Origin of the sequence: Mycolicibacterium palauense, from assembly GCF_002592005.1 — a bacterium.
Classification (GTDB): domain Bacteria; phylum Actinomycetota; class Actinomycetes; order Mycobacteriales; family Mycobacteriaceae; genus Mycobacterium; species Mycobacterium palauense.
The window spans coordinates 56,828-101,952 of sequence record NZ_NVQF01000010.1; the positions used below are offsets into that span (position 1 = coordinate 56,828).

Here is a 45,125-nt window from a genome sequence, read left to right on the forward strand (position 1 = left end):
GTCGTCAGTTGACCGAGCTCGTCGATTCCCCCCTGCAGCGCGCCGGCAAGTCGTTCGCGGTTGCGGACGTCGGCCTTGGCCGCGTAGCAGCTGCGGCCCTCCTTCTCGACCAGCTTCTTGGTCTCCATCAGGTCGTCCCAACTCGCCATGGGGTACGGGTTGGAATCGATGTCCTCGCAGATGTCGATGGCGATGATGTCCGCGCCTTCTCGTGCCTGCAGAACGGCGTGGGCGCGTCCCTGGCCGCGGCCCGCGCCGGTGATGAACGAAACCTTGCCCGTCATGCGTCCGGTCATGACTCCTCCTCGAGTGATGAGTGTTGACTTCCGTGCGAGCGTTCCCCTCAAAGGGTGCGGAACAGGCCGCCGTCGGCGAGTACCTGAGCGCCGTTGATGTAGCCGGCCGCGTCGCTGGCGAGGAAGACGCACAGTCCGACCATGTCCTGTGGCACGCCGATGCGCTTCATCGGGTTCATCGAGGCCGCCATGGCCTGCGCCTCTGGGCCCCAGGTCTTCGAGATGTCGGTGTCGTAGGCACCCGGCAGCACGAGGTTGGCCCGCACCTTGGGCGCCCACGCCCCGGCCAGGGCGAGCGTCAGGGCGTTGAGACCGGCCTTCGCCATGGCGTAGGGCAGATCGGCGGTGTCGGGTCGCAGGGTGCCTGCGGTGGTCACGTTGATGATCGAGCCGCCGTCGCCGCTTGCCATCCGCGTCCCGAACAGGGCACTGAGGCGGAACGGCCCGCGGGCGTTGACGGCGTGAACCTTGTCGTAGAGCTCCTGGGTGACCGAGGTGAGGTCCTCGTACACCGGTGACATCCCGGCGTTGTTGACCAGGATGTCGCAGCGGCCGAACTCGCCGTAGACGGTTTCGAGGAGGCCCTCGGCGTCCGCCCACTTACCCACATGGCAGCCGACCGGCACGGCCCGGCGCCCCGAGGCGGCCTCGATCTCTTTGGCCGCGGTCTCACAGTTGTCGAGCTTGCGGCTGGCGATGACGACGTCGGCGCCGGCCATCGCGAACCCCTCGGCCACGGCGCGACCGATGCCCCGGCTGCCACCGGTGACCACGGCGACCTTCCCCGTCAGGTCGAACAATTCGGCGGGTGTCTTCATCGCTGGTAGTCGCTTTCTTCGGCGAGTTCGGCGGCGCCGCGCATGAGGTCGAGGATGACCGGTCCGAAGGCCTCGAGCTTGGGGTCGCCGTTGGCCCGCTGGTAGCCCTGTTCGAGGATCACGGCGAGTTTCCACTGGGCCAGCACGCAGTAGTAGTCGATATCGTCGACCTGACGTCCCGAGACATCGGCGTAGTGCTTGAGTACCTCGGAGCGGGAGGGCATGCCGGTCATGTCGACATAGTCCCCGACGCTGCCCGCACCGCTGTTGGTGTCTTCCGGCCAGGACTGCATCACCCAACCCAGATCCAGCTTGGGATCGCCGACGGTGCCCATCTCCCAGTCGACGATGGCGGCCAGCCGGGCCGGCGCCCCGTGACGGAACATGACGTTGGCGAACTGGTAGTCCCCGTGCATGATGCCGGGGATGTAGTCGATGGGCCTGTGCGTCCGCAGCCACGCCGCGGCCTCGTCGAAGCCTGGAAGTTCCCGACCCTTGATGCGCTCGAGGAACCCGGTCCAGCGGTCCACCTGACGTTCGTGAAATCCGTCCGGCCGGCCCAGGTCCTGCAGTCCCTTGGCCCGCCAATCGACCTTCGAGAGCAGAGCCGCGCCCTCGACCAGCTGGTAGGCCAGTCCCCGGCGCTCCCGGACGTCGGTGTCGAACGGTGGCGGCCACTTGCCCAAAGTGTCCATCGGTGACCACCCGTCGACGAACCCCATCAGATAGAACGTCCGGCCCAGGACCGAGGGGTCGGTGCACACGGCGATCGCCTCGGTGTGCGGCACGTCGGTGCCGTCGAGCGCCTCGATGATGCGCCATTCGCGCACGATGCCGTTGTCACGGTCGGCCGGGGCCGTCATCGGTGGGATACGCATGGCGCAGTGCAGATCACCACGGCGCAGCTCGTAGATCTCATTCTGGCTGCCGCCGGAGATGTAGCGGGACTCCAGAGGCGCACCGGTTCCGAGTTCCTGGGTGTCCAGCCAGGCAGCGAGTTTGTCGACACTGGCGATCGTCGGCGCCATCTGTTCGGCCGGGTTCACGGGCTCTCCATTTCGGATGCGGGCAATTCGGTGGGCTGAGGCACGGTTTGGCCTGCCCATCGTGGCCGTCGCGGTGCTCGATCGCGTGGAGGAGCAGGCCTCTGAAATACCTAACCTTAGATATGCGACCTAGTCAACTGTTTTATATCGGAGCCTATCCACCGCGGTGTCTGCTGCGCCGGTGCCGCTACCCGGGGGCCGGTATCACCCTGTCCGCAGGCCCGCGGCGCGGTCAACGCGCCCCATCACCCACCGGTTCCGCCGGCACAGCCGCCGCCATCATGCTCACCGGATTCAGATACTCCTTGTAGAGAGTGATCTTGTCGCCATCGAACCCGAAGATGGTGATGTAGCGGTTGCGGTAGGTGCCGTCGTGCCCCTTCGTCGGGCATTCACTGTGGTACTCGGCGATCAGAGTCTCCGCTCCGCGGACGTCGTACCACCGGTCGTAGGTGAAGTTCATCCGCTCGAACATCTGCGGAATCGTGGTGGCCAGTTGGCCGACGATCGCAGACCTTCCCTCAAGGGCGGGTAATCCGTCGACGAAAGGAAGGTCCATGATCGCGTTTTCGGCCAGGTGCCGTCCGGCGCCGTCGAAATCGAGATTCCCGATGGCGTCCAGGAACTCGGTGACGATCCGTACCCGTTCGGGAAACGCAGCTACCATGGTCAATCCAGTCTCCGTCCGATCACAGGTTGCCCACTTCGAGATCCACGTACTGGGCCAGCTTGGCGCGTGCCGCCTCGCGCTTGCGCGGCAGCCACTGCGTGGGCCACATGTCGTCGGCCGGCTCGTAGTCGCGAAGCACCTGCTTGGCCACGGTGGTCTTGTGCACCTCGGTGGGCCCGTCGACCAAGCCCATCGCCGCGGCACCGTGGATCATCTTGAATATCGGCATCTCGTTGCTGACACCGAGTGCTCCGTGCACCTGCATGGCACGCCAGGCGATGTCGTGCAATACGGTGGGCATCGTCGCCTTGACCGCGGCGATGTTCTTGCGGACCGTCTTGTAGTCGTTGAACTTGTCGATCTCCCAGGCGGTGTAGAGGACGAACAGCCGGAACTGCTGCAGTTGTGCGTAGGAGTCGGCGATGAACCCCTGGACGAACTGTTTGTCAGCCAAGCGGGTGCCTGCGGTTTCGCGGCTCAGTGCGCGTTCGCACATCATGTCCAGGGCCTGGCGGGCGAATCCGATGGTGCGCATCGCGTGATGGATACGCCCACCGCCGAGGCGGGTCTGGGAGATGACGAACGCCTGGCCCTCCCCACCCAGGAGTGCCTCGCCGGAAACTCGGGCGTTGTCGTAGTGGACCAGCGCGTGCATGCCCTCGTTGTCTTGCTCACCGTAGAGCCCGACATTGCGGACGATCTCGACGCCCGGTGTGTCGGTGGGCACCAGGAACATCGACATGCCCTTATAGTGGCCGGCGTCCGGGTTGGTCACCGCCATCACGATCAGGAAAGACGACGTCTTGGCGTTGGAGGAGAAAAACTTCCAGCCATTAACAATCCAGCCGTCGCCGTCGCGTTCCGCCCGGGTGGTGAACCGGGTGGGGTCCGCGCCGGCCTGCGGCTCCGTCATCGAGTAGCTGGAGAACAGTTCACCCTTCAGCAGGGGCTGCAGGTAGCGCTGCTTCTGCTCCGGCGTGCCGTAGTGGGCGATGATCTCGGCGTTGCCGGTGTCGGGAGCCTGGCAGCCGAACACGATGGGTGCCCATTGGGAACGGCCGAGGATCTCATTGAGCAGCGCGAGCTTGAGTTGGCCGTGGCCCTGCCCCCCGAGCTCCGGGCCCAGATGAGTGGCCCAGAGGCCCCTGCGGCGAACCTCCTCCTTGAGCGGGTCTATCGCCTTTCGGCGAGCTTCGCTGAGCGGGACGAACTCCTGGTTGGGCCACACCAGGTCCAGCGGCTCGACTTCTTCGCGAACGAACTCATCGGCCCAGTCCAGTAGCGCCTGGTATTCGGGGTCTGTCTCGAAATCCCATGCCATTGTTTCGGTTCCTTCGTCTCAGCGGCCGTCGTCCGGCAGAACCTTGGGGCCCCGGGCGCTCCAGAACGACATTCTCGAGGCCTGCAGGTCCAGGCTGTCGCTCATCACGATGTTCCCGCTGGCGACGCCCTCGACGATCTTGGCCATGATGGTGTTGACGTCGCCCTCCATCTCGTAGATGGTCAGGTAGCGGTGCTCCGGTGCGAGCCCGCCCTCCATGCGGTAGGTATCGGAATCGTGCAGGTCATAGCGTGTCGCGGACACCATGCCCGGGATCGCGAGGAGTTCGGGGATGTGGACGTTGTCGTACCACTCGTTGAATTCGTCTTCCCTGCCTTCGACGGGGTTGGAGAAGGTGACCTGGATGAAACGTTCAGTCATATCGCTGTCCTGACCTGGGTGTGATGGGAGTACTGCCGATTACGTGTTGTCGACTACCTATCGAGGAGGCTCATGTCGGTGATCCATTGCTCGTAGTCCCGGGATTTGGCGGTCAGGATGTCGCTGCCGATGGTCGAGTCGAGTATCAGGAAGCGTTCGGTGTCGACGGCGCGCACGAGGCGGTCGGCGACCTCATGAGGCTGTGCGGCATTCGCCAGCATCGGGTGGTCGGCGGGTATGCCGTCGGACAGCAGCATCGGCGTCAGCATCGGTCCGGGACAGAAGCACGAGACCTTGATTCCTCTGGGGCGGTACGTCGACGCCAGCCATTCCGACAGGCTGAGGGCGGCGTGTTTGGTCACCGAGTACACGGGCTTGTCCGGATGGATGGCAAGTGCGACGACCGACGCGGTCTGCAGCAGATAGCCCTCTCCGCGCTCCAGCATGGACGGCAATACCGCACGTGCGGCGTACACATGCGACATGACGTGCAACCGCCAGCTGAGGTCCCAGAGGTGGTCGTCGGAGATGTCGCCGCCCTGGGGCGGTCCGGAGTAGCCGGCGTTGCTGAACCACAGGTCGATGTCACCGTAGGTGTCGCGGGCGAGGTCGGCCACCGCCCGCACACCGTCCTCGACGGTGATGTCGACCGCGAGACCGACCGTGCCGATCTCGGTCGACACGCGTTCTACGCCCTCGTCATTGATGTCGGTGACAACGACTTTCGCGCCCTCGTGTGCGAAGCGCCGCGCGCATGCCTCCCCGATGCCACTGCCGCTGCCGGTGATCACGACGACCTTGTCGCGCAGCTTCATCTAGAACGCGCTTCCGGAAGCGGCGGTCTCCGGGCGCAGATGCTTGACCGACCTCACGCTGATGTCCCAGCCACGGGCCTGCTCACGCAGCGCCGACACCGTCGCCATGTCCCTGGGGATGTGCGCGAAGGGGTCGTAGGAGAAGTGCCGCATCGCGTTGAGATGGGTGATCTTGTCGATCTCGTCGTCGCTCACTCCGGTCAACGACCGCATCAACACCTCAGGCGCGTTCGGCCAGGTGCTGTCGGAGTGCGGGTAGTCGCATTCCCAGGTGATGTTGTCGATGTTGAGGTGGTCACGATTCTCGATGCCCACCAGGTCATCGATGAAGCACAGGATGACGTTCTCGGAGAACACCTCCGACGGCAGCCGTCCACCGAGATCGGTTCCGCTCCAGTGCTTGGTGTGTGAGTAGATGTAGTCCACCCGTTCCTGGAAGTACGGCAGCCAGCCGATGCCTCCCTCGGAGAGCGCCACCCGCAGGGTGGGGAACTTCAGGAAGATCTTGCTCCACAGCAGGTCTGCGGCGGCGGAGAACAACCCCACCGGAGAGAGGGTGTAGACCAGCTCGATGGGGGCATCGGGCGAGGTCATGGCCGGCCTGGAGTTCGACCCGAGGTGCATGCAGACAACGGTTCCCTCGTCGGCGCATGCCTGCCAGAACGGATCCCAGTGGTCCGAATACAGGCTCGGCAGACCGAGGTCGTACGGACTCGAGGAGAACGACACGGCGTGGCAGCCCCTGGCTGCCACGCGGCGGACCTCGGTGGCGGTGACCTCCGGATCCCAGAGCATCGGTAGCGCGAGCGGGATGATCCGGCCCGGATGCGTTCCGGCCCACTCCTCGAGGTGCCAGTCGTTGTAGGCGCGCACGATCGCCGCGGCCTGCTCCTTGTCCTGGGTCTCCATGAACAGCTGGCCGCAGAATCGCGGGAAGGACGGAAAGTTCAACGATCCCAGCACACCGTTGGCGTTCATGTCCTTGACCCGATCGCCGATGTCGTAACAGCCGGTCCGGATCTCCTCGATGCAGGTGGGTTCGGCGCCGAACTCCTCCGGCGGCCGTCCGGCCACGGCGTTGAGCGCGGTATTGAGGATCTCCTGGCCCTCGTAGCGCCAGGCCATCGTCCCGTCGTCCCGCCGGACGAAGCGGGGTACGGCGTCCTCGTACTTCGTGGGCACGCGGCCCTCGAACATGTGGGCCGGCTCGATGACATGGTCGTCGACACTGACCAGGATCAGGTCTTCGATGTTCATGGGTCCTCCTTGATTTTTCGTCGTGGCGCGAACGGGTGAGCGTCCAGGTCAACCCATCAGGTCCAGCACCAGTCGCTCGCCGATCCCCGAGTTTTCGAACCACGATGCATTCACCTTCAGGTTCTCCGCCCAGGCCGCGGACGCACCGGCGGAATCCTTGGCTGCCGCGGCCGAGACCCACCGGGCGAAGAGACGCTGAGCGTTGCGGTTGGTCTTGCTCACCCAGGGCAGCCCGGTGGCATCCGCGGTGACGGCCGGTTCCACCCCGATACGGACCCAGTGCATGATTTCGGCGATGACGGTCAGCGCCGGGTTCCCGACCGCGGAGAACGCGGTCATCTCGCCTTCCCGCCAGGTCGTGATGAACCGCGCGGTGTCCTCGGTCGCGGCGGTCAGTTCGGATTCCACCCGACGAAGGATTCCGAGTTGGCACCGGGTGATCCGCGAGGCGACCAGACCCATGATCGGCGGCACGAACAGCTGCGTGGCACGCGAGAAGTCCCCGAAGGTCACCCCGCGTGCTTCCAGGACGATGCCGGCGAGCTGGGCGGCGACACGCGTCGAGGGAGTGCGGATGACGGCGCCCCCCCGGTCTCCGGTACGCAACTCGAGCAGAGATTCGGTCTCCAGGATCCGGAGTGCCTCTCGCAGCGTCGGCCTGGAGATGCCGAACTCCTCGGATACGTCGGCCAGCGGGGGAAGTCGGTCACCGTCGCCGAGCCGGCCCTCGGCGATCCGAGCCCGCATTTCGGTGGCCACGGTCAGTGCCAGGCGCGGCGTCGTCGCCGAGCCGGCCTGTCCGGCCTGCGCCCGCCACATCGGGGTGATGTCGATTGGTTGGCGGCTGAGGTTGCGGCTGACCAGTATTCGGTTGGTGGCGACAAGGTAGTCGATCCAGGTCTGGCGGGCCAGCGACGCGTCGTGGCTGCGGGTTGCGGCGAGAAATGCACTGTGACTGCCGATGACTTGCTTCGCGATGCGTTCGGCCGCAGCCCCGTCGTCGCTTCCGATCGACGAATACACCTGGCCCGCGTGGATATCGCGGAACACCCCGGCGATGACGGCAACGGTGCGGTTACCCGAGAGCTCGGTAACCGCCTGGTCGAACGCCGTCATGGCTGCGACGAAGCCGAGCGGGCCGTCGGCTGCGCGCTCGGCTTCGTGGAGCGCGACCAGCGCGTCGAGGTCGTCGGCCTCCGCCAGGACGGCGGCCTGCTGCGCGGCCGGCGGTTCGATGACCGATCTGGCCTCCTCGAGATCCGCAAGGGTCGTGCGGCGCAGCTGCAACAGCAGTGCTACGTACCGGCTCACCGCCTCCAGTCCGGGAGTGCGTACCACCGCGCCGCCGGCCCGGCCGCGCCTGATCTCGATGAGTTGCTGCGACTCGAGGATCCGCAGTGCTTCACGCAGGGTCTCGCGAGAGACCTGCCACCGTGTGGTCAGATCCGCTTCGGGGGGTAGCTGCTGATCGGGCGCCAGCTGTCCGCTCAGGATCTGGCGCCGAAGGTCCTCGGCGAGAAGATGGGAGACCTTTCGAGTGCTGCGTCGCTGCAGGGCTCCCCACGATGCACCATCACCAGGCGCGATTCTCCCACTGGCGGCGCCGAACTCGGTCGTGACGGATGACTCGGTCATGCGGCGGTCAACACCATTGCTCCGCACTGCGGGTACACGCCACTGGCGACGACAGCTACCCGCGCATTTGGCACCTGACGCTCGACGCACTGACCACGCAGCTGCAGCACCGCCTCGTTCAGAAAGCCGATTCCGTGCAGGCGCCCCTCCGCGAGCTGCCCGCCGGCGGTGTTCAGCGGGAAGTCCCCGCCGGGACCGAGCCGGCCACCGTCGCCCACCCACTGGCCGAACTCGCCGCGCCCGCACGCCCCCAACGCCTCGATCCAGGAGACCGTGACCGGGGTGAAGCCGTCGTAGACCTGAGCCACGTCCACATCGGCCAAGGTCACCGACGACCGCTGCCACAGCCGATTCGCACAGTCGAAGGTCCCCCCGTAGAGGAAGTCCACGTCGAACACCCAGTCCGCACCCCGACCGGTGGCGTAGGTCATCGCATCGACGAGCACCGCGGGCTGGGGTAGATCGGCAGCACGCTCGGCGGTGGTGATCACGGTGGCCACCGCGCCGTTGACCGGATAGTCACAATCGAGCACCCGGAGGGGATCGACCACCATCCGCGAGGACAGGTAGTCGTCCATGGTCAGTTCGTCGCGCAGCACCGCACGCTGGTTCAGCGCGGACCACCGGCGGGCGTTGACCGCGATACGACCGAAATCCTCCTCGGGACGGTCATATTCGGCCATCCACCGCTGCTTCTTGAGGGCGAGGTTGACCAGGATGCCGCCGAGGTAGCCGTACGGCGTCAGGAACTGATCCCGTCCGCTGACGGTTTCGGGACCGCTGGCCACACCCCCCTGGTGGCCAGCGGCATGTGTCAGGCATCGGAATACCAGCACCGTTTCGCAGGCGCCGGACGCCACGGCCATCACCCCGGCAAGGGCGCCGGCCAGCCCCGACGGGTTGCTGGCCATGATGTCGGCAAAGGCCGCGAGGTCGGGTATTCCCAGCAGTCGCGCCATGTCCTGGGCGCCGGGAGATTCCGGGCCGAACTTGTACTCGAAGATCCCGTCGACGTCGGCGGCGCGCAGCCCGGCATCCGACAGTGCCGCCCGGGTGGCGGTGATCGCCAGCGAGTTCGGGTTCGGATCACCCTTGCGGGTCAGTTCCGAATAACCCACGCCCGCGATGGCAACCGGACGAGCCAGCGAGCTCATGCGGGGTCTCCGGAGAGTCGGAATTGCGGCAGTGTCACGGCGCCGCGGTCCTCGAAGACCACCTCGACCGGCATGCCACAGGACAGCTCGGTGCCCGCCGGCACGTCGACGAGATTGGCGACGATGCGCAATCCGGGTTGATCGTCCAGTTCGACGAAGACCACGGTATAGGGAAGCGCGTCGACGAAGCCCGCATGCAGCGGCCGCTCGACCGTCGCGTAGGAGTAGATGAAGCCCCGCCCGCTCACTTCGCTGAGCTCGAACTCGTCGGCCTGGCAATGCACGCAGCACACCTCGGGCGGATATTGCAGCTTCGCGCAGGACCGGCAACGTTGCAGCAGCAGCCTGTGCTGGCCCGCGGCCTCCCAGTAGAACCGACTGACGTCGTCGGGCTCGGGTACCGGACGGCGGTCTATCGGGGGTCTAACCTGCGGCGGCGTCACAGTGTTCCTTCACACCCGAAATTCCTTCATGTCCAAGATTCCTTCATGTCCGAGCTCAGTCGACCCGTGCCGCGCTCTTGAGCTCGGTGATGGGCCGTGCGAGTTCCTGCTCGTCGCAGATCTTCTGCAGTCTTCGCAGCGTCTCGTCCAAGCCCGGGCCGAGCCGTTTTCCGGGGGTGAAGGAGGCCGGGAGATGGCGCATTCCCTGAATCACACCGATCGTCTCGTAATGCACGGTGCTTTCGGGGTCGCACTCGTAGTCGGGCATGCGATCCAGGGTGGCGGTGAGCATCGCCTTGAACACCGAACGCCCGAGGTTCGACCCGATACAGCGGTGAATACCGAGGCCGAAACCATAGTGTCGATTGCCCTTACGGTCGAGGATGATCTTGTTGGGCTCGGTGAACACCGACGGGTCCCGGTTGGCCATGGCCCAGGAGATATACAGCCGCTCACCCTCCTTGAAGTGAATTCCCTCGATCTCGGTGTCCTCGGAGAACGTGCGCCCGTCTCCGGGTGCGGGGGCGTAGAACCGCAGAAACTCCTCGGTGGCGGCGTCCAGCAGGGCGCCGCGCTCGCGATTCAGCCGTTCGCGTTGGTCGGGGTGCTGTCCAAGCCACTCCAGTGAGTGGGCGGTCAGGGCCGTCGTGGTGTCGAACCCGCCGCCGATGAGCAGGATCAGCATCCCGAGGATCTCCATCTCGGGTGCCGGCTCGCCGTCGATGCGCAAGTTGACCAGGGCGTTGATGATCCCGGGGCGGGGGTTTTCCCGGATATCGGCGATGTGGCCGAGCAGGTCCAGCGCGATCTGCTGGTTCTGCTCGATCACCTCGGCCATCTCCGGGGAGTCTTCGGGGGTGTACAGCAGGGCATGCGTTGGCTCGCTGTAGAAATGCCATTTCTCCAGCGGGATACCTAACATCGCCAGCGTGATCACCGCCGGTGCGACGTTCGCGAGGTCGTCGACGAAGTCGATGCGCCCATCCTCGATCTTCTCGTCGATACTGGCCCGCACGACCTCGGCGACGAACGGATCCCAACGCTTCACCGCGGCCGGGGACAGGAACGGATTGAGTACGTTTCGGTAGGTGCGGTGCTCGGGAGGATCCATCTCCAACATGCCACCCCGGATCGGGATCGGCTTGGCGGGAATGGTGATGCCCTGGTAGCCGCGGCGCTCGCCGTTGACGTCGTGGTCATTGGAGATGTGGGGACAACGAGCCAGCTCGAACACGGCCTGGCTGCTGCTGGCGACCCAGTGCCCGCCATAGGTGTCCGACCAGGCTATCGGGCACTTCTCCTGCAGCTCGGCGGCTATCGATTCGAACTGGAAACGGTAGTCCGGGCTGTGGCGGTCGAAGTGGTAGTGATTCTTCGCGTGGTCGTCGTTGGTGATGTCGGCGTCGGCGGCGCTGTCGTCGGTCACGACGTCATCTCCCTCGTCTGTCGGTTGCCGGACGGCACGGGCGACCCGTTGCGGTCGTCCTCGATCGTGATGGCCTGTTCCGGGCAGGACTGGGCAGCCTCGCGCGCCTGCTCCTCCCGCTCCGGTGGGACTTCTTCCGTGCTCGCCTCGGCGCTGCCGTCGAGCTCGCTGAGCTGGAATATGTCGGGGGCGATCATGGCGCACAGGGTGTGTCCCTGGCACCGCTCGGGGTCGACTCGAACCTTCACGGTCCTCCTCTCGCGTTTGCGTACGGATTCGTCTGCGTTGGGTCTGTTGCCACAAGTGCAGTGCGGCGCCGATGATTTGGTGGGTGAGTATCCGAGCGAGGCGCTAATCCCGTCGGTGTCGCATGGACCCCTCCGGGCCCGCGGCCCTGTGCGTCTGAGCTAACCGCAGACAGGCGACCGAGTCAACTATTTTCTGTGCTATGTTCGTGCTCGCCAGGTGGGCGGGTGAATTGCACCGCTCACAACGAGCAGACCCCGGAGGCGTGATGTCCGCAGACGACACGACAGCGACCATGGCAGCCGACGCACCCGGAGACGGCGCTGGCGGACCGAGCCTCGTCCACGCGCCGATGTTGATCGACGGCCGGCTGCTCGGCGCGCAGAGCGGTGCGACTTTCCCGTCGGTCAATCCCGCGACCGGCCAGGTGGTCGGCTTCGCGCCGAACGCCACCGTCGCCGACGCCGAGCAGGCGGTCGCGGCAGCCCGGCGCGCCTTCGACACCACCGACTGGCCGACCAACGTCGAATTGCGGGTCCACTGCCTCGATCAGCTGCACAAGGCCCTGGTCGAACACAGCGAGGAGTTGCGCGCGCTCACGATCGCCGAGGTCGGAGCCACCCGCACGTCGACCGAGGGCGCCCAGCTCGACGACCCGATCGCCATCGTGCGCTACTACGCCGATCTGTTGAAGACCTATCCGATGTCGGAGGACCTCGACGAGATCGAGTACATGGGGATGCGGAACAAGCGCTGGGTGGACAAGGAGGCCTACGGGGTGGTGGCGGCGATCATCGCCTACAACTACCCGAACCAACTCGCTTTAGCGAAGGTGGCCCCGGCCCTGGCCGCCGGCTGCACTGTCGTCCTCAAGGCCGCGCCCGATACCTCGTTGATCACCCTGGCGCTCGGTGAGCTGATCGCCAACCACACCGACATCCCCGCCGGTGTCGTCAACGTGATCAGTTCGACCGACCCGGACGTTGGGGCCGCGCTGACCACCAGCCCGGACGTCGACCTGGTCACCTTCACCGGATCGACGGCCACCGGACGCAAGATCATGGCCGCGGCCAGCGAGACGATCAAGAAGGTCTTCCTGGAGTTGGGTGGCAAGTCGGCCATGATCGTGCTCGACGACGCCGAGTTCCCGACCGCGGCGATGATGGCGGCGTTCATGGTCACCTCGCACGCCGGGCAGGGATGCGCGATCACGTCACGGATGTTGGTGCCGCGTAGTCGACACGACGAGATCGTCGAGTTGCTCAAGCAGAATCTCGCCATGGTCACCTACGGCGATCCGGCCGATGCGGCCAACTACATGGGACCGCTGATCAGCGAGAAACAGCGCGACAAGGTTGACGCCATGGTCACGAGGGCCGTCGATGCCGGCGCGACGCTGGTCGCCGGCGGCAACAGGGTGGATCCCGGCTTCTTCTACGAGCCGACACTGCTCATCGATGTGGATCCGGACAGCGAGATCGCCCAGGAGGAGGTGTTCGGTCCGGTGCTGGTCGTGATCGCCTACGACGATGAGGACGACGCGGTGCGCATTGCCAACAACTCGATCTTCGGCCTGTCCGGCGCGGTGGTGGGCAGCCATGATCGCGCCGTCGCCGTGGCGCGCCGGGTCCGCACCGGCACGTTCAGCATCAACGGCGGTTACTACGCGAAGCCCGACAGCCCGTTCGGCGGGTACAAACAATCCGGTCTCGGCCGCGAGATGGGTGTCGCGGGCCTGGAGGAATTCCTCGAGCGCAAGACCTTCGCCGCGGTGATCGGATGAGCCCGCTCGCGGGGGTTCGCGTCCTCGAGGTCGCGATGTACGGCTTCGTGCCCTCCTGCGGGGCCGTGCTGGGCGAATGGGGTGCCGAGGTCGTCAAGGTGGAACACGCCATCACCGGTGATCCGCAGCGCGGGCTCCGGCAGACGGGCACCCTCGTGGTCCACGGCGATCCGAACCCGAACTTCGAGAACGCCAACCGGGGCAAGCGCAGCATCGGCCTGGACATGTCGGTGCCCGAGGGGCGGGAGGTCCTCTACGAGCTGGTCCGGCGCTCGGATGTCTTTCTGACCAGCTTCCTGCCGGCGGCCCGGGAGAAGTTCGGCATCGACGTCGACGACATCCGCGCCGTGAACCCGAACATCATCTACGCACGCGGCAGTGCGTTGGGCCCCCGCGGCGGGGAGAGCGGCAGGGGCGGCTACGACATGACCGCCTTCTGGTGCCGGGCCGGTGCCGCCGCCACCATCACCCCGCCCGGGGTCCCGGGGACGATTCCGCTGCCGGGCCCGGCCTACGGCGACACCATCTCGGGCACGAACCTCGCCGGCGGTATCGCCGCCGCGCTGTACAAGCGCGAACGCACCGGCGAGGCGTCGGTGGTCGATGTGTCGCTGTTGGCCAGCGGTGCATGGGCGATGGGACACACCATCGCGTTGACCAAACACCTCGGTGAATTGCTGGTGCTGCCGCCTCCCGGCACGCATGCCTCGCCCAACAATCCGCTGGTGGGCATGTATGCCACGGCCGACGGCCGGTACATCTCATTGGTGATGATGCAGCCCGGCAAGTTCTGGGCGGACGTGTGTCGCCACATGGACCTCGACGAACTGGCCACCGACGCGCGTTTCGCCACCGCCGAGGCGATCGCGGCCAACACCGCCGAGGCGGTCGAGATCCTCACCGAAGCGATGGCCAAGCGTCCGCTGGCGGAGTGGGCCGAGCGGTTCGCGACGCTGGCCGGACCGTGGGCACCGGTCCAGGACACCCTGCAGGTCACCGAGGACGCCCAGATGCGGGCCAACGACTACGTGGTGCATGCCGGTGATCTCGAAGTCGTCGCGAACCCGGTGCAGTTCGACGTCACCGCCACGCACAGCGGGCCGGCGCCCGGCTTCGCGGAGCAGACCGACGAGATCCTCGAGGAGCTCGGCCTGGACTGGGACCGGATCATCGAGCTGAAGGCTGCCGGAGCGGTCACCTAGGGTGTCCGGCGACGCGAAACCGCAGTCCGGGACCCCGCGGCGGGCGAGCGTCGAGGCGCGGATGGCGCCCAGCTGGCATGCCGTCCACACACCCGACGTGCCCGCGATCGTCATGGCCCGCTCCGGTGAGGTGGTGACCTACCGGCAGCTCGATGAGCGGTCGGCCAGGTTCGCCCGCGCCCTGCGGTCTCGCGGGCTGGCGGGCGGGGATCATCTCGCCATCCTGATGGGCAACGAACGCGCGTTTCTCGAGGTGGCCTGGGCGGCGCAGCGGGCGGGCCTGTACTACACCGCCATCAACAGTCATCTGCGGTCCGCGGAGGTCGGGTACGTCCTCGGTGACTGTGGCGCCAAGGCCTTGGTTTCCAGCGCGGAGCTGGCCCATGTCGTCGCGGGCCTGGACACCGCCGCGGTACCGGTGCGGGTGTCGGTCACCGGAGATCTCGCCGGATTCGAGCGCTACGACGATGTCCTCGCCGCGGCGAGTTCGGCCCCCCTCGACGACGAGTGTGAGGGTCGAGAGATGCTGTACTCGTCGGGGACCACCGGTTGGCCAAAAGGTATTCGTAAGGCCCTGCCTGGCACCGTTTTCGGCGACCCATCCTCGGTACCCGCGCAGATAGCGCTGGGGATGACCGGCAGCGAGGGGGGAGCCGATTCGGTGTACCTGTGTCCGGCGCCGTTGTACCACTCCGCGCCGTTGGTCGGATCGATGTCGTGGCAACGGGTCGGTGCCACCGTCATCGTGATGGAGAAGTTCGACCCGCGCGAATGTCTCGAACTGATCGAGCGCCACCGGGTCACCGACGCGCAGTTCGTGCCGACGATGTTCGTCCGGATGCTTCGGATGAGCCGGCCGGAACGCCAACGCTACGACCTGTCGAGCCTGCGCCGGGTGCTGCACACGGCGGCACCGTGTGCGGTTGCGGTCAAACGTCAGATGCTGCAGTGGTGGGGGCCGATCATCGACGAGTACTATTCGGGGACCGAGGATCTCGGAGCCACCTTCATCTCGGCCCAGGAGTGGTTGGCCCACCCGGGTTCGGTGGGCCGACCGATGCAGGACTGTCACATCGTAGGGTCGGACGGCGAGGAACTGCCGGCCGGCGAGGTGGGCGTGGTGTATTTCGCCGGAGGTCGCCGATTCCAGTACCACAACGACCCCGGCAAGACCGCGTCGGTGGTCAACGACCGGGGCTGGCGCACGCTGGGAGACATGGGGTTTCTGGACCCGGACGGCTATCTGTACCTGACCGATCGTCAGTCGCACATGATCATCTCCGGCGGTGTGAACATCTATCCCCAGGAGGTGGAGAATCTCCTCACCGCCCATCCTGCCGTGGCCGACGTCGCGGTCATCGGCGTGCCCGACGAGGAGATGGGTGAGGCGGTGAAGGCGGTCGTACAGCCCGCCGCGCCCGCCGCCGCGAACGCGGATCTGGGAATCGAGTTGCTGGCCTACTGCCGGGCCGCGCTGGCGGCGTACAAGTGCCCGCGCACTCTGGATTTCGTCGACGAGTTGCCCCGTGACCCGAACGGCAAACTGTACAAGCGGCTACTTCGCGACCGCTACTGGACGGGCCACGAGTCGCACATCGTCTGAGGCCGGTCGGCAGGCCGGTGCCGAGACGCGTCGCGGTCAGGCCATCAGGTCCAGCACCAGCCGCTCACCGAGCTGGGACTCCTCGATCCACGGCGCGTTGACCTTCAAGCAGTGCGCCCACACCTCGGCGGCCCGCGGCGCGTCGTGTTCGCCCGCGGCGGAGAGGAACTTGACAAAGAGACGCTGGCTGTTGCGGTTCGACGAGGCCACCCACGGCAGATTCTCCGCGTCGGCGGTCACCGCCGGCTCCACGCCGACGCGGACCCAATGCAGGATTTCGGCGATGATGGTCAGGGCCGGGTTCTTGACCGTTGAGAATGCTGCCATCTCGGCTTCCCGCCAGGTTGTGACGAACCGGGCGGTGTCGTCGACGGTGGCGGCGAGCTGGTCGACCACTGCGGTCAGTGCCCGTAGCGCTCTGGCGGTGATTCGGGACGCGACCAGTCCCATGGTCGCGGGCTCGATCGATCTCAGCGCACGGTAGAAGTCGGCGAGAGTGGTCTGTCGAGACTCCAGGACGATGCCTGACAGCTGGGCGGCCACGCGTGTGGAAGGAGCGACGATACTGGCGCCACCACGATCCCCGGTCCGCAGATCCAGCAGGAACTCCATCTCCAGGATGCGCAGCGCTTCGCGCAGTGTCGGGCGGGAGATGCCGAACTCGGCGGCCAGCTCCGGCTGCGGTGGGAGACGATCCCCCTCCCGGAGTTCACCGTTGGCGATACGGGCCCGAATCTCGGTGGCCACGGTCGAGGCCCGGCGAGGGGCGACCTCGGCGGCAGACTCCCGGGCCTGGGCCCGCCACAGCGGAGTGACATCGATGGGTTCGCGACTGGTGTTGCGGCTGACCAGCATGCGACTCGTCGTGTAGAGGTAGTCGCTCCAGGCCTTGCCCGCCAGCGCCGGCTCCCGTCGCCGCGCGGCGTCGAGAAAGGCGCTGTGGCTCACCACAACGCGGCGTGCGATGCGCTCGGCGGACGCAGCATCGCTGCTGCCGATCGCCGAGTAGACCTGCCCGGCGTAGATGTCGCGAAAGACCCCCGCGACGACCGCGAGTGTCCGGTTGCCCGACAGCTCCGTGACGGCCTGATCGAAGCGGGACATCGCCGAGACGAAGGCGAGGGGATCACGCTCTCCGCTCCGCTCGGCGTCGTGCAACGTGATGAGGCGGTCCAGGTCGTCGTAGCCGGCGCGGACGGCCACCAGTTCGGCGGCGGGGGGCTCGATCACCGATCGGGCCTCCTCGAGATTGCCCAGCGTCGCGCCGCGTAGCTGTAGCAGCATCGCGACGTAGCGGCCCACCGCCTCGAGTCCGGGCCTGCGAACCACCGCGCCGCCACCGCGACCGCGTCTTATCTCGATGAGCTGCTGGGACTCCAAGATTCTCAGCGCTTCCCGCAGCGTCTCACGCGAGATTCGGAAGTGACTGATCAGATCGGCTTCCGAGGGCAGCCGCTGGTCGGCTTCCAAGTGCCCGTTGAGGATCTCGCGCCGCAGGTCAGCCGCGAGCAGATGTGAGGCCTTACCGGGGTTCCTGCGGGAGATGCTCTGTAAAGCGGATTCAGTCCAGCTCGCCTGGGTGTTCGGCGAGGCGTCCCGTGCATGATTCGGCACGGCCTGCGCTACCGGCCCACGCCGGGCCGCGCCGTGCCGCCATCGCGCCACGCCAGCCGCACTCTAATTGCCCGTCCCTGTTCCTGGTGGTCAGTGTGATTACAGGAGACATCGTAGAGGACATCGGCTAGCGGCCCGCCGATGACGTACGCGACGTCGCCGGACTTGCCGGCGGGACGAAATAGTCGACTAGGACTGTTGTACCCGGTAGCTGCCGGGCAGGGTAGGCGCGAGGGTCTCGATCTTCTCGCCTTCCAGAGTTGGATTCCGCAGAGGTCTGTACATGGCAGTGCCGGACGGTGTGAGCCGGTTTTCGCACGGCTTGTTCACTACACTTCGTCACTGAGATGAGACGAAAGCCCAACCCGGAGCAGCGTCGCCGCGAACTGTGCGACACGGCTGTTCGCCTGCTTGCCGAGGACGGCCTCAAGGGGGTCAGCCACCTCAAAGTGGACCGTAAGGCCGGCTTCCCGGACGGTACGACGTCCTTCTACTTCCGTACCAGGTCTGCCCTGGTGCATGCGGTTGCTGCACGGATAGCCGAGTTGGATCGCAAGGACTTGACGGCTGCGACCCGGAGTCGTGCCGACAACGGCGACGCGGAGTGCCGGTCTCCGTCGGGTCTGGCGCAGCTGGTGGTGCGCTCGGCCACGGGTGCGCGGTTGACCAGGACGAAAGCCCGCGCCGAGCTTGCTCTGCAGGCTGCGCGAGATGCTGAACTCGACGAGGCACTCAGAGGTTATACGGAGGGATTTCTGGTCCTCATCCGGGAAGCGATCGAGGCGGATCAGGCCCACGATCACAATCTCGATCCTGCGCTTGTCGACGAGCAGGCCTATGTCGTGATGATGTTCATCAGCGGCCTCATGCTGTCGTCTGCCGGCGGTGTGCGCAAGGCCTACACGGCCGAGGAGGTGGATCGGATTATTTCAGGCATCATCGGGGGAGTCGGGGCGGTGTTCGGCGACGGCGACGTGCGTGAAGTCGGTTCAGTGTCCGAATCCCGACGGCGTGGCGGCGGTGAACCGTCGTCGTCGCTCGCAGCGCGCCGTCGTGCCCGGTCAGGCGGTCGGGCCTGATCCGTGCGGGCTCTGCGGCGGCCGAGATCTACCCGGTCCCGAAGATCTCGGTCAGGTTGGCTGCGACGTAGCCCGGTGCGCCGCAGTCGGTTACGGTGTCACCTGCACCGGCACGTGTGAGTACCCGGCAACGCTGGTCATTCGCACCCGGCGCAGAGCATGTTCGTCCACGTCGAACTCGGGCATGAGGTCCAGCAGGCGGTCCAGCGCAATCGAACTCTCCAGACGCGCCAGCGCGGCGCCGAGGCAGGAATGGACCCCGTAGCCGAAGCCCAGGTTCTGGGCGACGGTGCGGTCACGGTCGATATCGAAGCGGTCGGCGTCGGGAAATGCCTCCTCGTCGCGGTTGGCCGACCCGATGAGCAACAACACCGCCTTGCCCGCGGGGATCGTGGTGTCACCCACCGTGACGTCGCGGCGCGTGCAGCGCACGTCGTACTGCACCGGCGGGTCGTAACGCAGGACCTCCTCGATGGCGGCGGGGATCTTGCTTCGGTCGGACCTCAGCGCCCGCCATTGCCCGGGGTGACGGGAGAAGTGCACCACGGCGTTTCCGACCAGCTTGGTGACGGTCTCGGCGCCCGCGCCACCCAGCAGCGTGCAGAAACCCGCGATCTCGATGTCGTCGAGCCGGGTGATGCCGTCGTCACGCTCGATATCGGCGGCGATCAGCCCGCTGATCATGTCGTCTCCGGGCTCGGCGCGGCGCTCCTGGATCAGGTTGAAGTACAGCATCGCGGTCTTGAGTGCGGCATCCATACCGGCTTCGCTCATCGCCATCTGGCCGGGCTGGCGCTCGAGCAGGGTGTCGAGCCACAGGCGGATCTGCTGGCGGTTCTCGGTGGGCACTCCGAGCATCGTCGTGATGATCTCGACCGGAAACAGTGCCGAGAACTCGGCGACGACATCGAACTTCCGAGGGTCGACCGCCGCGAGGTATCGATCGACGGTGTTGCGAACCAGAGTCTCCTGAGCCCGAATGGCCCGCGGTGTGAAGACCTTGTTGACCAGGCCCCGCATGCGGCGGTGATCCGGTGGATCCATGGAAATGATGGACTGCTGAGCCTTCTCGCCCGACAACACCTCCTCGAGCATGGTGCCACTGGCGGACGAGAATGCCTCGTGGTCCTTGAATGCCGCGGCAACATCCCGGTGGCGGGTGAGCGCGTAGAAGTCGTACTTCTCGCTGTAGTAGACCGCCGCCTCGGCACGCATGTGCCGGTAGGTGTCGTACGGGTTGTCGAAGTATTCCACCGAGAACGGGTCGAAGCCTGCCTGTATCGATGCCATCGCTGGTCTCCTGCCCTCATGCTCGACGGCGCCAACGGCCGTGCCGGTGTTCCGTGCTCGTGGACATCCCGGGGCCGCGTTCCGGAAAATCACTCTACGTTAGTAGAGTGTGGCTGGGTGCCGAAATCGGTAATTTTCTGTGGGAACCAGAGTTTGGCGGTACGGCGGGTGCCAGTGTGGTCAATCCGGCGGAGCCGGATTGTGGGGGCGGCGGTGGTTGGTCAGCGGGCGCCGATAGGACGGATCGCTGCGATCGCGAGCCGGCGTGCCGTTGAGCGAGATGTCGGCAACTTCGGAGAATGGGAGAGGCATGCTGGGCACCATTCCCGACCATTCGATCAGGTTGGTGCGCAGCGCGATCAGCCAGCGGCCGGTTCGGCGTTCGAGTCGGTCGAGATAGCGGCCACCGGCGATCCAGTTCGTCTCGTCACGGTTTCGGGCGGTGAACAGGTAGTAGGTTTCGCAGTGGGCGGTGTCGCCGTCGATGTCGCAGGTGTGATTGAGCAGGTTGTGCTGTGTGGCGACCTGGCCCTCTTCGTGCATCCGCCGTGCCCACGCGTACAGGTCGGCGGGGCCGCCGACGAAGTCGCCGGCGGCGATGACGGCGTCGGGGTGGAAGGCGGACAGGAACAGGTCGCGATCGAATCGATCCATACCGCGACTGAACCGGGTCAGGCAGTCGCTGATGTCCTGGCGGTCCAGCAGGTAGCCGATCCGCGACATCCGGTCGGTGTCCAAGGCAACCTCCTGATTGAGCCGGTGCTGTCAGTGCGTGTCGTCGGTGGTTCCGGGTGCGCCGCCGCCGCCGAGGAACTGCTCGCTCGGGTCCGCGGTGGCGCTGCCGGCGTACCCGCGGGTGTCGAACGGCATGCCCATCAGGCCGGTCGACCAGTCCACGGAATCCCCGAGCTCCTGAAACCAGTCGTAGACCATTACGCGGTGGGTGATGCGCCACTGGCCGGCGCGTTTCGTCATCCGGTCCAGGTAGCGGCCGCCGATCATGCTGTCGCGGTGACCCGCCGGGGTGGCGACCCGGTGGTAGGCGAGCACATGGGTTTCGACGCGGGCGACACCGGCGGACGGCTCGATGAGGCTCTGGCCCAGAACGTGCTGGGTGTTGGGGATATCCGGGGATCCGGGAACGACCCAGGCAAGATAGTCATCGAAGGATCCGGTGAAGATCCCATGGTCGACGGTGGCGTCCGGCCAATACGCGCCCGCAATCAGTGCGGCGTCGCGACGGTCTTCCCCGCGGGCCAGCCGAGCCAGGCAGTCCCGGATCCGCTCGCGGTCAAGCAGTTCGGACAGACCCGGATCGCTCGGTGCGCTGTGCGCGGTCATATCGGATGTCCCGCGGCATGCGGCATTGCAGTCTCCAACGTTGCGGTGGGAACCGGGATGAGCGGCCGGAACCGCCCGACCTGCCCATCAACTTGCTGATCGTAAAGTAAACCACCCGGAGTCCGGAGATACGACCGATTCGATGTCGCATCGGCTATTTTTTGTACGATCGACAAATAATTCAGGCTGCCGTTGCGGTGCTGGATACGGGCAAGCGTTCGACGGGAGGGGACATGACCGCAGAAGCTGCCGGTACGACCGGGTGGCCGGCATCCACCCGGCGGCGGCTGCTGAATGCCGCGATGGTGCTCTTCGGCCAGTACAGCTTCGCCGGCACCTCACTGCAGATGATCGCCGACGAGCTCGGCCTCACCAAGGCGGCGATCTACTATCACTTCCGCACCCGGGAGCAGTTGCTGCTCGCACTGATGGATCCAATCCTCGAAGAGATCGGTGCGGCGGTGGAGGCCGCGGGCGAGAGGAACGGTCCCGCCGCCCGTGCCGAGGCGATGCTTGCCGGATACGCCGCGGTCGTCGCCAAGAACCGTGCCGTTGCCGCCATCACGATCTTCGATCCGGGTGTCCGCGCGGTCTTACGCAATCACCCCGAATGGTCGGCCGCGATCGACCGGCAACTGGCGCTGTTGGCGGGGACCCAGACCTCGGTCGCCGGTTCCATCAACGCCATGGTCACACTGACCGGGCTTGCCGGTGCCGCCGCGAGCGCACCGCACGGCCTCGATGACGAGACCCTGTGCGCACACCTCTTCGACGTCGGTCGGCGGACGCTGGGGTTGTGATCCTCACCGCGGGGCCGGCGCGTGGGCTGTCCGGCGACCTCCGGCCACGGGTGTCGGGGCGCGCCCCTGGCAAACATGAATCGTGAATTCTCCCAAACTGGTGGCGCACTTCGGCCATTGATTTTCTTGGGACTTGGGCTGCAGGGAAAGGGGCTTTATGCCCGCCCGTATGGCTTCACAAAGGGCCTTACGATCGACCGGAGATTATCGGCTGAGGTAAAGGATCGCTGCGATGATTGTCGACAACCCCGAGGTCACACTGGACGAAGACGGCCACGGCATTCCCGCCGAGGCCGGCAGAACCGCATTCCTGGACTGGTTGGTGACATTCGTCGCCGACGGCGACGACGGGCGCCGTTACTGGTTCGGTTGTTCACCGCTCTCGCTTGCTCTCGAGGACACCGACATGTGGCATGTCGAGGTCGGGTCCGACACCGGACAGGTCGTCCAGATCCCAGGCTCGATCTATCGGCTGGCCGACTTCCCCCAGACGGCACGTACCGGCGGGCAGCGTTGCCCGCGTGGGGCGCTGAAGGTGCAGCGGTTTGCCGACCGTGTGTCGGTCGATCTCGGTGATTTCCATCTCGTGTGCAGATCCGACCACTCCTGGCACTATTCGTTGGAGGACGAGAAATCCGGCATCAAGGCCGAATTCGTGCACCAGGGGCGGGGCTACCCAACCTGGTACGGGAAGGACACGCCGTCGGTGCTCACCCAGCACAGCATCGCCTACGGCTACAACTGGTCGGGGAGAGTCGAAGGCACAATCACGATCGACGGCCGCACGGTCCGCGTCGCCGGCAAGGGAATCCGGGAGCGCTACTACTCGGTGGACCAATCCGCCGCGGAGATCGGGGGCTGGGAAGACTGGGCCTGGTTCCACTTCGATGAGGTGTTCGGCAGCATGTACGAGATGCGACTGGGCAGTAAGGACATGTCGCTGAACATGGTTGACGAAGGCCAGTATTTCCCGGCCGGAGACTTCACCATCGAGCACCATGACTGGGCCTATCTGCGTCCACTGGGTGCATTTATTCCGACTCGTTACGTCGTCACGATGGAAACCGGAGCCGGGGTGCTCGAGTTCACCGCACGGGCCGTAGGCGCTACGACCTGGGGTGTGGGCGACAAGGTGCCCGATACTCCGGTCGTCACGTTGAATTGGGACGCTCTGGAGGGCGTCTTCACCTACGCCGATGGCCGAACAAGGCCGCTCACCAACGGTAGGGGCGGCACCTCGATCCGGCTGTGGAAGCCCTACCCGAGCATCTTCGCGCCGGAACTCGGCGGGCCCGCGGGGTCGGAAGGTCCGCGACTGTCGACACTTTGACCCGGGAGGGGCCACCTCTGACCCCACAGTGTGGGCACTGTGGAGTGATCGTTGCCAGCCGGGGTCCGCCTTGGTCGATCGCCTAGGAACGGTGGGGTAACGCTTGCCCGAATAGCCGCTTACTCGCTAAGGTTCGGTTAGTCGTATGACTAACATGCGACTAGCCAGTGGCTCGCACTCCGAGCCGAGGCCGAGGATGCAGTGCTGACCTTGACACCCGAGGGAGATCGACCGTGGCGGTGATGAGTCCGAGCGAGCTGTACTACGACCCGTTCGACCGGGGTATCGACGCAGATCCCTATCCGGTGTATCGGCGGCTCCGCGAGGAGGCGCCGCTCTATTACAACGAGAAACACGACTTCTACGCGGTGAGTAGGGTCGGCGATGTCGAACGGGTGCTCTCCGATGACGAGACCTTCATCTCGGGCCGCGGCGCGATTCTCGAGTTCATTCGCGCCGACATCCCGATGCCCCCGGGGATGTTCATCTTCGAGGACCCGCCCATTCACACGCGGCACCGCAGGTTGCTCGCCCGTGTGTTCACCCCGCGACGGGTCGCCGAACTGGAACCCAAGATACGTGCGTTTTGTGCGAGGAGCCTGGATGCCGTTGTCGGGTCGGGTCGGCTTGACTTCATGGCCGATCTGGGCGCGCAGGTGCCGATGCGGACGATCGGGATGTTGCTCGGAATACCCGAGGCGGACCAGGACGGACACCGGCAGGACACGGACAAGAGCTTGCGCACGGAGTCGGGCGAGCCGATGGACCCTCAGGACGGGTTCGGCAGTGGCGAGTCGTTCGCCGAGTACATCGACTGGCGTGCCGAGCACCCCTCCGACGATCTCATGACCGACCTGTTGAACGCCGAGTTCGAGGACGAGGACGGCACGGTTCGCTGTCTGACGCGTGCCGAAGCCCTGACCTACACCTCGCTGCTCGCCAGCGCCGGCAGTGAGACGACGGGACACCTGATCAGCTGGAGCGCCAAGACGCTGGCCGATCATCCGGACCAACGACGCGAGCTCGCCCGGGACCCGTCACTGATCCCGGCGGCCGTCGAAGAGGTGCTGCGCTTCGAGCCGCCCGGGCATCAGTTCGCGCGTTACGTCAACAGGGATGCCCGGTTGCACGGGCAGACGGTGCCGGAAGGCAGCGTCATGCTCTTCCTGATCGGCTCGGCCAACCGCGACGAAAGTCGCTTCCAGGACGGTGAACGTTTCGACATCCACCGGAAGTACGTCAAGAGTCTCGCCTTCGGAGTGGGCGCCCACTACTGCCTGGGAGCGGCGCTGGCGCGGTTGGAGGGCCGGATCGCTCTGGAAGAGATCCTGAAACGCTTTCCCGAGTGGCAGATCGACACCGAGAACGCCCGGATGGCCTCCGCGTCCATCCTGCGGGGATGGGATTCGTTGCCCGCCTTCATTCCCTGAGGGCGTGGGTACGGCCGGGAACCAGATTAGGTAGCACGAAAGTGCGGGATGACATCCCGGGCGAACAACTCCATCCCGGCGCGGATCCGGTCGGAGGGCATGCCGGGGAGCGCCGTAGCGGCGACCAGATGGGTCAGGCGTGACTGCGAGCGGTACGTCTCGATCTGGTCGATGACGTCCTGCGCGCTGCCGACCAGCATGTCCTCGCCGAAGAAGTCCATCGACTGCCTGCTGATGATCTCGTCGACCGTGGGGAGTGCCGACAGGCCGGCCGTCTCGCCCCTGGCTTCGCAGGTCCACTGCAGGTAGCCCGCGGCCATGTATCGCAACGGGCGGGCCGCGATCTCCCATGCCTGGGCGCGGGTGGGCGCCACGTAGGTGGGAATCGTGGCGGCGACGTGGAAGTCGCGCGGGTCATGCCCGTTGGCGCGGAGAGCGTCGTCGTAGAGCTTCGCCGATCCCGGGCCGCCGCTGAGGAAGTGCGCCCCCATGGTGGCCGCGCGTGCAACGGCTTTCGGTGCCGTCCCACCCACCCAGATCGGGGGGTGTGGCCGCTGGAGCGCGGGAGGGGAGATCCGGATCTCGCGAAGCGTGTTGTACTTTCCGCTGAATGTGACGGTCTCGCCCGACAGCAGCCGCCGGACGATGGGGAGGCTCTCCTGCATTCGGCCGGCGCGCTCGCGGGCGGGGACGCCCTGGTCGTCGAACTCCGCCCGCCGGTATCCCAGGCCGACCCCGAGATCGAACCGTCCCGAGGAGATGAGGTCCAGCGTGGCGGTGTCCTCGGCGACCCTGACCGGGTTGTGCAGCGGGAGCAGCAGCAGGAATGTGCCGATGCGGAGGCGGTTCGTGCGCGCCGCGATGGCGGCGCCGATCGGGAACAGCGACGGCGAGTACCCGTCGTCGACGAAGTGGTGCTCGGTGAGCCACGCCTGGTCGAATCCCATCCGTTCGGACTCGACGATGAGATCCAGCTGGGAACGGTAGAACTGCGCCCAGGGCTCCCGGCTGTCCCCGGGATTCCGGAACGGCCACAACAACCCGAACTGCAGCATCACCGTCGCACCCGACGTCGCCCCACTCGTCGCTTCCCTTCGAATTCGGTGATCAGCCGCTCGACGACGGCCACTGCCTTGGCATGGCCGAGGTCCAGTCCGTAGGTCTGCTCCTCGCCCATGAACCGGGCTATGCCGTCCATGAACAACATCACGGCTTCCGGCGGCCACTTCTCCGTGTCGAGCTCGTACCTGGCGAGGATCTTCGACAGCCCCTCGAACTGCAGGCGCCGGAACTGAATCGAGAAGTCCATCATCTCGTCCATGACCACCTTGTGGTGGTTGCCGAGTGCGAGGAACTCCAGGACGAGGGCGGTGTTGGTCTGGTCGCGGATCGCGTCCCACAGGGCCCACAGCGGTTGCGCCGACGCCAGCGCGTCGGCCTGCCGGCCGAGCATACGGGCCGCGCTGCGCCGGAAGACCTCGACGAACAGGTTCTCCATCGGCCCGAAGTAGTAGTAGACGAGCCCGGGGTTGACGCCCGCCTCGGCCGCCACCCTGCGCGACGTGACGGCCGCATACCCCTCCCTGAGCATGAGCTGCTCGACCGCATCGAGCAGTGCCGTCCGGGCGTCGGGTTCTCCTGCATCGTTGGGCCGCTTTGGTGGCATTAGTGCAACGTAGCCCACCGTGCGCACGGCTACGTCATTCGTGCGCCGGGGTCACCGGGAGCCAGACCCATCCCCAGCAGCCAGCGCGCGTAGCGGTCCATCATGACGTCGTACTCACCGTGAACCGCGTGCGTGGTCAGCATCGCGATGTCGGCCGACATCCTGCGCAGGTGGTTGTCCGAGCGGTAGCCGCTCGACCCGTTGCCGTCCACGAGTTCCCGCAGCGTGTCGCGCGCCGTCTGCAGGATGGTCGCGCCGTGCAGTCCGGAGTCGGCCTCCTCCTCGAGTGTCTGCGGTGTCCCGCGGAGGGCGATCTCGATGGCCTCCTCCGTCGAGGCGTCGAGAACCAGGTGCATGATGCGCGCCGTCTGGTATGCGCTCACCCAACGCATCCGGGCCAGCGGGCGGTCGATTCGCCTCGGGCTGTTCACGCCGGCCGAGCTGAAGAGCCGTTCCCTGGTCATCTCGACCGCGGCATCGAGTGCGCCGACATGCAGTGCCGAGATCGCCGACTTCAGCACCGAGAAGGGCATGCGCATGACGTCCTCGTCGTGGAACACGCCGTCGTGGTCGGTTGCCGACATCATCTTCCCGAACGGCATCGCCCAGGTTTCGGGCACCAGGGCGTCCTTCGCCTCGATGGTGACGCTGCCCGTGGCGGCCATCGCCGCCACGTCCCAGTCGTCGAAGACCTCAAGCTGTTCGCGGGGAACGATCGCCCAGTACATCTCGCCGTCGACGAGCACCGGCACCAGCGCGTGGGAGGCGTGCAACATGCCCGTCGCGTATCCCCAGCGACCGCTGATCCGCAGGGCCCCGTCGGCGCGGACGGCCGAACCCGGCGATGACAGGATGGCGGCCGTCCGGACCGAGGCGCGGTCGGCGAACAGTTCCTCCTGTACCTCGCGTGGGTAGCGGCACAGAAACCAGTTGTGCAGGTTGTAGAAACCGGTGACCCACGCCGTCGAGACGTCTCCCGTGGCGGTGATCTCGACGATCTTGTTCAGCTCGTGGGGCCCCAGTCCGGCACCGCCCCACCGCTTGGGCACGACCACCGAGAACAGGCCGGCAGCCTCCATGTCGTCGACGAGTTCCTCGTCCAGCCGGCCGGCCAACTCCATCTGCCGCGCAAGCTGCCGAATCCGCGGAACGAACCCGCGGGCCGCATCCACGAGCAGGGCGGTCGGCGCCGACTCTTCACTGCCCGAGACTCGGTCGACGACCGTCATGTTGATCTCCCTCGGTGTTAGTCGATTGCCTAATAGTTAAACATACCGACGCGGCCGTCTCCGATGCAAGCGTGGGTGTGGCCGGCGGCGGGGACCGGGGACGCCGGATTCGTCATGTGGTGGAATCGAGTTCCCGGCGGTCTGTGTCCCGACCCGATGGGTGATGGTCGCGGTGCCGACCAGTGATACGTGGAGAGGCGAGAATCGAGATGACAACGCTGGCAGGAAAAGTCGCGGTGGTGACGGGCGCGAGCCGGGGGATAGGCAAGGGGATCGCCCTGGCGCTGGGCGCCGAGGGTGCCACCGTGTACGTGACGGGGCGCACCGTCACCGACGAGGCGGGCTCGCTGCCGGGCACAGTCGGAGAGACGGCCGCCGAGGTGGCGCGGCGGGGCGGTGTCGGGGTGGCCGTGCAGGTGGACCATGCGGACGACGCGCAGGTGGCCGCCCTGTTCGATCGGGTCCTGCACGAGCAGGGCAGGGTGGACATCCTGGTGAACAACGCATTCTCCCTGCCCGAGGACCTCACCGATCCCAAGCCGTTCTGGGAGAAGCCCTTGAGCAACTGGGAAATGGTCGACGTCGGCGTGCGCTCGAACTTCGTCGCCGCCTGGCATGGGGCGAGGGTCATGGCCGCGCAGAAGTCCGGACTGGTCGTGGCGATCTCCGGCTATACCGGGGTGACCTACACCTACGGTGTCATCTTCGGGATGTGTAAGACGGCCGTGGACCGGATGGCTCACGACATGGCGGTCGAACTCGAACCCTTCGGCGTCGCCTCGATCTCACTGTGGCAAGGCCTGACCCTGACCGAACGCGCACAACGCAACCTTGCGCACGCACCGGAGATGAGGGCGTCCACGGTGACCAATCCCGCGGGTGCGTGTTCGCCGGAGTTTCCCGGACGGGTGATCGCGGCACTGGCCTCCGACCAGGAGGTCATGAGGTTCTCGGGCGGCACCTTCATCACCGCCGAGCTCGCCGAGCAGTACGGAGTCACCGACATCGACGGCCGGGTCATCCCCTCGCTGCGCGCGCAACGGGGATCCCCCATCTGGCGCCCGATCTCCGAGGCCGGCCCGGGACGGTGACCGGAAGGCGGTCGGCGATGCCGGGCGCCAGGCGTGTCGTGGAACGGGTTGCCTCGGCATCCGGTGACCCGGTATCTTTTGTTTAGTCATACGACTAAACTATCGGCCCGAAGCGGCGGCGGCCGCCGGGTCGCGGAGCGTTCGTGCGGCCGTCCGGTCTCGAAGTCTCCCGGATGCACGGGCCGGGTCGCGCGGACCACCGACCATCGAGTGAGGATGACCGACCGTCATGACCGCGTACAGCGCTGATGCTGATGCTGATGCTGATGCTGATGCCGATCATGGTCTGGCGGCGGTCGACGAAGCGCTCGATGCCCTGCGTGCGGGACGTCTGGTGGTCGTCGTCGATGATGCCGATCGAGAAAACGAAGGCGACTTCGTCCTTGCCGCGGAACATGTGACTCCGCAGGCCGTCAACTTCATGGCGACGCACGGCCGTGGGCTGGTGTGCGTCCCGATGCGGACCGATCGGCTCGACGCACTGGGCATCCCCCCGGCCGTCGCGCGCAACACCGATCCCAAGGGAACGGCGTTTCGGGTCTCGGTCGACCACGCGACGATGACGACCACGGGGATCTCGGCCACCGACCGCTCGAATACGATCCGCGCGCTCATCGATCCGGCCAGCAGACCGACGGATTTCACCCGGCCGGGACACGTGTTCCCGCTTGGATACACCGAGGGCGGTGTGCTCGCGCGGCCCGGACACACCGAGGCTGCCGTGGACCTCGTCCAGATGGCCGGGCTCGTTCCCGCCGCCGTGATCTGCGAGATCTGCAGCTCCGACGGCGAGATGGCGCGGCTGCCGGAACTGCTGGCTATCGGCCGCAGGCGGGGTCTGCCGGTGTTGAGGATTGCCGACCTGATCGAGCGCCGGCGAAGCGAGTGCAGCAGGGTGAAGCGGATCGGAGATGCTCGGCTGCCCCTGGCTGTCGGCGTTTTCCGCGCCGTCGGGTTCGTCGACGGCGCCGGTCGTGAGCACATGGCATTGGTCATGGGCTCCCTCGACGCCGGTGACCTTCCGTTGGTCGTGATTCACACGGAGTGCCTCCTCGGTGATGTGTTCGGGGCCGGCCGGGAGCAGTTGCAGCACTCCCTGTCCCGGGTGGCCGAACACGGCTCCGGGGTTGTCGTGTACCTGCGTGACGCCCAGGGGCCGGGCGACCCAGCGAGCCTGTCGGCTCGAGCGCTTGGCGATCATGACAGGGAGGTCGCCGCCCGGATCCTGGCCGACCTGGGCGTACGGGAGAAACGGATGCTGATGGCGGGATGGGCCAATCCCCCTCTCTTCCAGGCCAGTACTGCCTGATAGCGGGGCGACGAGAAGGCCGGGCGCCGCCCCGTCGGCGGACCCCGGCGCGTTTCGGGCGGGATTCGGCGGCGATGTCGCAGACGTGCTGTGGGCGTACGCACTGCGGAACCCGGATGGCGCGCGCGTGCGTGAAGCTGGGGGTTGCCTTGTCGGCGGCGGTGTGGGTATCGTCCACGATTAGTCGAGTGACTAACATGCCGCCCTGGGTCGGCGGGAACGATCGGGAGGGACAGGTCTGCATCGTCGAGCCCGCTCCCTCCGGGTAGTGCAGGACAATGACGTGCCACTTGGGCACGCCGGCCGTCAACGATGGCCGTCAATCAGACTGGGAGACGAAATCATGCGGGTCGGAATGCATCTGGGATATCAGAATCTGCACGGTGCGCCCGACGTCGAGACCTTCATGCAAGAGACCAAGCTTGCGGTCGAGGCGGAAGCGATGGGTTTCGACTACGTCGGACCGGTCGAGCACCATTTCACCGACTACGCGGCTTGCCCGGATCCGTTCCAGGTGTTGAGCTACGTGGCGGCCAAGACGAGCACCATAGACCTCATCACCGCGGCGGTTATCCTGCCCTGGAACAACCCCCTGCGCGTGGTGGAGCAGTTCATCGAGTTGGACATCCTCTCCGAGGGGCGCGTCATCATGGGGATGGGTCGCGGCGCGGCGCGTCGGGAATTCCGTTCCTTCGGAGTCGAATTGGCAGATTCCCGGGAGATGTTCGATGAAGCCGCCCTGATCATCATGGAGGGCGTCGAGACCGGGATCGTCGAGGCGGACACGAAGTGGTACACGATTCCGCGCTCCGAGATCCGGCCGCGTCCGTTCAAGTCGTTCAAGGACCGCACCGTGATGGTGAGCATGTCGCCGTCGTCGGTCGAGGTGGCTGCCAACTACGGGCTGAAGACCCTGCGCTTCTCGCAGGGCGACTGGCGCAACGCCATACCGGAGATCGAGCATTACCGGGAGACCTTCGACAAGGTGCACGGCAGGCCGGCGCCGCCGTTCATCATCTCCGATTTCGTTCTGTGCTTCGAGGATCAGCAGAGGGTGACCGAATATTGCGATTCGTACTTCGCGAAGATGTTTGCCACGGTCGCCAACCACTATGAGTTCATGAGCGACCACTTCAAGGAATTGCCCTCCTACTCGACCTATGCCTACATGGGGCAGGCCGCCGAGGCCGCGGGCGGTCCGGACAAGGCCTATCGGGACTACATCGCGGGGAACATGATCGGTACCCCCGAGGCATTGGTGGAGCACCACCGTATTCGCCAGGAGATGGTGGGTGACTACGAGATGCTGGCCAACTTCAGCTGGGGCGGCATGCCGTACGAGTACGTCTACGAGCAGCTGAAGCTGTTCGCCGACAAGGTCATGCCCGATCTCAAGGGATGATCTCCTACCGGCTCGATGTGTTCGCCGACACCGTCGACGAGGTGGTGCGGTGTGTGGGGGGTTGGGTGTTCGATCGGTCCATGGCCGGTTGGGTGGTGACGGTTCTGTTGCCGATGAGGCCCGGCGACGATCTCAGGCCGCTGCGGATTCTCGGCGCCGGCGCCGTGGATAGGGACTCGGCGCTCGGTGGGCCGAGCCGGTGCCCGGCCGCGGTGAGCGTCGCCGCGCAGGTCTATTCCGTTGATCGGGTCCGTGCCGACATCCGCCGGTCTGTCGAGGCCGGGGCGGTGGAGGCCACCCTGTGGGGCGAGCGCTCGGGCCCCGCATCGCCGGCGCCCCTGCCTGTCGTCCGGCATGGATTGTCCTTGGCCGCCCGCAGTTTCAAGGCGCATGCGCTGGCTGCTGCGCGCCGGGACCCGATAGCCGTCGGCCCCGTGGCGGTCGACCCGGCGGCGGTCGACTCCGTTGAGGTGTTCTCGGTGCTGGCGTCTCACCCGACCGCGGGTCCAATAGCGCGGCCGGCGGGCGTTACGGCGGGACAGCCGGACTAGAGCGGTCTCCGGACGATGTCGAATGCCTGATCGATCAGGTCGGCCGCACTGGCCTGGGCGTCCGGGCCGTGCAGGCCCAGCTGCCAGCGCCGGATCCCCGCGCTGCGTAGCGCGGCCACCGCGCAGCGCGCCCAGACCTGGGTCCTGAACTCCTCCTCGGGCGGCAGCGGTGTGCCCTCGCGCACCCGATCGGCGAGCGCGTCGGCGATCTCCTGCTCGAACCGCAGCAGCAGCCCGGGGGTCGACTTCTCCAGCTTCGGTCCGGGGGGACCGTCGTGGAACAGCCAGGACAGGTTGGGTTGCGCCTCCTGGAGCCGGCCCGCCAACACGAAGAACGCATTCTTGACCGCGTCCAGCGGATCCTCGGTGGCCGGACGCCGCCGGATCTCGGTGCCCAGCCGCGGCAGCCACTCCTCGATGTCCTTGACCAGCAGCGCTTCCTTGCCGGAGAAATAGCGGAAGAAGGTGCGTTCGGTCACGCCGGCGGCATCGGCGATGTCCTTGACCGTGGTATCGGCGTATCCGCGGGCGTCGAAGAGTGCGTCGGCCGCGGCCTGGATGGCGCGGCGGGTGGCGATCTTGTGCGCCTCGCGCTTGCCGACGTCAGCGGTCATGGAGGAACCGGTCATGGAAGAACTATGACAGCCCGCCCAATCGGACGCGCAAGAATATTGTCATGACTGACACATTGGGCTAATGTGTCAGTCATGACAGATTTGTGGCGCAGAATCCCGCGCACTCTGCTGATCCGGCTCGCCTACCTCGTCGTTGGGCTCAAGTTCGGATCGCTGTGGCTGGTCCAGGGTGAGGGCTCGCCCTGGATCCATGCGCTTCGCCTCGTCGTGCTGATGGCGGTAGTGATGACGGTGGCCGAAGTCGTCCGTCGCTGGGCCGCGCGCCGGGGGCGGCGGGTCAACCACCACGCCCTCGGCCGCTTCCTGCTGGCCAAGCTCGGGGTCGTCGCGCTGGCCGTCGCGGCGGGCCTGCTGCTGCAGGACTGGTTGGCCAACGCCAACGTGTGGGTGGGGCTGGGCCTGGCCGTCGTGGTCGCCGTCGCGGGTCCGCTGATCCATCCCTGGTTGGTCCGGGCGGCCGATGAGTCCGAGGACGACCCCGTCGACATTCAGGTCGACACTCAGGCCGACACTCAGGTCGACACCCCCGCCGCGGCCGCGCTCGCGGTCGCCTGACGGATCTCGCAGAGAAGGAGACGCTTCCCATGGAATTTCAGGGCACGATCGCCGAGGACATCCGTGACTCCGTTCCGGACTGGGCTCCCTACCGTGCCCCGGAGGCGCCGGAGGGTGCGCCGAACGTGCTGTACCTGCTGTGGGACGACACCGGGATCGCCACCTGGGACTGCTTCGGTGGCCTGGTCGAGATGCCGAACATGAAACGCATCGCCGACCGCGGAGTCCGGCTCACGCAGTTCCACACCACGGCGCTGTGCTCACCGACGCGAGCCGCCCTGCTGACCGGCCGCAACGCCACCACCGTCGGGGTGTCCTCGGTGGTGAACATGACGCAGGGCTTCCCCGGGCAGAACGGGCGCATCCCCGCCGAGACGGCGCTGCTGTCCGAGGCGCTCTCGGAGCGCGGCTGGTCGACCTACGCGGTCGGCAAATGGCACCTGGCGCCGCCGGAGGACTGCCACGCCGCGGGGTCTCGCCGATACTGGCCGCTGAGCCGGGGATTCGACCGCTACTACGGTTTCCTCGACGGCATGACCGACCAGTGGTATCCGAACCTGGTCAGCGACAGCCGGCCGATCGACCCGCCGGCCACCCCGGAGCAGGGCTACCACCTGTCCAAGGACCTGGCCGACAACGCCATCGGCTTCCTGCGCGACCACCGCGCCAGCGCACCCGACAAGCCCTGGTTCCTCTACCTGTGTCCCGGGGCCGGACATTCGCCGCATCAGGTCGCCCCGGAGTGGGCCGACCGCTACCGCGGCCGATTCGACATGGGATACGAGCGCTACCGCGAGATCGCGCTGGCCAACCAGAAGGCGCTTGGTCTGCTCCCCGAGGACACCGAGCTGTCCGCGATGAATCCCTACGCCGAGTCCACCAGTGCGGAGGGTCTGCCGTGGCCCGACCACGACGTCGTGACTCCGTGGGACGCACTGTCCGACGACGACAAGCGGGTCTCGTGCCGGATGGCCGAGGTGTTCGCCGGATTCCTCAGCTACACCGACGCGCACATCGGCCGGATCCTCGACTATCTGGAGGACACCGACCAGCTGGACAACACGATCGTCGTCGTGATGTCCGACAACGGTGCCAGCGGCGAGGGCGGACCGTCGGGGACCCTCGACGAATTCGTGCCCCTGACCGGTGGCGTGGCCGCAACCCCGTCGCTGGACAAGATCGGCGAATTCGGGGGTCCCGCAACCAAGATGAACTACTCCAACGGGTGGGCGATGGCCTTCAACGCCCCGTACAAGCTGTTCAAGCGCTATGCCTCCCACGAGGGCGGCATCGCCGATCCCTGCATCATCTCCTGGCCCGACGGGATCGCCTCTGCCGGTCAGGTGCGTGACGCCTACACTCACGTCGCCGACATCACCCCCACGGTCTACGAGCTGCTGGATATGGACCCCGCGGCCTCAATCGGGGGAATTGTCCAGAAGCCCCTCGAGGGTGTCAGTTTCGCTGCAGCACTGAGGGATCCGGGAACGCCGACGGGAAAGCACACCCAGTTCTACGCCATGATGGGCACCCGGGGGATCTGGCACGACGGGTGGTTCGCCAACACCGTGCATCCGCCGACGGGGCTCGCGCCGCGCGGCTGGTCGCGTTTCGGCGAGGACCGGTGGGAGCTGTACCACATCGAGGCCGACCGCAGCCAGAATCACGATCTGGCCGCCGAACACCCCGACAGACTCGACGAGCTCAAACAACTCTGGCATGCAGAGGCCCTGCGGTACAACGGGTATCCGCTGAACGACCTGAGCGTCGGTGAACTCGTGGCGCGCGGCACGGTCGGCACCGCGGGGTTGTCCGCGCAGGCGGTGTTCTACCCCGACACGCCGGCCGGCCACACACCGATCGCCGGGCTGATCCAGGGGCGCTCGTTCACCATCCGCGCGGCGGTGTCCATCGAACGGCCCGACGCGCACGGTGTGCTGTTCTCCCAGGGCAGCCGTTCGGGCGGGCAGGTGCTCCATCTCGCCGACGGCCGGCTGCGCTACACCTGCAACCTCGCCGGACGCGAGCAGACCGTCGCTTCGAGCGGGCCGATCGAGGTGGGGCGCAGCGTCGTCGCGGTCAGCTTCACCCGCACCGGTGTGGGCGAGGGGCCGCTGCAGGTCGTCGGTGATGTCGTTCTCACCGTCGACGGTCGTGAGGTCGGCGCTCTCACCGGTGTGAAAATGGGGGTTCTGGACTCGGTGCAACGGATTTCGGCCGGGCGCAGCGTGGCCTACTCGGTATCCGCGGACTACGCCTCGCCCAACGCTCTTCGAGGTGGACGGCTCGAACGGGTGACCGTCGAATTCGCCGACGGCGTCGGCGTCGACGCCCAGTCGGTCGTCGACGCCGCGTTCGCGCGGGATTGAGGCCTACCCGTCGAACGCGGCCCGAAACGCCTGCAGCGCCGCGGCGCTGCAGGCGGCGACGTAGGCCTCCAAGCCGACGGTGCCCCGGTAGCCGCGTTCGCGCGGTGCCCCGGCCACCTCCGGGTAGTGGATCTCGCCGGTGCCCGGCTCACACCGGCCGGGAACATCGGCCACCTGGACCTCGCCGATGGCGTCGCCACAGCGGCGCACCAGCTCGATGAGGTGTGCGTGCCGCACCTGGTGGTGCGCGGGTCTACCGCGCCGCCCCGGTGATCCGCTGTCGCGCGGCGGGCTCAGCGGGCCTGAAACCGCTGCACGACCGCATCGTGGGTGGTGTCGGCGGCCGGCGCGCTCTGGTACGAGGGATGCCTGCGCATCGCGGCGGCGAGCTCCTGGGAACGTCGCTGCGCCCTGCCCCAGGCGGGGTGGGTTTGCAGGGAAATGACCGTGGCGCCGGTGCTGTTCGTTGTCATCATCAGCGTCCTCCCGCTGAATTCGTGGCCAGCATCTGAGCTGTGCCACCTAACTCATGAGTGTGCTCGACCAACCTGAGCAGGACCTTTGTCGTAAGCCGTGAACTTGATAAGAAGTGCCCCGGGGCAACTTCGGCCAAACCCGTCGGCGTCGTCGCCGGGCGGCCCGGGCGCCGGCCCGCACCCGGACCGCCGGATTCTCGTTGTGAGAATCAGAGAGCGCCGTGTTGACCGTAACGGACCAGGTCAAGGCGACCCGTTGAGAAGTTGACCCTCCCGTTCGTGGGCACAGTGATGTCACGTTCGCCGGAAGGCGTTGACCTCGCCCGAGCCCGGGTCCAGCCTGACCTGGTGCGAACCCCGACGCTGGATCCCGCCGAGTTTCTCGGTGCGCAGGCCATCCAGGATCCCTACCCCCTGTACAAGCGGCTGCGTGAGCGGGCGCCGGTGCACCGGATCGGCGAGTCGCACTTCTACGCGGTGGTCGGCCGGGACGCCGTCGGCGAGGCGATAGACCGTCCCGGGGATTTCTCGTCGAACCTGACCGCGCTGATCACCTACACGCCCGAGACCGGCCTGGTGTCCTACCCGATGGACCGGGTCGGCGGCGCCACCCAGGTGCTGGCCACCGCCGACGACCCGGCCCACGCCGTGCACCGAAAACTGCTGGTTCCCCAGCTGGCCGCCAAGCGGGTCCGGGCGACCGAGGCGTTCATCGTCGACACGTTCGACGGGCTGTGGGAACGGGGACTGCGCGGCGGCCGGATCGAGTGGATGGGTGCGCTGGCCGACCGGCTGCCGATGATGATCGTGCTGCGTCTCATCGGTGCACCCGAGGACGACGCCGAGCGACTGATCGAGTGGGCCTACGTGACCACCCAACTGCTGGACGGACTGCGCACCGCCGACCAGATGGCCGTGTCGGCCAGGGCGGCCGCGGAGATGAGCGCCTACATCCTCGACCTGCTGCGGTCGACCCCGGCCGCGGCCGCCGGGGCGAGCCTGGCCGGGGAACTGGCCGCCGCGATCGCCGACGGGCGCATCGACGAGCCGACGGCGCTGCCGATGATGCTCACGCTGTTCAGCGCCGCCGGGGAATCCACGGCCGCCCTGCTGGGTTCGGCGATGTCGATACTGGCCACCGTCCCCGGGCTGCAACGGCGGCTGCGGGAGCGTCCCGAGTTGCTGACTCCGTTCATCGAGGAGACCCTGCGCTTCGAGTCGCCGTTTCGTGGGCACTACCGCCACGTCCTGGCCGACACCGAACTCGGTGGGATCCGCCTGCCGGCCGGCGGACGCCTCCTGCTGCTGTGGGGCGCGGCCAACCACGATCCCGAGCACTTCGACCGCGCCGACGAGTTCCGTCTGGATCGCGCGGACACCAAGGGCCATCTCACATTCGGCAGGGGTGCGCACTTCTGCGTCGGCGCGGCCCTGGCACGGCTGGAGGCCGCGACGGTGCTGGCGAAGGTGCTCGAGCGGACATCGTGGATCGAGGCCGCCGAGGTGGGACCCTGGCTGCCCTCCATCCTGGTCCGCAGACGGGCTCACCTGCAGCTGACGGTGCGCTGAGCGGACACGCGGATGCTCAACCGGGGGCGTCGAAGCCGGGCCCGAAGAACCGCTCGAGCATCTCGTGTTCGAGTTCTGCGGGCGCCACGGGCCAGCACCACAGGGCGAGCACGACGTGGATGAGCCACTGCGCGGCCGCCGGATCCGTCGTGGTGGCTCCGGCCATCTCCCCGGCCAATCCGGTGATCACCGGCGAAGCGGTAACCCACTCGTCGCCGTCGGGTGAACGCACCGCGGCCCGCATGAGCTGTGCGAGGGGTTCGGCCCGCATCCGCTCCAGCGCCACCTCGACCGCGACGACCATGCGTTCGGATCCCGTTCGTCCCTCGATCGCCTCGCGCACCGCGCCGACGACGCGCGCCGACATCCGCAGCACCACCGCCTCGCGGATCGCCGTCTTCCCGCCGGCATGGCGGTAGACCGTCGCCGGTGAGCAATGCACCTTGCGGGCCAGGGCGTCGATGGTGAACCTCTCGAACCCGCGGCGGGCGATCATGTCGGCAGCGGCGGCGTAGATCCGTTCGGTGGCCACCGAGGCGCGGTCGTCGCCGACCAGCCAGTCCCGTGCGGGCATCGACATCTCCTCCTTCCCGGCTCCTCCTTCGCGGCCTGCCTCCCGCGCAGCGGGTCCCGGTCCGGACAGCAGAGCGGAATCAGGTCACCATCCTGTCACCCGTCCCCTCGGCGACCCGGCCGAAACCCGGCCAAAATCCACCGTCGAGGCGGCATGGTTCCTACGCTGTGTACCTGGCGGACCCCGCTGTGTCACTTGCGGACCCCGCGGGCGTGGCCGCAATCGGCCGCAGCTCCGGCGCGATGGAGGTTGTCGGATGCAGGTAGTGGCCTCGGCGCCGGCCCGGATGGGGCCCGCCCGGATCGGCGACTGGGCGGCGCGGGTCGAGCGCCTCGGGTTCGACGTCCTGCACGTCTCCGAGACCGTCCACGACCCGTTCACGGTCGCCGCGCTGGCGCTACGGGAGACCGCCCGGCTGGTCGTGCGGACCAGCATGGTGGTGGCGTTCCCGCGCAGCCCCATGATCACCGCCTACGCGGCCTGGGATCTGGCCGAGTACTCCGGGGGCAGGTTCGAACTCGGGATCGCCTCCCAGGTACGGGGAAACATCGTCGGGAGGTTCTCGGCCGAGTGGTCCGATCCGGTGTCACGCCTGGGTGACTACATCGGCGCACTGCGCACGATCTTCCGCAGTTTCCAGACCGGTGAGCCGCTCGATCACGTTGGGCCGCACTACCGGTTCGATCGCCTTCAGCCCTATTTCAATCCCGGACCGATCGACACGCCCGCACCACCGATCTGGACCGGCGCGGTCAACCGGCGGATGTGCGCCATGGCCGGTGAACTCGCCGACGGATTCGTCTGTCACCCCACGACGTCGCATCCACGGCTGCTGCACTCGCTCATCCTGCCGGCGCTGGCGCAGGGGGCCGCCCGCGGCGGGCACGGCGACCGGCCGCCCGCGGTGGTCGCCAACCCGCAGCCGGTGGTCGCGGCGAGCCGAGCTGACCTGGAGGCGGAACGTGAACGGCGCCGATCGGAGCTGGCGTTCCTCTACAGCACCCCGGCCTACCGCCGCCAGCTGGAGACCTTCGGCCTCGCCGATCTGGCAGACCGGCTCGCTGCGACGGCGCAGCGCTCGGAGTGGACGGCGCTGCCGCATCACCTCACCGACGAGGTGATGGCCGTGTTGGTGCCGGAGGGCACCCACCGCGAGATCGCCGACCTGCTCACCGAGCGCTATTCGGGCCTGTGCACCGGACTGGTGTTGCCGGTGCCGACCGATCCGGCGCACGACGGCGCGCTGGCCGACCTCGTCGAGCGCTGCAGGCGGATCCCACCCGCGGCGTCGGCGGCCGCGGGTGCCGGGGGCGCCGACGGACCGGCGCCGGGCCGGTGAGGCGGGCCGGTGAGGACTGTCACGACGCGGCCGCGAAGTAGCGCTGCCCTTCGGCGGGAATCCGGCCGAATCCGGCCTTCACGGCCGGCGCCAACAACCTGAACGGCCCGGCCAGCGCACTTCGGGCCGCCAGGGCCACCGTCCAGGTGAACCGGGTGCCGGCACCGTCGGCCTCGACGACGTAGTCCTCGGCGAACCGCCGGAACAGCGGCAGCGACGACTCGTACACGCAGAACGAGTGTCGGTGTCCCTCCTCCCAGCGGAAGTACCGTTCCCGCAGGGTGGCCCCGCCGGGAGCGACGACGTCCCGGGTGGTGCCGACCCCGAACGGCCGGGGCGAGGTCCAGGTGACCCGCTTGATCGAGGGACCCCACGCCGCCAGTGACTCGTCGGAGGTCAGCGATGCCCAGACCTGCTCCGGGGACGCGTCGAACCGCTTCTGGTAGCGGAAGACATGAGGGGCGTCGGCCAGGAAGGAGGCGTCGGCGCTCTCCAGCGGGTACCAGCGCGTCATGGCGACCATCATCGCAGTCGACGCGTTCGGATGCGCGGGGTCGGCTCAACCGTTGAGCGCGGACTCGAAGAAGTCGAGTTCCAGGCCCATCGCGCGACGGTAGGCCGTGCTGATGGCGGTGGTGTCGGGGGCGTGCTGGTCGAGCAGCCGTTCCAGCCGTGCGGCCAGCGCCTCGAAGGCCGGATCGGCGTAGGTGCGCACCCACTCGCCGTAGGGGCCGGCGGTGTCGGCGTCCAGTGCGGCGCCCAGCCATGCGTAGAGCCGCATACACGGGGTCATCGCGGCGAAGACTGTGCCGGGTCCGGCGGTGCCCGCGGTGGCGAGCAGGAACTCGGTGTAGGCCAGCGTCGCCCGGGTCGGTGTCACAGCGGACATGTCGATGCCCCAGCGGGCGGCGTAGGAGGTGTGCAGGCCCAGCTCCTCGCTCACCCCGGTGATCAGGTCGGCCAGGGTCAGCAGCGTGGCGGTGTCGGGACTGTGGGCCAGAGCGAGTGCGTATGCGCGGGCGAAGGATTCGAGGAAGAACGCGTCCTGGGCGACATAGCGGGCGAACACCGCGCGGTCCAGGGAACCCGCGCCGAGCCGGGCCACGAACGGGTGGGCGCGGGCGGCGGCCGCCAGGTCGGCGTTGTCCTGCCACAGCCGGGCCGAGAGGGTTGCCGAGGGACTCACCGCCGCGACCCTACCCGCGCATGATCTGTGCCAGCTCCCGGCGTTCGCGCCACCGCTGCTCGACGGGCCGCTGGACGCGGTTCTCGATGAGCGCCGGGTAGGACGTCAGGTCGGTGAATTGCAGCCTGCCGGACTGGAATCCGATCATCGCGCTGGCGCGCCCCCCCGCCTCCAGCTGGTCGGAGAGGAACTCCACGCAGCGTGCGGTCAGGCTGGTGGCGTGGATCCGGTCGAACGGTGACGGGTCGCCGCCCTCCTGGATGTGTCCCAGCGCAACCTGGCGGGCGTCGAACAGGTCGCCGCCCTCCTTCTCGAACAACGAGGTGATGAACCATGTGTTGTAGACGGGGTCGGCGCCCTCGCTGCGGATGATCAGGCCCAGCCGCTTGCCCGAGCGGAATCCCTCGGCGAAGGCGTGGATGTCGGAGGTCAGGTCGTCGAGTGTGATCCCGTCCTCGGGCATGTAGATCCGCTCGGCGCCGGAGGCGATCCCGCTCAACAGTGCCAGGTATCCACAGTCGTTGCCCATGACCTCGACCACGACGACGCGGCGGGTGGCCACCGCGGCCTGCCGGATCTTGTCGACGTCGGAGACGATGTTGTTCAGTGCGGTGTCGCTGCCGATGCTCAGTTCGGTGCCGGGAACGTCGTTGTTGATCGTCATCGGCATACAGACGATCGGGATGTCCAGGGCCGGGTACTGCTCCCGGTTCCGGTGCAGGGCGTGGGCGGCGGCGTAGCCGCTCCACCCACCGGCCATCAGCAGCCCGTCGATGCGGTGTGCGGCCAGCTGCTCGGCGATCTGGCCGATGGCGTCGCCGCTGGGCACATAGCGGTTGGTGCCGATCTCGGCGCCGCCGTCGGACACCCACCCGCTGACGTCCATCCAGCCCATCTCCTGGACCTCGCCGCGGCGCAGTCCGCGGAACCCGTTCCTGACCGCCAGAACGCTGTAGCCCCGGTCCAGGCCGAGCCGGACGGCGGCCCGCAGGGCGGTGTTCATCCCCGGCGCGAGGCCACCGCCGTGTACCACGGCGATCCGGAAGCGCCGCCGGCCCGCCGGGGTGGGCCGGGGGGCGGCCTGCTGCACGGTCTGCAGAATCTTGTACGACTGCCGGAAGCTGCCGCCCCGCAGCAGCATCGCCCCCTCGTAGTCGCGGGCCTTGATGCGCTCGGCCACGGCATGGGTCTGTTCCACGCATTCCATCAGCGGTGAGGTGACCACCCGGTTGCCCTTGAGTCCGATCAACTGCGCGGGGGCGTGCGGTTCGTCGGTGAGCAGACGCTCGACGGCGGCATGGCCCAGCAACGTGGCCAGGTACCGGTCGAACGCGCTGGGGGCGCCGCCGCGCTGCACGTGGCCCAGGGTGGTGATGCGGGTGTCCTCGCCGAGGTTCTCTTCGAGCAGGCGCCGGATCTGTTCTGCGGTGATCGGGTTGCCGTCGCAGTCGTGGGCGCCCTCGGCGACGACGACCACGCTCTGCCGGCGTCCGATCGTCCGTCCGGCCTTGATGTCCCGGCACATCTGTTCGGCCCAGCCCTCGGCCGGCGGCTGTTCGGGGATGAGCACCCAGTTGGCGGCGGTGGCCAGCGAGGCCATCAGCGCCAGGTAGCCGCAGTGGCGGCCCATCACCTCGACGACGAAGGTGCGCTGGTGGCTGGACGCGGTGCTGCGCAGGGCGTCCATGGCCTCGACGATCCGGTGCAGGGCGGTGTCGGCGCCGATCGTCATGTCGGTACCCGACATGTCGTTGTCGATGGAGCCGACCAGCCCGACCAGCCGCAGGAACGGGTGGTCGTCGGCGGTGCTCTGGTCGATCTCGCCCGCGGCGACCAACTCGGCGACCAGCCCCGACCACTCGGAGCGGAACTCGTTGGCGCCGGTGAGGCTGCCGTCCCCGCCGATCACCACGAGCGCGTCGATGCCACGCTCGAGCATGTTGCGCACCGCCGCCCGGCGGCCCTCGCGGGTGCGGAACGCCTTGCAGCGTGCGGTGCCGATGGAGGTGCCGCCCTTGTGCAGGATGCCGTCGGCGTCGGTGGTCTCCATCCGCTGGATCAGGTCACCGCCGTCGACCAGCCCCTGGTAGCCCTCGTGGATGGCGTACACGTCGATGTCGTGGTGCAGGGCGGTGCGGATCACCGCCCGCACGGCGGGGTTCATCCCGGCGGCGTCGCCGCCGCTGGTGAGGACGCCGATGCTCGATGGCGGGGCTGGGGTTTCAGACATGCCGCTGACCTGCGCGTGGACGGCTCGGAGGCGAATCTGTGCATCTCACCGGGATCGCGTGTCCTCGAAATCGTGGTTGGTCGTGGGGCTGTCGTGTCGTAGGAGAAACCAAGTTCGCTTGGCGCTGCGGATATGAGCATTGCGTCCCCACCCAGACAGCGCAACCGCACCCGTGGCGGCATGCCACCGCGGATGCGGTTGGTGCAGGTTGGCGCCGGGGCTCTGCCGCGGCGGTGTTTGTGGACGTATTCGGCCAAGGTCTTGAGCCGGGGCGTGAGACATCTGGTGCATCAGACGCAAAGGCGTGCTCGTCCCCGGCGAACACGCGGAAGACCGTCCTGCCAGGTCTCGTGAAGGTCGTAGAAGCCCAGCGCACCCAGGCCGGCGGCAGGCCGCCCCCCGCACCCGGGGTGCTAGCTGACCTCGACGGTCACGGGGGTGTAGATCGTCTTGTCGACGTAGCGGTCCAGGGCCTGGTCCCGGACCCACTCAGTGATCGCCTTGCCGGTGCGAATGTCGGTGACGTGGGCTTCGTCGAGGGGGACGTCGTTGGGATTGTCGATGTCGACCAGGTAGCCCTGATCTTCGAGGTCGGCGACGATGTCGTCGACGCTCCGGTCGGTTCCGGCGGCGCCGGCCGGTCCGGCCAGACCCAGTGCGGCCAGCCCGAGTACGGTCGAGGCGAGCCCGGTGCCGATTATTCCGGCAAATCCTAGATTCTTCATTTTCGTATTGCCTGCTCTTCCCTGCGTCGGTGGGTGAGAGCCGTGGAGCGTGTCACGCGGTGTCTCTCGTGGTGACCGGAACCCGCGCTGCGAAGCCCGATCTGCTCGGTTGAACCGGCACGTCAAGTGGGATATTCCGGTGGCCGGATTTGATCGGTCGGTGGCAGTAATCCGCCGCCGGCGACGGGCTGATCCGCGGTACGGGCGGCGTTTCGGCCGATGCGTGTTACCTCGTCCGGGTTCGGCGTGTCTCGGTTGCCGCCGCTTCAGCTAACAGTGCCGAGGGGCTCGAGTCCGCACGCCCGGGCTAGAAGATGGTCTTCTGCCGGCCCCGCGGGTCCTGCCCGGCGGGGAAGGCGCGGAGCAGCGCGTCCTGGACGAACGAGGCCACCAGCCGGCCGTCCTCGGTGAACACCTGCCCTCGGCCGTAACTGCGCCCGCCGCCGATCACCAGGGCCTCGTGGTCGATGAGCAGCCAGCCCCGGGCATCGACGTCGTCGTGGAACGACAACGACTGGGTGAGCACGCCGGTGGAGACCTCCACGTGGGCCATCGCCTGCCCGAGGTTGGGATGCGGGCGCATGGCCGTCGCTATCAGCCAGCCGTCGGTGGCGTGGGCGACGAGCGCCCGATGCAGCCCACCACCGTGCGTTCCGTCCGGAGCGGGGGCGTCGGGAAAGCGCACCCACAGCTGCAGGCGCGCGGGCCCGGTCAGGGACGGATCCTGGACGTCGACACCACCGACCACGATGGTCTGCGGGGCGGTGAGCGGATGCGGGCGGGCCGCGGCCACGTCCGGCGGCTCGACCTCGGGCATCGGGACCTGGTGGCGCACCAGGTCCGGCTCGGCGACATCGAGAAGCACCAGCGAGCGCGCGCAGATCCGGCCGCCCTGAACGAAACTCACCGTGGCATCGGCGACCGTGCGGCCGTCGTGCAGTGCCTCGACCTCGATGTCGACCGGCCCGGCGAACGTCACCCCGCGTGCGAACAGCGTCTGGACCGACCGCACCCGCTTGTCCGGGAACCGCCGGGCGGCCGCGACGACCGCCTGGCCCAGCAGCTGCCCGCCGAAGACCACGCCGCGTCCCTCGGTGAAGTGCGACGCGCGCCAGGTGCCCGGGCCCGACTCGGTCAGGGTGAACGCCGCGGTCAATTCGGCCTGTAGCTCGGCCGCCCGGCGGTTCCCGGACAAGCGGGTGCGGTCGGTCCAGGCGGCTGGCTCTGATACACCTCTGA

General features: G+C 67.3%; 42 protein-coding genes and 2 pseudogenes (1 of these 44 cut by a window edge). 15 read left to right on the forward strand and 29 right to left on the reverse strand.

The window, feature by feature from the left end; genetic code table 11:
* The 13 genes and pseudogenes from CSR00_RS06355 to CSR00_RS06415 all read right to left on the reverse strand — a co-directional run.
* Positions 1-296 carry the 5' end (the start) of a mycofactocin-coupled SDR family oxidoreductase gene (locus CSR00_RS06355; RefSeq protein WP_176561930.1) on the reverse strand. 598 nt of this gene lie to the left of the window's left edge, so only the first 296 of its 894 coding nucleotides appear in the window; it begins with the start codon at positions 294-296; its stop codon lies beyond the left edge, outside the window.
* 47 nt (positions 297-343) lie between these two features.
* Positions 344-1,114, reverse strand: a complete 771-nt coding sequence (locus CSR00_RS06360) for an SDR family NAD(P)-dependent oxidoreductase (RefSeq protein WP_099021541.1) — start codon at positions 1,112-1,114, stop codon at positions 344-346.
* On the reverse strand, positions 1,111-2,142 hold the full coding sequence (locus tag CSR00_RS06365) for a phosphotransferase family protein (RefSeq protein WP_099021591.1): 1,032 nt from the start codon (positions 2,140-2,142) through the stop codon (positions 1,111-1,113). Before CSR00_RS06365 ends, CSR00_RS06360 begins: the two co-directional genes overlap by 4 nt.
* A gap of 250 nt (positions 2,143-2,392) precedes the next feature.
* Positions 2,393-2,827 (reverse strand): nuclear transport factor 2 family protein, encoded by a 435-nt coding sequence (locus CSR00_RS06370; protein ID WP_099021542.1) that lies wholly within the window; start codon positions 2,825-2,827, stop codon positions 2,393-2,395.
* 22 nt (positions 2,828-2,849) lie between these two features.
* Positions 2,850-4,151: an acyl-CoA dehydrogenase family protein gene (locus tag CSR00_RS06375; RefSeq protein ID WP_099021543.1), complete on the reverse strand. Its 1,302-nt coding sequence runs from the start codon at positions 4,149-4,151 to the stop codon at positions 2,850-2,852.
* Positions 4,152-4,169: 18 nt separating this feature from the next.
* Positions 4,170-4,532 carry a DUF4286 family protein gene (locus CSR00_RS06380; RefSeq protein WP_099021544.1) on the reverse strand — a complete coding sequence of 121 codons (363 nt, stop codon included), beginning with the start codon at positions 4,530-4,532 and terminating at the stop codon, positions 4,170-4,172.
* A 53-nt stretch (positions 4,533-4,585) separates the two neighbouring features.
* Complete coding sequence (locus CSR00_RS06385) at positions 4,586-5,347, reverse strand: SDR family NAD(P)-dependent oxidoreductase (protein WP_099021545.1); 762 nt, start codon at positions 5,345-5,347, stop codon at positions 4,586-4,588.
* Positions 5,348-6,604 carry an amidohydrolase family protein gene (locus CSR00_RS06390; protein ID WP_099021546.1) on the reverse strand — a complete coding sequence of 419 codons (1,257 nt, stop codon included), beginning with the start codon at positions 6,602-6,604 and terminating at the stop codon, positions 5,348-5,350.
* Positions 6,605-6,652: 48 nt separating this feature from the next.
* The gene (locus CSR00_RS06395) at positions 6,653-8,239 is read right to left on the reverse strand and encodes a FadR/GntR family transcriptional regulator (RefSeq protein ID WP_099021547.1); all 1,587 of its coding nucleotides are present in this window, start codon (positions 8,237-8,239) and stop codon (positions 6,653-6,655) included.
* A complete protein-coding gene (locus CSR00_RS06400; RefSeq protein WP_099021548.1) occupies positions 8,236-9,393 on the reverse strand; it encodes a thiolase C-terminal domain-containing protein in 1,158 nt (385 codons plus the stop codon). The genes CSR00_RS06395 and CSR00_RS06400 overlap by 4 nt, the downstream gene beginning before the upstream one ends.
* Positions 9,390-9,836: a Zn-ribbon domain-containing OB-fold protein gene (locus CSR00_RS06405; protein WP_099021549.1), complete on the reverse strand. Its 447-nt coding sequence runs from the start codon at positions 9,834-9,836 to the stop codon at positions 9,390-9,392. The genes CSR00_RS06400 and CSR00_RS06405 overlap by 4 nt, the downstream gene beginning before the upstream one ends.
* 55 nt (positions 9,837-9,891) lie before the next feature.
* Positions 9,892-11,262 carry a cytochrome P450 gene (locus CSR00_RS06410; RefSeq protein ID WP_099021550.1) on the reverse strand — a complete coding sequence of 457 codons (1,371 nt, stop codon included), beginning with the start codon at positions 11,260-11,262 and terminating at the stop codon, positions 9,892-9,894.
* A gap of 53 nt (positions 11,263-11,315) precedes the next feature.
* Positions 11,316-11,510 (reverse strand): annotated as a pseudogene (locus CSR00_RS06415) (ferredoxin); the annotation flags it as partial.
* 293 nt (positions 11,511-11,803) lie between these two features.
* Here CSR00_RS06415 and CSR00_RS06420 point away from each other — a divergent pair.
* The 3 genes from CSR00_RS06420 to CSR00_RS06430 all read left to right on the forward strand — a co-directional run bounded on the left by CSR00_RS06420 (position 11,804) and on the right by CSR00_RS06430 (position 16,096).
* Positions 11,804-13,291, forward strand: a complete 1,488-nt coding sequence (locus tag CSR00_RS06420) for an aldehyde dehydrogenase family protein (protein ID WP_245905867.1) — start codon at positions 11,804-11,806, stop codon at positions 13,289-13,291.
* Positions 13,288-14,493, forward strand: coding sequence for a CaiB/BaiF CoA transferase family protein (locus CSR00_RS06425; RefSeq protein ID WP_099021553.1), 1,206 nt, complete (start codon positions 13,288-13,290; stop codon positions 14,491-14,493). The genes CSR00_RS06420 and CSR00_RS06425 overlap by 4 nt, the downstream gene beginning before the upstream one ends.
* 61 nt (positions 14,494-14,554) lie before the next feature.
* Entirely contained in the window at positions 14,555-16,096 is a 1,542-nt protein-coding gene (locus tag CSR00_RS06430) for an acyl-CoA synthetase (RefSeq protein ID WP_099021592.1), read from the forward strand.
* A gap of 36 nt (positions 16,097-16,132) precedes the next feature.
* Here the strand turns inward: CSR00_RS06430 and CSR00_RS06435 are convergent, their stop codons facing one another.
* Complete coding sequence (locus tag CSR00_RS06435; protein ID WP_099021554.1) at positions 16,133-17,710, reverse strand: FadR/GntR family transcriptional regulator; 1,578 nt, start codon at positions 17,708-17,710, stop codon at positions 16,133-16,135.
* Between the two features lie 347 nt (positions 17,711-18,057).
* Here CSR00_RS06435 and CSR00_RS06440 point away from each other — a divergent pair, with 347 nt between their 5' ends.
* Positions 18,058-18,789, forward strand: coding sequence for a TetR/AcrR family transcriptional regulator (locus CSR00_RS06440; protein ID WP_099021555.1), 732 nt, complete (start codon positions 18,058-18,060; stop codon positions 18,787-18,789).
* A gap of 90 nt (positions 18,790-18,879) precedes the next feature.
* Here the strand turns inward: CSR00_RS06440 and CSR00_RS06445 are convergent, their stop codons facing one another.
* The 3 genes from CSR00_RS06445 to CSR00_RS06455 all read right to left on the reverse strand — a co-directional run bounded on the left by CSR00_RS06445 (position 18,880) and on the right by CSR00_RS06455 (position 21,420).
* The gene (locus CSR00_RS06445) at positions 18,880-20,079 is read right to left on the reverse strand and encodes a cytochrome P450 (protein ID WP_099021556.1); all 1,200 of its coding nucleotides are present in this window, start codon (positions 20,077-20,079) and stop codon (positions 18,880-18,882) included.
* Between the two features lie 180 nt (positions 20,080-20,259).
* Positions 20,260-20,817 (reverse strand): nuclear transport factor 2 family protein, encoded by a 558-nt coding sequence (locus CSR00_RS06450; RefSeq protein WP_099021557.1) that lies wholly within the window; start codon positions 20,815-20,817, stop codon positions 20,260-20,262.
* 27 nt (positions 20,818-20,844) lie between these two features.
* Entirely contained in the window at positions 20,845-21,420 is a 576-nt protein-coding gene (locus CSR00_RS06455; protein WP_099021558.1) for a nuclear transport factor 2 family protein, read from the reverse strand.
* A 161-nt stretch (positions 21,421-21,581) separates the two neighbouring features.
* Between CSR00_RS06455 and CSR00_RS06460 the strand changes: the two genes are divergently transcribed.
* The 3 genes from CSR00_RS06460 to CSR00_RS06470 all read left to right on the forward strand — a co-directional run bounded on the left by CSR00_RS06460 (position 21,582) and on the right by CSR00_RS06470 (position 24,980).
* Positions 21,582-22,220, forward strand: coding sequence for a TetR/AcrR family transcriptional regulator (locus tag CSR00_RS06460; protein ID WP_245905868.1), 639 nt, complete (start codon positions 21,582-21,584; stop codon positions 22,218-22,220).
* Between the two features lie 322 nt (positions 22,221-22,542).
* A complete protein-coding gene (locus CSR00_RS06465) occupies positions 22,543-23,550 on the forward strand; it encodes a hypothetical protein (RefSeq protein ID WP_141564297.1) in 1,008 nt (335 codons plus the stop codon).
* A 233-nt stretch (positions 23,551-23,783) separates the two neighbouring features.
* Positions 23,784-24,980, forward strand: a complete 1,197-nt coding sequence (locus tag CSR00_RS06470; protein ID WP_099021561.1) for a cytochrome P450 — start codon at positions 23,784-23,786, stop codon at positions 24,978-24,980.
* Between the two features lie 26 nt (positions 24,981-25,006).
* Here CSR00_RS06470 and CSR00_RS06475 read toward each other — a convergent pair whose 3' ends face one another.
* From CSR00_RS06475 to CSR00_RS06485, 3 genes are read right to left on the reverse strand one after another with little or no spacing between them, the layout of a single operon-like run.
* Entirely contained in the window at positions 25,007-26,035 is a 1,029-nt protein-coding gene (locus CSR00_RS06475) for an LLM class flavin-dependent oxidoreductase (protein WP_245905872.1), read from the reverse strand.
* Positions 26,035-26,646, reverse strand: coding sequence for a TetR/AcrR family transcriptional regulator (locus tag CSR00_RS06480; RefSeq protein ID WP_099021563.1), 612 nt, complete (start codon positions 26,644-26,646; stop codon positions 26,035-26,037). The genes CSR00_RS06475 and CSR00_RS06480 overlap by 1 nt, the downstream gene beginning before the upstream one ends.
* Before the next feature lie 29 nt (positions 26,647-26,675).
* On the reverse strand, positions 26,676-27,875 hold the full coding sequence (locus CSR00_RS06485; protein WP_099021564.1) for an acyl-CoA dehydrogenase family protein: 1,200 nt from the start codon (positions 27,873-27,875) through the stop codon (positions 26,676-26,678).
* A 209-nt stretch (positions 27,876-28,084) separates the two neighbouring features.
* On the opposite strand from CSR00_RS06485, the gene CSR00_RS06490 reads away from it, so the two are divergent.
* From CSR00_RS06490 to CSR00_RS06505, 4 genes are all read left to right on the forward strand, one after another.
* Positions 28,085-28,966, forward strand: a complete 882-nt coding sequence (locus tag CSR00_RS06490; protein ID WP_099021565.1) for an SDR family NAD(P)-dependent oxidoreductase — start codon at positions 28,085-28,087, stop codon at positions 28,964-28,966.
* Positions 28,967-29,195: 229 nt separating this feature from the next.
* Positions 29,196-30,275, forward strand: a complete 1,080-nt coding sequence (ribB, locus tag CSR00_RS06495) for a 3,4-dihydroxy-2-butanone-4-phosphate synthase (protein ID WP_099021566.1) — start codon at positions 29,196-29,198, stop codon at positions 30,273-30,275.
* 343 nt (positions 30,276-30,618) lie between these two features.
* On the forward strand, positions 30,619-31,677 hold the full coding sequence (locus CSR00_RS06500) for an LLM class flavin-dependent oxidoreductase (protein WP_099021567.1): 1,059 nt from the start codon (positions 30,619-30,621) through the stop codon (positions 31,675-31,677).
* A gap of 17 nt (positions 31,678-31,694) precedes the next feature.
* A complete protein-coding gene (locus CSR00_RS06505) occupies positions 31,695-32,228 on the forward strand; it encodes a hypothetical protein (RefSeq protein WP_176561931.1) in 534 nt (177 codons plus the stop codon).
* Here the strand turns inward: CSR00_RS06505 and CSR00_RS06510 are convergent.
* Positions 32,225-32,857: a TetR/AcrR family transcriptional regulator gene (locus tag CSR00_RS06510; protein ID WP_099021568.1), complete on the reverse strand. Its 633-nt coding sequence runs from the start codon at positions 32,855-32,857 to the stop codon at positions 32,225-32,227. The genes CSR00_RS06505 and CSR00_RS06510 overlap by 4 nt on opposite strands.
* Positions 32,858-32,935: 78 nt before the next feature.
* Here CSR00_RS06510 and CSR00_RS06515 point away from each other — a divergent pair, with 78 nt between their 5' ends.
* Together CSR00_RS06515 and CSR00_RS06520 are read left to right on the forward strand one after the other, a co-directional pair.
* Complete coding sequence (locus tag CSR00_RS06515) at positions 32,936-33,418, forward strand: hypothetical protein (RefSeq protein ID WP_141564298.1); 483 nt, start codon at positions 32,936-32,938, stop codon at positions 33,416-33,418.
* Between the two features lie 29 nt (positions 33,419-33,447).
* The gene (locus tag CSR00_RS06520) at positions 33,448-35,787 is read left to right on the forward strand and encodes an arylsulfatase (RefSeq protein ID WP_099021570.1); all 2,340 of its coding nucleotides are present in this window, start codon (positions 33,448-33,450) and stop codon (positions 35,785-35,787) included.
* A gap of 3 nt (positions 35,788-35,790) precedes the next feature.
* Here CSR00_RS06520 and CSR00_RS06525 read toward each other — a convergent pair.
* Positions 35,791-36,012 (reverse strand): annotated as a pseudogene (locus CSR00_RS06525) (hydroxypyruvate isomerase); the annotation flags it as partial.
* A gap of 68 nt (positions 36,013-36,080) precedes the next feature.
* Positions 36,081-36,260 (reverse strand): hypothetical protein, encoded by a 180-nt coding sequence (locus tag CSR00_RS06530; RefSeq protein ID WP_141564299.1) that lies wholly within the window; start codon positions 36,258-36,260, stop codon positions 36,081-36,083.
* A 351-nt stretch (positions 36,261-36,611) separates the two neighbouring features.
* On the opposite strand from CSR00_RS06530, the gene CSR00_RS06535 reads away from it, so the two are divergent.
* Positions 36,612-37,832 carry a cytochrome P450 gene (locus CSR00_RS06535; RefSeq protein ID WP_245905869.1) on the forward strand — a complete coding sequence of 407 codons (1,221 nt, stop codon included), beginning with the start codon at positions 36,612-36,614 and terminating at the stop codon, positions 37,830-37,832.
* Between the two features lie 16 nt (positions 37,833-37,848).
* Here CSR00_RS06535 and CSR00_RS06540 read toward each other — a convergent pair whose 3' ends face one another.
* A complete protein-coding gene (locus tag CSR00_RS06540) occupies positions 37,849-38,406 on the reverse strand; it encodes a TetR/AcrR family transcriptional regulator (RefSeq protein WP_099021593.1) in 558 nt (185 codons plus the stop codon).
* A gap of 256 nt (positions 38,407-38,662) precedes the next feature.
* Between CSR00_RS06540 and CSR00_RS06545 the strand changes: the two genes are divergently transcribed.
* A complete protein-coding gene (locus CSR00_RS06545; protein WP_099021573.1) occupies positions 38,663-39,745 on the forward strand; it encodes a TIGR03617 family F420-dependent LLM class oxidoreductase in 1,083 nt (360 codons plus the stop codon).
* 19 nt (positions 39,746-39,764) lie between these two features.
* Here the strand turns inward: CSR00_RS06545 and CSR00_RS06550 are convergent, their stop codons facing one another.
* From CSR00_RS06550 to CSR00_RS06570, 5 genes are all read right to left on the reverse strand, one after another.
* Positions 39,765-40,259, reverse strand: a complete 495-nt coding sequence (locus CSR00_RS06550; RefSeq protein ID WP_099021594.1) for an SRPBCC family protein — start codon at positions 40,257-40,259, stop codon at positions 39,765-39,767.
* A 45-nt stretch (positions 40,260-40,304) separates the two neighbouring features.
* Positions 40,305-40,931 (reverse strand): TenA family protein, encoded by a 627-nt coding sequence (locus CSR00_RS06555; RefSeq protein ID WP_099021574.1) that lies wholly within the window; start codon positions 40,929-40,931, stop codon positions 40,305-40,307.
* A 10-nt stretch (positions 40,932-40,941) separates the two neighbouring features.
* A complete protein-coding gene (locus tag CSR00_RS06560) occupies positions 40,942-43,161 on the reverse strand; it encodes a 6-phosphofructokinase (RefSeq protein WP_099021575.1) in 2,220 nt (739 codons plus the stop codon).
* A 413-nt stretch (positions 43,162-43,574) separates the two neighbouring features.
* Positions 43,575-43,886, reverse strand: a complete 312-nt coding sequence (locus CSR00_RS06565) for a hypothetical protein (protein WP_099021576.1) — start codon at positions 43,884-43,886, stop codon at positions 43,575-43,577.
* Between the two features lie 307 nt (positions 43,887-44,193).
* Positions 44,194-45,125, reverse strand: a 932-nt coding sequence (locus CSR00_RS06570) for an acyl-CoA thioesterase (RefSeq protein WP_218014429.1), incomplete at its 5' end; no start/stop codon positions are given.

Excerpts from the sequence above, each read along its gene's own strand:
- CSR00_RS06360 (WP_099021541.1), bottom strand. The coding sequence starts at position 1,114 with ATGAAGACACCCGCCGAATTGTTCGACCTGACGGGGAAGGTCGCCGTG.
- CSR00_RS06365 (WP_099021591.1), bottom strand. The coding sequence starts at position 2,142 with ATGGCGCCGACGATCGCCAGTGTCGACAAACTCGCTGCCTGGCTGGAC.
- CSR00_RS06370 (WP_099021542.1), bottom strand. The coding sequence starts at position 2,827 with ATGGTAGCTGCGTTTCCCGAACGGGTACGGATCGTCACCGAGTTCCTG.
- CSR00_RS06375 (WP_099021543.1), bottom strand. The coding sequence starts at position 4,151 with ATGGCATGGGATTTCGAGACAGACCCCGAATACCAGGCGCTACTGGAC.
- CSR00_RS06380 (WP_099021544.1), bottom strand. The coding sequence starts at position 4,532 with ATGACTGAACGTTTCATCCAGGTCACCTTCTCCAACCCCGTCGAAGGC.
- CSR00_RS06385 (WP_099021545.1), bottom strand. The coding sequence starts at position 5,347 with ATGAAGCTGCGCGACAAGGTCGTCGTGATCACCGGCAGCGGCAGTGGC.
- CSR00_RS06390 (WP_099021546.1), bottom strand. The coding sequence starts at position 6,604 with ATGAACATCGAAGACCTGATCCTGGTCAGTGTCGACGACCATGTCATC.
- CSR00_RS06395 (WP_099021547.1), bottom strand. The coding sequence starts at position 8,239 with ATGACCGAGTCATCCGTCACGACCGAGTTCGGCGCCGCCAGTGGGAGA.
- CSR00_RS06400 (WP_099021548.1), bottom strand. The coding sequence starts at position 9,393 with ATGAGCTCGCTGGCTCGTCCGGTTGCCATCGCGGGCGTGGGTTATTCG.
- CSR00_RS06420 (WP_245905867.1), top strand. The coding sequence starts at position 11,804 with ATGGCAGCCGACGCACCCGGAGACGGCGCTGGCGGACCGAGCCTCGTC.
- CSR00_RS06425 (WP_099021553.1), top strand. The coding sequence starts at position 13,288 with ATGAGCCCGCTCGCGGGGGTTCGCGTCCTCGAGGTCGCGATGTACGGC.
- CSR00_RS06430 (WP_099021592.1), top strand. The coding sequence starts at position 14,555 with ATGGCGCCCAGCTGGCATGCCGTCCACACACCCGACGTGCCCGCGATC.
- CSR00_RS06440 (WP_099021555.1), top strand. The coding sequence starts at position 18,058 with ATGAGACGAAAGCCCAACCCGGAGCAGCGTCGCCGCGAACTGTGCGAC.
- CSR00_RS06445 (WP_099021556.1), bottom strand. The coding sequence starts at position 20,079 with ATGGCATCGATACAGGCAGGCTTCGACCCGTTCTCGGTGGAATACTTC.
- CSR00_RS06455 (WP_099021558.1), bottom strand. The coding sequence starts at position 21,420 with ATGACCGCGCACAGCGCACCGAGCGATCCGGGTCTGTCCGAACTGCTT.
- CSR00_RS06475 (WP_245905872.1), bottom strand. The coding sequence starts at position 26,035 with ATGCTGCAGTTCGGGTTGTTGTGGCCGTTCCGGAATCCCGGGGACAGC.
- CSR00_RS06480 (WP_099021563.1), bottom strand. The coding sequence starts at position 26,646 with ATGCCACCAAAGCGGCCCAACGATGCAGGAGAACCCGACGCCCGGACG.
- CSR00_RS06485 (WP_099021564.1), bottom strand. The coding sequence starts at position 27,875 with ATGACGGTCGTCGACCGAGTCTCGGGCAGTGAAGAGTCGGCGCCGACC.
- CSR00_RS06490 (WP_099021565.1), top strand. The coding sequence starts at position 28,085 with ATGACAACGCTGGCAGGAAAAGTCGCGGTGGTGACGGGCGCGAGCCGG.
- ribB (WP_099021566.1), top strand. The coding sequence starts at position 29,196 with ATGACCGCGTACAGCGCTGATGCTGATGCTGATGCTGATGCTGATGCC.
- CSR00_RS06500 (WP_099021567.1), top strand. The coding sequence starts at position 30,619 with ATGCGGGTCGGAATGCATCTGGGATATCAGAATCTGCACGGTGCGCCC.
- CSR00_RS06510 (WP_099021568.1), bottom strand. The coding sequence starts at position 32,857 with ATGACCGGTTCCTCCATGACCGCTGACGTCGGCAAGCGCGAGGCGCAC.
- CSR00_RS06515 (WP_141564298.1), top strand. The coding sequence starts at position 32,936 with ATGACAGATTTGTGGCGCAGAATCCCGCGCACTCTGCTGATCCGGCTC.
- CSR00_RS06520 (WP_099021570.1), top strand. The coding sequence starts at position 33,448 with ATGGAATTTCAGGGCACGATCGCCGAGGACATCCGTGACTCCGTTCCG.
- CSR00_RS06530 (WP_141564299.1), bottom strand. The coding sequence starts at position 36,260 with ATGACAACGAACAGCACCGGCGCCACGGTCATTTCCCTGCAAACCCAC.
- CSR00_RS06540 (WP_099021593.1), bottom strand. The coding sequence starts at position 38,406 with ATGCCCGCACGGGACTGGCTGGTCGGCGACGACCGCGCCTCGGTGGCC.
- CSR00_RS06545 (WP_099021573.1), top strand. The coding sequence starts at position 38,663 with ATGCAGGTAGTGGCCTCGGCGCCGGCCCGGATGGGGCCCGCCCGGATC.
- CSR00_RS06550 (WP_099021594.1), bottom strand. The coding sequence starts at position 40,259 with ATGACGCGCTGGTACCCGCTGGAGAGCGCCGACGCCTCCTTCCTGGCC.
- CSR00_RS06560 (WP_099021575.1), bottom strand. The coding sequence starts at position 43,161 with ATGTCTGAAACCCCAGCCCCGCCATCGAGCATCGGCGTCCTCACCAGC.
- CSR00_RS06565 (WP_099021576.1), bottom strand. The coding sequence starts at position 43,886 with ATGAAGAATCTAGGATTTGCCGGAATAATCGGCACCGGGCTCGCCTCG.